Here is a 55,050-nt window from a genome sequence, read left to right as displayed (position 1 = left end):
ATCTCGTCGCTGGCGGCCAGCTGGGTCAGCGCGCAGGCGTACTTGACCTTGATCTCCTCGGCGTGCTGGGTCGGGGTGCGCAGCGCCATGGCGATGTCGTTGGTGACCTGGTCGCCGGCGATGGGGATCACCGCGGTATGGCGGATGGCACCCTCGGTGAACACCGCGATGTCGGTGGTACCGCCGCCGATGTCGACCATGCAGACGCCGAGCTCGCGCTCGTCCTCGGTCAGCACTGCATGGCTGGAGGCCAGTTGTTCGAGGATGATGGCGTCCACGTCGAGACCGCAGCGACGCACGCACTTCTCGATGTTCTGGACGGCGTTGAGCGCCGCGGTCACCAGATGCACCCGCGCCTCGAGGCGTACCCCGGACATGCCCAGCGGCTCGCGGATGCCGCCCTGGGTATCGATGGCGAACTCCTGGGGAAGCACATGCAGCACCCGCTGGCCTTCCGAGATGGCTCGGGCACGGGCGGAGTCGATGACCCGGTCGATGTCGGTGGGCGCCACCTCGCGCTCCTTGATGGCCACCACGCCATCGGAATTCATGGAGCTGATGTGGCTGCCGGCAATGCCCACGTAGACGGAATGGATGTCGCAGCCGGCCATGAGCTCGGCTTCCTCCACGGCGCGCTGGATCGACTGCACCGTGGACTCGATGTTGATCACGACCCCCTTCTTCATGCCGCGGGAGGGGTGCGAGCCGATGCCGGCGATCTCGATGCCGCCATCATCGGTGGGTTGCCCCACGATCGCCACGACCTTGGAAGTTCCGATATCCAGCCCGACTACCATATTGGACGCATTGGATGGACCTGACATGAGCCGGGAAATCTCCTCGAGCCTGACCCGCTTGGGGAAAATAAGTGTTTGAAACGAAAAAAACCTGGGCCAATTATAGGAACATCTTCCCGTCCTTCACCAGCCCGAGGCGAAAATCATCCGTCACGATACGGCGATTTTCGTCGAAAAGGAATACCTCGATAGCGCCTCAACCGGAGGGCGAAGCCCCCCGGCGGGCGCCGCCTTGACTCGCGCCACCGGCCAGAGAAGGGGCGTCATTGCCGTGCCAGGCCACCGCCACCCCATTGGGATAACGCAGGTCCAGATAGCGGATATGCGGCGCCAGGGCCGCGAACTCGCGCTGCCAGGCCGCCAGGAAGCGAGCCAGCCGAGGCTCTCGATGGTTGCGCCCCAGCATCACCCAGATGCCCTGCTCGAGCTGCAGCCGCCAGGCGCCGCGATCCTCGAGTCGCAGCTGACGCAGGGAAAGCCCCCGCGCCCTCAGTCGCGCGGCCAGGGTGTCATGGTAGGCCAACACCTCGGGCCCGCTGCCCGGGGGACCCGCCAGATAGGGCAGGCCGCCGGGCGCGGGCAGCGGAGCGAAGGCGAAAGGCTCGCCCTCGGGGTTGAGCAGCCGGTCATCGTTCCAGCGTGCCACCGGCACCTGCTCGACCAGCTCGAACACCAGGGCGTTGGGCCACTCGCGACGGATGCGCACCTCGCGCAGCCAGCCGATGGCCCGTGCCCGCTCGCGAAGCTCCCCGAGGTCCGCCGACAGCCAGGCCTGCCCGCGGACCAGGGGCGCAAGCTGCCCGCGCAGATAGTCCGCCCCCGCATGGTGGAGCTCCCCGCGGATCGAGACCCGCTCGATGGGGCGATCCAGCCACATCCACAAGGCTCGCCCGCCGGCCCCCAGCATCAGCGCCAGCAGCAGGACCCCCAGCAGGCTTCCCCGACGGGCCATCCGTCAGCCTCGCGCCGCGGTGGCGAGGATCCGCAGCACCAGGGCATCGAAGTCGATGCCGGCATGGGCGGCCGCCTGGGGGACCAGGCTGTGGTCGGTCATGCCGGGGACGGTGTTGACCTCGAGCAGCCAGAAACGCCCGGCGGCATCGCGCATGACGTCCACCCTGCCCCAGCCTTCGCCGCCGATGGCGGCGAAGGCCTCGCGGCACAGTTCGGCGAGCTGCGCCTCCTCGCCCGCCTCCAGTCCGCAGGGCAGATGGTACTGCGTCTCGTCGGAGAGATACTTGGCCTCGTAGTCGTAGAAGCCACCGGGTACCTCGACGCGGATGGCCGGCAGCACCTCGTCGCCGAGCAGCGACACCGTGTACTCCTCTCCCCGGATGAATCGCTCGGCCATCACCCGGGCATCGAAGCGCGCGGCATCGTGGTAGGCCGCCTCCAGGGCCTCGGCGCTGTCGACGATGGTGATGCCGAGGGTGGAGCCCTCGTGCACCGGCTTGACGATCAGCGGCAGACCGAGCCGTTCGACGACGCCCGGCCAGTCGGCGTCCGGTCCCAGCATCACGCTCTCCGGCGTGGGCAGCCCCAGCGCCTGCCAGACCAGCTTGGTGCGCTGCTTGTCCATCCCCAGCGCCGAGGCCAGCACGCCGCTGCCGGTGTAGGGGATGTCCAGCAGCTCCAGTGCGCCCTGCAGGGTCCCATCCTCGCCGCCCCGGCCGTGCAGGGCGATGAAGACCCGATCGGGCGCAAGCGCCTCGAGGCCCGCGAGACCGCCCTGCTCGGCGGGGTCGTAGCCGATGGGCGCGACCCCGGCCCGCTCCAGTGCCGACAGCACCGCCGCCCCGCTCTTCAGCGACACCTCGCGCTCCGCGGAGTCGCCGCCGTAGAGCACCACCACCCGGCCCAGGCCGGTCACGTCCAGGGTCATAGCGCCACCTCGTCGACGGACAGTCGGGCGTCGGCGAGCCGCTGGGCGATGCCGCCCACGTCACCGGCGCCCTGGGTGATCAGGATATCGCCGGGGCGCAGCACCTTGGCCAGCAGTCCCGGCAGTTCGCTCTTGTCCTGGACGAAGATGGGGTCCACCTCGCCGCGCTGTCGGATGGAGCCGGCCAGGCTACGGCCGTCGGCCCCCGGCAACGGCGCCTCCCCCGCACTGTAGACGTCCAGCAGCAGCAGGGTATCGACCTCGGCCAGGACCCGCACGAAGTCCTCGTAGAGATCCCGCGTGCGGCTGTAGCGATGCGGCTGGTAGACCATCACCAGGCGTCGGTCCGGCCAGCCGTCGCGCACGGCCCGGATGACCATTTCCACCTCCCGGGGATGGTGGCCGTAGTCGTCCACCAGCATGACCTCCCCCTCGCCGCCCGGCAGCGCATAGTCGCCATGCACCTGGAACCGGCGCCCGACGCCGGCGAAGCCGGCCAGACCCTGCAGGATGGCGGCGTCGTCGACCCCGGCATCGCTGGCCACGGCGATGGCCGCCAGGGCGTTCAGGGCGTTGTGGCGGCCCGGCATGGCCAGGCGCACCGGCAGGGGCACCAGGCCGTCGGGGCGACGCGCGGTGAAGCGCACCTCGCCGGCCTCCTGGGCGAAGTCCTCGATGCGGTAGTCGGCGTCGGCGCTGAAGCCGTAGGTCACGAACTGGCGGTTGACCCGCTCGATCAGCCCCCGGACGTTGGCGTCGTCGATGCACAGCACCGCGAGACCATAGAACGGCAGGTTGTGCAGGAACTCGACGAAGGTGCCCTTGAGGCGCTCGAAGTCGCCGCCGTAGGTGGCCATGTGGTCGGCGTCGATGTTGGTGACGACGGCCACCATGGGCTGCAGGTGCAGGAAGGAGGCATCGGACTCGTCGGCCTCGGCCACCAGGTAGTCGCCCTCCCCCAGGCGCGCGTTGCTGCCCGCGCTGGTCAGCTTGCCGCCGATCACGAAGGTCGGGTCCAGCCCGCCCTCCCCCAGCAGGGTGGCGGTCAGGCTGGTGGTGGTGGTCTTGCCGTGGGTGCCGGCCACGGCGATGCCATGCCGGAAGCGCATCAGCTCCGCCAGCATCTCGGCGCGACGCACCACCGGCACACGATGCTCCTGGGCCCAGCGGATCTCGGGGTTGGTCTCGTCCACCGCGGTGGAGACCACCACCACGTCGGCATCCCGGGCATTGTCCTCGGCGTGGCCGATGGCCACCCGGATGCCGGCCTCCCGCAGCCGTGCCACCACCGGGGAGGCCTTGAGATCGCTGCCGCTCACGGTGTAGCCCTGGTTCGCCAGCACCTCGGCGATGCCGCACATGCCGGCGCCGCCGATGCCGACGAAGTGGATGCGCCGGATGCGGCGCATGCCCAGTCCCCGCCCGGGTCGCGGGGGCGTGGCCTGGCCGGGAACCGGCCCTAGGGTCTCGTCACTCACAAGCTGTCTCCTTGCAACCGGCCACCAGCCGCTCGACGGCGTCGAGATGGGCGCAGCATCGCGCCTTCGCGGCCATGGTGGCAAGGGTGTCGGGGTCGAGCAGCGTCGCCAGCCGGTCGGCCAGCGTCGCCGCATGCATCTCGGACTGGGGCATCAGGGCCGCGGCCCCCTCGGCGACCAGGGCCGCGGCATTGGCGGTCTGGTGATCATCCACGGCATGGGGGAAGGGCACGAAGAGCGCCGGCTTGGCGGCCGCCGCCAGTTCCGCCACGGTCAACGCCCCGGCCCGGCACACCACCAGGTCGGCCCAATCGTAGGCGGCCGCCATGTCGTCGATGAAGGCCGTGACTTCCGCTTCGATGCCGTGCTGCTCATAGGCCTCCCGGGTGGCGGCATCCTTGTCGCGCCCGGCCTGGTGATGGACCTCGGGGCGACGCTCCGCCGGCAGGCGTGCCAGGGCCTCGGGCAGGCCACGGTTGAGCGCCAGCGCCCCCAGGGAGCCCCCTACCACCAGCAGTCGCAGCGGTCGGTCACGCATGATGGCGTCGGACCGCGGGCGCTCCCCGAGGGCGGCGATGTCGGATCGCACCGGGTTGCCGACCACCTCGGCGCGCCCCGGGAAGGCCTGGGGGAAGGCCGCGTAGACGCGGCGAGAGAGCCGGGCCAGGGCGCGGTTGGTCAGGCCGGCCACGGCGTTCTGCTCGTGGATGACCAGGGGGCGACGCATCAGCCAGGCGGCCAGCCCGCCGGGGCCACTGGCGAAGCCCCCCATGCCCACCACGAGCTGGGGATCGAACTCGCGGATGACACGTCCGGCCTGAGCCACGGCCCGCCCCAGCCGCCAGGGCGCCAGCAACCAGCCGGCCAGCCCCTTCCCGCGCAGGCCGCTCACGGCGACGCGATGCAGCGGCAATCCGGCCTCTGGCACCAGGCGGTTCTCGATGCCCCGCGGGCTGCCCAGCCAGGCCACCTCGACCCCCTCGGCCTGCAGGGCCCGGGCCAGCGACAGGGCCGGGATGACGTGCCCGCCGGTGCCACCGGCCATGATCAGGGCGCGACGGCCTTCGCGTCGATTCATGCTTCGCTTCCTCGTTTCGGGTCGGGAGGGCGGCGGCTCGGAGCCGTCGGCCGTGCCCGACGCACCGCCTGGCGGGTCTCGATGTCGACCCGGAGCAGGATCGCCATCATCGCGCAGCTGACCACCAGGCTCGAGCCGCCGTAGCTGAGCAGCGGCAGGGTCAACCCCTTGGTGGGCAGCATGCCGGTGCTCACGGCGATGTTGATGAAGGCCTGGGCGCCGATCACCAGGGCGATGCCATAGCTCAGGTAGGCGGCGAAGGCCAGCCCGGCCAGCTCGGCCCGCCGCCCCACGGCCATGGCGCGCCAGACCAGCAGCGCGAAGAGGCCGATCACCGCGATGGCGCCGATCAGCCCCAGCTCCTCGGCCAGCACGGCGAAGACGAAGTCGGTGTGGGCCTCGGGCAGGTAGAAGAGCTTCTGCACGCTGTTGCCCAGCCCGGTGCCGAACCAGTGGCCGCGGCCGAAGGCGATCAGCGCCTGGGTGAGCTGGTAACCGCTGGCGAACTGGTCGGCCCAGGGATCGGCGAAGCTGGTCAGCCGCGCCATGCGATAGGGTTCGGCCACGGCGGCGATGGCGCCCAGGGCACCGACCAGCAGCAGCAGCAGCAGGAAGCGTCCCCAGGGCGCGCCGGCCATCAGCAGCATGCCCATCACCGTGCCGGTCATCACCACCACGGCCCCGTAATCCGGCTCGAGGATCAACAGCCCGCCCATCAGCGCCATGACCACCAGCGGCCGCAGGAAGGCGCCCCATTGGCGCCTGACCTGGGGCAGGAAGCGCTCCAGATAGCCCGCCAGATAGGCGATCAGGCACAGCTTGGCGACCTCGGAGGGCTGAAGGTTGACGGGCACGCCGGGCAGCGACAGCCAGCGACGGCTGCCGTTGACCTCGCGGCCGGCGACCAGCACCAGCAGCAGCAGCCCCAGCCCCACCAGCAGCAGCAGCGGGCCGTTGGCCTTCCACCAGGCCAGGGGCACCCGCAGCACGGCGGCGGCGATGATCAGGCCGAGCAGCACATAGGCGCCGTGGCGCAGCGAGAAGTACCAGGCGTTGCCGGTCAGGCTCGAGGCCACGCCGGTGGACGCCGAGGTGACCATCACCCAGCCGATCAGCAACAGGGCCAGGGCCGCGACCACCAGCCAGCCGTCGACGGGCTGGTCGGCGGTGGACAGCCGCGCTCGCCAGCGGGCCAGGCGGCTCACGGCCCGGCCCCCGCGGTGATACGCGCCACCGCGCGGCGGAAGGCCTCGCCTCGAGCCTCGTAGTGGGGGAACTGATCCAGGCTCGCACAGGCCGGCGACAGCAGCACGCAGTCACCCGGCTCGGCGATCGCCGCGGCCCGGGCCATGGCGGCGTCGAGATCGTCGACCCGTGTCACGGGCAGGCTGCCCTCGAGCGCGTCCGCCAGCCGCGCGGCGTCGCGTCCGAAGAGGATGGCCTCGCGCCCGTGACGGGCCAGGGGCGGGGCCAGGGGCGAGAAGTCGGCCCCCTTGCCCACGCCGCCGGCGAGCAGGATCAGGCGCCCCTCGAGGGTCGGCCCCAGGCCGGCGATGGCGGCCAGGGTCGCCCCGACGTTGGTGCCCTTGGAGTCGTTGATCCAGCGCACCCCGCCCATCTCGGCCACCAGCTCGCCGCGATGCGCCAGACCGGCGAAGCGCTCGAGGACGCGGCGCATGGCGGGAAGCCCCAGGCCCAGGCGATGCCCCATGGCCAGCGCCGCCAGGGCATTGGCCTGGTTATGACGTCCGGGCAGGCGCACCGCCGACGCCGGCATCAGTGCCGTCTCGCCGTGCATCAGCCAGTCCCGGGGCCCCGTGCCGTCGTCGTGCTCGGCGATCCCCCACTCGCCCGCCCCGGGGATGCCGGTGCCGAACCGCTCCAGGGCCGGGGGCGGGACATCCGGCCAGGTCGCCGGGTCCTCGGCGTTGACGACGCCATGGCGGGCGCCCCGGAAGATGGCGAGCTTGGCGCGACGATAGCCGGCGAGGTCGCCGTGGCGATCGAGATGGTCCTCGGAGAGGTTGAGGAAGGCCGCCGTCTCGGCGCCGAGCCAGGGGGTGGTCTCGAGCTGGAAGCTCGACAGCTCGAGCACGAACAGCTCGGCATCGGGGCACGCGGCGAGCAGATCCAGGGCCGGGGTGCCCAGGTTGCCGCCCACCGCGACGCGGACCCCGGCCTCCTCGGCCATCTCGCCGAGCAGGGTGGTCACGGTGGACTTGGCGTTGGCGCCGGTGATGGCGGCGATGGGGGCGCGAGCCGCACGCACGAAGAGCGCGATCTCGCCGACCACCCGGGGGTCGCCGCCCTCGCCGACCCGCCCGGCCAGGGCCTCGAGGCCGGGGGTGCGGGGATCCACGCCGGGGCTGATCACCACCTCCCGGGCCTCGTCCATGTCGAGCTCGGTCAGGGGACCGCCGTGGAAGGCCACCCCGGGGTGAGCCGCCCGGAAGTCGGCCAGCCCCGGCGGCTCGCCCCGGGTGTCGGCGACCATGAAGGGGCGGCCCAGGCGATGCAGGTGGCGGCAGATGGCGCGCCCGGAGATCCCGAGCCCGACCACCAGGGTGACGCCCTTGGGCACCTTGATCATCGGCGGTTCCTCGCGGTTTGGGACGTGACGGCTCCGGGGAGCCTCAGCGAATCTTCAGGGTGGCCAGTCCCAGCAGCACCAGCACCACGGTGATGATCCAGAAGCGCACGATGACTCGCGGCTCCGGCCAGCCCTTGAGTTCGTAGTGATGGTGCAGCGGCGCCATGCGGAAGATCCGCCGGCCGGTGAGCTTGTAGGAGCCCACCTGCAGGATCACCGAGACGGTCTCCATGACGAAGATGCCGCCCATGATGAACAGCACGATCTCCTGGCGCACGATCACCGCCACCACACCCAGGGCGGCGCCCAGGGCGAGCGCCCCCACGTCGCCCATGAAGACCTGGGCCGGATAGGTGTTGAACCACAGGAATCCCAGTCCCGCCCCGGCGATGGTGGCGCAGAACACCGCCAGCTCCCCGGCGCCGGGGATCATCGGGATCTGCAGGTAGTCGGCGAAGACCGCATGCCCGCTGGCATAGGCGAAGACGGCGAGCCCCATGGCCACCAGGACGGTGGGCATGATCGCCAGGCCGTCGAGGCCATCGGTGAGGTTGACGGCGTTGGAGCTGCCGACGATCACGAAGTAGGTCAGCACGATGTAGAAGACCCCGAGCGGCAGCACGAACTCCTTGAACAGCGGCACGATCAGGCTGGTCTCCACCGGCGAGGCGGCGGTGACGTAGAGGATGGCCGCCGCGGCCAGCCCGATCACCGACTGCCAGAAGTACTTCCAGCGGGCCGGCAGCCCCCGGGGGTTCTTCTCGACCACCTTGCGATAGTCGTCGACCCAGCCGATGGCGCCGAAGCCCAGGGTCACGGCCAGCACCACCCAGACATAGTGGTTGGTCAGGTCCCCCCACAGCAGGGTGCTGACGGCGATGGCCATCAGGATCATGGCGCCGCCCATGGTCGGCGTGCCCGCCTTGGAGAGGTGCGACTGGGGACCGTCGTCGCGCACGGCCTGCCCGATCTGACGCTCCACCAGGCGGCGGATGACCACGGGCCCCAGCCACAGGCACAGCACCAGGGCCGTCAGGGTACCCAGGATCATGCGCAGGGTCAGATAGTTGAAGACGTTGAAGGCGCTCTGGAATTGCGCCAGTAGTTCAGCCAGAAAGAGCAGCATGTAATGCCTTACCTTGATGCGTCCGAGCGCAGCGCCGCGACCACGGTTTCCATGCCGGCGCTACGCGATCCCTTGACCAGCACGCTGGCCCCCGGCGGCAGATGACCCAGGACGTGACGCGTCAGCGCCTCCCGATCGTCGAAATGACACCCCGCCTCGCCGAAGGCGCGGCTCGCCGGCCGCGCGGCCTCGCCCACCGTGCCGAGGAAGTCGATGCCCAGTGCCCGGGCATGTTCGCCGACCTCGGCATGCAGCCGGTCGGAGGCCTCCCCCAGCTCGCCCATCGCGCCGAGCAGGCACCAGTGAGGCCCGGGCAGGCTCACCAGCAGGTCGAGGGCGGCCTTCACCGCCCCGGGGTTGGCGTTATAGGTATCGTCCAGCAGGCGGGTTTCCTTGACCCCGGCGACGATATCGAGGCGGCCCGGCATGGGGGTCACGGCCTCGAGACCGGCGACCACGTCCGATGGCGACAGCCCCATGGCCAGGGCGGCGGCTCCCGCCGCCAGGGCATTGGCCACGTTGTGGCGGCCGAGCAGGGCCAGTTTCACCCGACCCAGGTCCCGGCCGTCCAGAAACAGCGTGAAAGCATAGCGCCCGAGGGCATCGCAGACCAGTGTCTCGGCACGCAGACGCGCCGAGGGGGAGAAACCGAAGTCCAGCACCTCCCGCGGGGCGGCGAGGCTGGCCCAGGCGGCGAAGTAGCGATCGTCGCGGTTGAGCACCGCCACCCCGTCGCCGGGCAGCGACGCCAGGATCTCGGCCTTGGCCTGGGCGATGCGTCCCATGCCGCCGAACTCCCCCACGTGGGCGCCGGTGACGTTGGTGATCACCGCCACCCGGGGCTCGGCCAGGCTGGCCGTCCAGGCGATCTCGCCCAGGTGGTTGGCGCCGAGCTCCACCACCGCCTGACGGTGATACGGCGCGAGCTCGAGCAGCGTCAGGGGCGCCCCGATGTCGTTGTTGAGGTTGCCGCGGGTGGCCAGCGTCTCGCCGCGCCGGGCGAGCAGCGTGGCCAGCATCTGCTTGACGGTGGTCTTGCCGCTGTTGCCGGTCACCGCCGCCAGGGGCCCGGCCCAGGCACGGCGCCGGGCCCGACCGAGCAGGCCCAGCGCGAGCCGGGTGTCGGCGACCTCCAGCTGCGGCAGGGGGTCGTCGACGCGGCGCTCGACGAGGGCCGCTACCGCGCCGGCCTCCCGGGCTCGGGCCAGGAAGTCGTGACCGTCGAAGCGCTCCCCGACGAGCGCCACGAACAGCGCCCGGGGGGCGAGCCGGCGGGTGTCGGTGACGATCTCGCCCACCGGGAGGTTCCTGGCTGGCGCGGCCAGCCCCAGCGCCCGGGCCACCTCGGCCAGGGTCTCCAGTCCCACGCCGCTCATGCGCCGGCCCCCCGCCGTGCGGCGAGGGCCGCCTCGGCCTCGTCGAGGTCGGAGAAGGCGTGGCGGACCCCGAGGATCTCCTGATAGGTCTCGTGCCCCTTGCCGGCGATCAGGATGACGTCGTCGTCCGCCGCCTGGCGGATGGTCTCCCGGATGGCCTGCCCCCGGCCGTCGACGACCTCGGCGGCCTCCCGGCCGGCCACGGACAGGCCGGCGAGGATCGACCGGCGGATCGTCGCCGGGTCCTCGCTGCGGGGGTTGTCATCGGTGATCACCAATCGGTCGGCATGACGCTCGGCGGCGGCGGCCATCAGCGGGCGTTTGCCGCCGTCGCGGTCGCCGCCGCAGCCGAACAGGCACCACAGCCGGCCGGCATCCGGCAGGTGGGCGCGCAGGCCCTGCAGGGCGTTCTCCAGGGCGTCCGGGGTATGGGCATAGTCGATCACCACCGTGGGCGCCCCCTCGGCGACGAGCGCCTGCATGCGTCCCGGCACCGGGGACAGCTCGCCGGCCGCCTCGAACAGCGCCTCCAGGTCCTCGCCCAGGCCATGCAGGGTGGCGATGGCCAGCAGCACGTTGGTCAGGTTGAAGCGCCCCATCAGCGGCAGCGACAGCACCCGCTCGCCCCCGGGGGTGGCGATCAGGGCACGCTGGCCCTCGGCATGGGGGATCCAGTCCATCACCCGCAGGGTCACCGCCTCGTCCTCGCCGACCGCCAGCACCCGCACGCCCTCCGGCACGCCGGCCAGCATCAGCCGGGCCAGGGGATCCTCGGCGTTGACCACCGCCAGGGCGAGCTCCCGGCGGCGGAACAGCCGGGCCTTGGCCGCGGCATAGGCGGCCATGCTGCCGTGATAATCCAGGTGGTCGCGGCTCAGGTTGGTGAAGACGGCGGCCTGGACCCGGCACGCATCGAGGCGGTCCTGCTCCAGTGCATGGGAGGACACCTCCATGGCCACCCGCTCGATGCCGTCGGCGGCCAGCTCGCCGAGGGCGGCCTGCAGGGCCAGGGGACCGGGCGTGGTCAGGCTGCCCTCGCGCATCGCCCCCGGGCGACCGTGGCCCAGGGTGCCGATCATGCCGGCCGAGCGCCCCAGGCGCTCGCTCAAGGCGGCGACATAGTGGGTCACCGAGCTCTTCCCGTTGGTGCCGGTGACGCCGATCAGCTCGAGCTCCTCGGGTACCGCGAAGAGCGCTCGGCCCAGCTCCCCCAGGCGCTGGCGCAGGTGAGGCAGGGCCACCACCCGGGCGTCGGCTTGATCCCCGGGCCCTTCCTCGGCATGGGCCAGGACCAGGGCCGCTCCGGCCGCCAGGGCGGCCTCCACGAAGTCGCGGCCGTCCGCCGTCACGCCCGGCACGGCGACGAAGACGTCGCCGGGGGCCAGCGCACGGCTGTCCAGCCGCAGCCGGGTGCGCTCGGGCAGGGCGAGGGCCATCAGGGCCTCGCGCTGGCGTGGCCAGAGCGCGGCCAGCGCATCGATCAGGCGGGAGGCGGTCACGTCCATGGGGATCTCTCGTCGCGGGAGGAAAGGGTCTGGGAATCAGGCATCGTCGTCGCTTTCCAGGCGGTCGGGGGGCACGTCCAGGATGCGCAGGGCACTGCCGGCGACCCGGGAGAAGACCGGCGCCGCCACGGCGCCACCATAGTACTCGCCGGCCCTGGGGTGATCGATCATCACCACGGCGATCAGCCGCGGGTCGCTGGCGGGGGCGATGCCCACGAACAGCGAGCGATAGGCGTCCTCCTGGTAGCCCTCCCCCCCGGTCTTGCGCACGGTGCCGGTCTTGCCCGCCACGCTGTAGCCCGGCACCAGGGCACGCCGGGCGCCGGTGCCCGGTTCGACCACCTGATCCATCATGGCCAGCACGCGGTCGGCGACCTCGGGGTCGATCACGGGCTCCCCCTGGGGGGCCCGGGACAGGCGCAGCAGGGACGGCGGCAGGCGCTCGCCGTGATTGGCGATGGCGGTGTAGGCGCTGGCCAGCTGCAGCGCGGAGACCGACAGCCCATAGCCGTAGGACAGCGCCGCCCACTGGCTGCTGGACCAGCGCATCGGGGCCGGCACACTGCCGCCCGCCTCCCCAGGGAAGCCGGTCCCGGGGGCCTGATCGAAGCCCAGCGCCCGGTAACGATCGGGCACCACGGGATCGTCGAGCTGGAGGGTCAGCCTGGACATGCCGATGTTGGAGGACTTCTCGAGGATCCCGGCCAGGGTCAGCTCGCCGTAGTTGCGAATGTCCTTGATCGTATAGCGGTCGATGACCATCCAGCCCGGCGAGGTGTCCACCACCGTCCCGGGCGGGAAGCGCCCGGTCTCGAGCAGGGCCGACATGGCCAGCGGCTTCATCACCGAGCCGGGCTCGAAGACGTCGACGATGGCCCGGTTGCGAAGCCCGCGGGGATCGAGGCCGGCGCGGTCGTTAGGGTTGTAGGACGGCTGGTTGGCCATGGCCAGCACCTCGCCGGTCCGGGCATCGAGCATCACCAGCACGCCGCCGTCGGCACCGTGCTCGTCCACCGCCGCCTTGAGCTCCCGGTAGGCCATGTACTGCAGCCGCTGATCGATAGACAGGGTCAGGTCGCCGCCGGGTTCGGCCTCGCGCAGCACCGCCAGGTCGCGAACCAGACGGCCACGCCGGTCCTTGAGCACCCGCCGACGCCCCGGCACGCCGGCAAGATAGGGCTGGTAGGCCAGCTCCAGGCCCTCCTGGCCCTGGTCGTCGATGTTGGTCACGCCGATGAGCTGGGCGACCACCTCGCCGGCCGGGTAGTAGCGCTTGTACTCCTCGCGCTTGTGGACCCCGGGGATCCGCAGGTCCAGCACCCGCTGGGCGGCCTCGGGGGTCATGCGCCGGCGCAGGTACATGAACTCGCGATCCGCATAGCGCGCCAGCCGCGCCTCCAGGGCGTCCAGGTCCTGCCCCAGGGCCCGGGCCAGCTGCAGCCGCTGGATGCCATCGTCGGGAAGGTCCTGAGGGTTCGCCCAGAGGGTCACCACCGGGGTCGAGATGGCCAGGGGCTCGCCGTGGCGGTCGGTGATCATGCCGCGGTGGGCGGGAATCTCGTGGACGCGCAGCGTCCGGGCATCGCCCTGCCCCTGGAGGAAGGAGCGGTCGAAGACGTGCAGGTCGACGATGCGTCCGGCCAGCAGCGCCAGGCCGAGCAACACCAACCCCATCACCAGCCGATAGCGGGCGCGGCCCATGGGGGCCATGGGGGACGGCGTGCGCGGGGTGGCGGCACCGCCGGGCGCAGGACTCATCGCCGGATGACCTCCACTTCCTCGATGGCCGGCAGGCGCATCTCCAGGCGCTCGCTGGCCAGGCGCTCGATGCGCGCCGGGGACGACCAGGCGCCCTCCTCGAGCAGCAGCTGGCCCCACTCGGTCTGCAGTTGCTGCTGCTCGCGCTCGAGCTGCTGGAGGCGCGCGTACTGCTCACGGGTCAGGTGGCTGGTGGCGATCACCGCCAGGGCGGCGCCCAGGCAGGCCAGCAGCAAGACGCCGTTGACCACCAGCGCCAGGGTCGGGCGAAGGCGCAGCGGCCAGCGATAGACGGAGACGCGTCCCTGAGCCATGCCGCGACCTCAGTAGCGCTTGCGCGCCGCCCGCATCACCGCGCTGCGGGCGCGGGGATTGGCCTCGACCTCCTCCGGCCCGGGTCGGCGTGCCTTGCCCAGGGCCTCCAGGCGACGGTGGAGCTGGTCGTCACGCAGGGGCACGCCCTTGGGAAGGTGAGTGTCGCCGCGCACGTGATCGCGAATGAAGCGCTTGACGCGGCGATCCTCCAGGGAGTGGAAGCTGATCACCACCAGGTGGCCGCCGGGGGCCAGGGCCTCCAGGGCGGCCGCCAGGGCGGCGTCGAGCTGGTCGAGCTCGCCGTTGACCTGGATGCGCAGGGCCTGGAAGGCCCGGGTGGCCGGATGCTTGCCCTTCTCCCAGGCGGGATGGGCGGCCTTGATCACCTCGGCCAGGTCGGCGGTCCGGGTGAAGGGCCGCTCGACGCGGCGCTCGACGATGGCCCGCGCCAGCCGGCGGGCGAAGCGCTCCTCGCCGTAGGTCTTGAAGACCCGGGCGATCTCGCCCTCGGGGGCGCGGGCCAGCCAGTCCGCGGCACTCTCGCCGCGGCTCGGGTCCATGCGCATGTCCAGAGGGCCGTCGCGCAGGAAGCTGAAGCCGCGCTCCGGGTCGTCGAGCTGGGGCGAGGAGACGCCGACGTCGAGCAGGATGCCGGCCAGTCCGCCGTGCAGGCCGTGGGCCTCGGCGATCTCGCCCAGCCGGGCGAACTCGCCCTGCTCGATGGAGAAGCGCGGATCGGCGATGGTTGCCGGCTCGGCGATCGCCTGCGGATCGCGGTCGATGGCCAGAAGTCGCCCCTCGGGCGCCAGCCGCGCGAGGATCGCCCGGGAGTGGCCGCCACGACCGAAGGTGCCGTCCAGGTAGGCGCCGGCCGGGTCGTGGATCAGGGCATCGACGGCGCCGTCGAGCAGGACGCTGGCATGGCGAAAGCCGCGGGCGGATTGTTCGGGGGCGGAGGACGTCATGCACTTCTCGTCGAGGGCTGCCGGGAATGCCGAGGGGGACGGCGGGGAAAACGGGGGGAGTCGGCCGATAAGCCGGGTTCTGTCGTGGACAGCCATTCCTCTAGGGGCGACGTCACCGTCGTCCTCGAGCAACCTACCCGAACCCGACGCGGGCCACGCCATGGGGTTCCTATTTGGTCTTGCTCCGAGTGGGGTTTACCGTGCCACGCACTGTTACCAGGCGCGCGGTGCGCTCTTACCGCACCCTTTCACCCTTACCGGCCTCCCGCGGGAGACGTAGGCGGTCTGCTCTCTGCTGCACTTTCCGTCGGCTCGCGCCGCCCAGGCGTTACCTGGCACTCTGCCCTGTGGAGCCCGGACTTTCCTCCCCCGGCATACGCCGGCGGCGACTGTCTGGCCAACTCCCGCGGCAAGCATACCAGCGCCCTGCCCCCCTCTCAATCTTCGCGCCCGTCCTTGAGCGCCTGGGCCCGGGCGTACCAGGCCTTCTTGGCGCCGCCCAGCAGCCGGGTGGTCACCGCCGCGGCCTGCTTGACCCCGACCCCCTCGGTGAGCAGGGCGATCAGCAGGGTATCGGCCTCCACGGCCGAGGCCTCGCCGGCCTCACGGGGCGGGGCTCCGGCCACCATGACCACGAACTCGCCCCGGGCCTGGTCCGGATCCTCGGCCAGGCGCCCCATCAGCGTCTCGGCGGAGCCGTCGAGGAAGGTCTCGTAGGTCTTGGTCAACTCCCGGGCGAGCACCACCCGACGCTCACCCAGGCTCCCGGCGATATCGGCCAGGGTATCGCGGATGCGGTGCGGGGACTCGTAGAAGACCAGGGTCTCCTCCCGCTCGGCCAGGGCCTCGAGACGGCCGCGACGCGCGCCCCCCTTGGCCGGCAGGAAGCCCTGGAAGACGAAGCGGTCGGTGGGCAGGCCGGCCGCCGAGAGCGCCGTGACCAGGGCACAGGGACCGGGCACGGGCACCACCCGCCGCCCGCGCTGTCGAAGCTCTCGCACCAGCACGAACCCCGGGTCGCTGATCAAGGGGGTGCCGGCATCGCTGACCAGGGCCACCCTCTCGCCGGCGGCGAGCCGCGCGTCGAGCTGGGCGACCCGGGCGGCCTCGTTGTGCTCGTGCAGCGACAGCATCGGCGGGGCGATGCCCAGGTGGCGCAGCAGCCGCGCCGTGTGCCGGGTATCCTCGGCCGCCACCAGGTCGACCTCGCCCAGCAACCGGGCGGCCCGAGGGCTGAGGTCCTCCAGATTCCCAATCGGCGTGGCGACCACGTACAATACCCCTGCGATGGCGTCTGACATTTCGGCTCCTGGCATGCATCCCGCACATGAGGACAAGGAAGGATTCATGAAGACTTCGTCTCGCGGCCTGCTGGCCGCCGCGCTCCTGGCGCTGACCCTGGCCGGCTGCGCCTACCAGCCCGCCATCACCCAGCGTCCCCCCGCCGACCCGGACCAGCTGCTGGCGGGAGCGGAGCAGCAGGCTCCCGAGCAGGCCGCGCGGTCGCGGCTGGAGGCGGCCGACATCCTAGCACGCCAGGGGCGCCGCCCCCAGGCGCTGGAGGTCGCCAAGGCGATCGACGACAGCCGGCTTCCCGCCGAGGCGCGAGTCCGCTGGGCCTTGCTGCTCTCGGACCTGGGCGAGACCCAGGGCGACCCCTGGGCGGTGATCCAGGCCGCCCAGTTGCTGGACGAGGTGCGCTTTTCCCGGGCTGATGCCAATCTGCTGCGGGAACGCCAGGGCCGCGCCCTGGCCCAGGTCGATGAGCCGCAGGCCGCCGCCCGGGTGCTGATGCGGCTGCAGGCCGAGACAGGGCGCCTCGATCTCAACGATCCCATCTGGGAGCCGCTCTCCCGGCTGGCCCCGGGCGCCATCGAGGAACTGCGCGAGGGCGCCGCCGAGCCCACCCTCGCCTGGCTGGCGCTGGCCGACCTGGTGCGCAGCGAGAGCGGCGACATCCAGCGCCTGTTCACGCGGCTCGACGACTGGCGCAGCCGCTACCCGGAACATCCGGCGGCCCGGCGCCTGCCCTCGGACATCCTGGCACTGCGTGAGCTGCGTGGGCGGGAGGTACGCCACATCGCCGTCTTCCTGCCCGAGTCGGGTCCCCTGGCCGGCGTCGCCGATGCCATCGAGGAAGGCATCCGGGCCCATCACCTGAACAGCGTGAACACGGGCTCCAGCGGCGCCCGCCTGACCTTCCTGGATTCCAGCCGGGGCTCCCTGGACGGCCTCTACGAGGAGGCCCGCAACCGAGGCGCCCAGGTGGTGCTCGGCCCGCTGGACAAGGAGGCGGTCAGCGCCCTGGAAGGCCGCGATCGGGTGCCCATGCCCACCCTCGCCCTGAACTACGGCCAGGCCCAGCGCAATGGCGCCGAGGGGCTCTTCCAGTACGGCCTGTCCGCCGAGGACGAGGCTCGCCAGGTCGCCGCCCGGGGGCGGCAGGACGGTCACCGCACGGCATCGTTGCTGGTGCCGGACAACGCCTGGGGCCGCCGGGTGGGCGAGGCCTTCGCCGCCGCCTGGCGGGAGCGGGACGGGGAGATCGCCAACGCCGTCCGCTACAACCCCGGCATGCCGGCCACCGAGAGCACCCGTCGCGCCCTGGGATCGACCCGGCCCGACATGCTCTTCCTGCTGGCGCTGCCCGACTATGCCCGCCAGGTCCCGCCGACCATCGACTACTACGCCTACGAGGATGACCTGCCGGTGTATGCCACCTCCCATCTCTACGAGGGGCGTCCGCAGCCGCGCCTCGACCAGGATCTCGACGGGGTGATGTTCCTCGACATTCCCTGGCAGATTCCCGACGCGGCCGTGGGTGGCGAGGAGGCCCTGCCCTTCCTCGACAGCTACCGGCAGCTGCGCGAGGAGTCGGATCCGGCGATGTTCCGGCTGATGGCCATGGGCGTGGACGCCTACGAGCTGGCCCGGCGCCTGCCGCAGTTCCAGGCCATCCCGGGCAGCGAGCTGTTCGGAGCCACCGGCACCCTGAGCGCGAGCGACGATGGGCGCATCCGCCGCGCGCTCCCCTGGGCACGCTTCCAGGACGGCGTGCCCCAGCCGGCCATCGACCTGCGTCGCTTCACCGATGGCCGGGCCCTCTGACGCCCGGGCCCGGGGCGCCCGGATCGAGCGCCTCGCCGCCGACTGGCTGACCGACCGGGGCCTGGTCCTGGAGGCCGCCAACCAGCACGCCAAGGGCGGCGAGCTCGACCTGGTCATGCGCGACGGCGGGACCCTGGTGTTCGTGGAGGTGCGCCATCGCGCCGACAGCCGTCACGGTCACCCGCTCGAGACCGTCACCGCCGCCAAGCGCCGCCGCCTGATCCGGGCGGCGCGTTTTTATCTGCAGCGCAACGGGCTATCATGTGCCTGCCGCTTCGATGTGCTGGCCGTGACCGGCACCCCACCCCACCTCGAGTTCCAGTGGGTGCCCGGCGCCTTCGAAGCGTTCTGACCCAAGGACCAGGAAGCCAAGATGGATTTCCAGAACCGCATTCTCGGACACTTCAACGCCAGCATCGACACCAAGACCTACGCCAGCGAGGTGCTGCCGCCCTTCATCGAGGTCGCCAGCCAGATGATGGTGCAGGCCCTGGTCAACGAAGGGAAGATCCTGGCCTGCGGCAACGGCGGCAGCGCCGGCGACAGCCAGCATTTCTCCTCCGAGCTGCTCAACCGCTTCGAGCGCGAGCGCCCCAGCCTCCCCGCCCTGGCGCTGACCACCGATACCTCGACGCTGACCTCGATCGCCAACGACTACAGCTACAACGAGGTGTATTCCAAGCAGGTGCGCGCACTGGGCCAGCCCGGCGACGTCCTGCTGGCGATCTCCACCAGCGGCAACTCCGGCAACGTCATCCAGGCCATCCAGGCCGCCCATGATCGCGAGATGACCGTCGTCGCCCTGACCGGCCGGGATGGGGGCAACATGGCCTCCCTGCTGGGCCAGGACGACTGCGAGATCCGGGTGCCCGCCACCTCCACCGCGCGCATCCAGGAGGTTCACCTGCTGGTGATCCACTGCCTGTGCGACCTGATCGACGAACAACTCTTCGGCGCGAGCGAGTGATGCCCATGTCCTACAAGTCCCGCTTCCTCGGCCTGTCCCTGGCCCTGCTCCAGGCCCTGTCCGGCTGCACCGCCGTGACCTCCGTCACCCATCCCGGCACCATCGAGGAGAACTACGGCGAACGCACCCTCGGCACCAGGGTCGAGGACGAGAGCATCGAGACCAAGATCGCCCACAACCTCGCCAGCACCGACGCCAGGCTCGGCGATGCCCGCATCAACGTCGACAGCTTCAACGGCGTGGTGCTGCTCACCGGCCAGGTACCCAGCCAGGAACTCAAGGCCATGGCCGAACGCGTCGCCGGCCAGGTGCGCAACGTGCGCCGGGTCCACAACGAGTTGGCCATCGCCGCCAACCTCCCGGCCGGCGAGCGTCTCGCCGACACCTGGCTGCATACGCGGGTGCGCACGGCCCTGGTGGCCAACGAGGCCATCGACTCCAGCCGACTGCGCATCGTCACCGAGAACGACAGCGTCTACCTGATGGGGATCGTCAGCCGGTCGGAGGCCGATCGCATCGTCGCCGCGGTGCGCAATACCGGCGGCATGCGGCGTATCGTCAAGGTCTTCGACTACCTGGACTGACCCCCGCCGCCCATGAAAGAAAACGGCAGGCCCGAAGGCCTGCCGTTTTTCGTGGGCGCCCGCCCCGGGCGGACGCCTCGGTCACTTGACCACGCGCAGCGAGGGACGCCCTTTCTTCGGCGCCTCCGCGTCGCCTTCGGAGGTGGACTCACCGGGCTCGGCATCCTCGACGCTCGACAGCGACGGCCCGCTCCGTTCGGCGCCTGGCTCCTCGTCGGGGTCGACGCCGGCCGCCGATGGCATGACCGGCTCGTGGCCGAAGACCATGCCCACGCCGTTTTCCCGGGCGTAGAGCGCGATCAGCGCCTCGGTGGGCACCATGACCCGCATCGGCTGGCCGCCGAAGCGCGCGGAGAAGCTGATGGCCTCGTTGTCCATGGACAGGTCGCGGACGGCGGTGACGCCGAGGTTGAGCACGATCTGCCCGTTCTGCACGAACTGCCTCGGCACCTCGACGCCTTCCTGCTCGGCATCCACCACGATGTAGGGGGTCAGCTCGTTGTCCAGCAACCACTCGTACAGGGCCCGGGCGATATAGGGACGACTAGACTGCATCGGTTTGGCCCTCCTGGGTTCGGGGCCCCGGCGCGGCCGGGGCATGAAGGGATGTCAGGGGCGCATCTCGCGTTCGCCCTCGCTCAGCGAGGCCTTGAACCCCTCGCGGTCGAAGACCCGCTCCATGTAGCCCATCAGCGGCTTGACCTGCTTTTCCGGGAGTTCGATGCCGAGCACCGGCAGCCGCCACAGGATGGGGGCCAGGCAACAGTCGACGAGGGTGAACTCCTCGCTCATGAAGAACGGCATGTCCTCGAAGATCGGCGAGATGCCGACCAGGCTCTCGCGCAGCTCCTTGCGCGCCTTCTCGGCCTCCTTCTTGGCACCCTGCCGGATCTGCTCGACCAGCGGGCACCACTCGCGCTCGATGCGATGCATCCAGAGCCGGCTCTGGGCGCGAGCCACCGGATACACCGGCAGCAGCGGGGGATGCGGGAAACGCTCGTCGAGGTACTCCATCATCACCTTGGACTCGTAGAGCACCAGATCGCGGTCGATCAGCGTGGGCACGCTGTTGTAAGGGTTGAGATCGGCGAGCTCCTCCGGGTGATGCTCATCCGTGACCTCGACGATGTCCACCGCCACGCCCTTCTCGGCGAGCACGATACGCACCCGATGACTGTAATGATCATCGCCCCCGGAGTAGAAGGTCATCGACGACCGCTTGGCCACTACACCCATGAAACAATCCTCGCATCAGTTCGTGCCGAGATGATAACACGACGCACCCACTCCCGGGGCGTCGCCTAAGATCGCGCAGGGGCGCATGGCCATGGCCATGCGCCCCCTCTTGCCTCCGTCAGGGACGGATCAGTGGATATCGCGCCAGTACTCGCGCTTGAGCAGGTAGGCGATGACCCCGAAGATGAAGATGAAGATCAGCACCTTGGGCCCCAGCGCCTGGGCGTGCAGCTTGGACGGCTCGCCGACGTAGGCCAGGAAGTTGGTCAGGTCGTAGACCGCCTCCTCGAACTCCTCCGGCTCCATCTCCCCCGGCTGGGTGACCTGCAGGGTCTCGCAGGACTGGTACTTGCCGGTGAGCGGGTCCAGCTCGGCGCCTTCGATGGGATGATCGGAGGCGGCACAGACCTTCTCCTGCAGCCCCTGAAGCGGCTCCAGCACGTTGGGCATGGCCACCAGCGGGAAGACCTTGTTGTTCACGCCGGTGGGCCGCGTGGGATCCTTGTAGAAGCTCAGCAGGTAGGAGTAGATCCAGTCCGTGCCCCGCAGGCGCGCCTCCAGGGTCAGGTCCGGCGGCGCGGCGCCGAACCAGTTCTCGCCATCGTCGCTGGCCATGGCATTGTGCATCTGGTCATTGAAGCCCAGCTCGGAGGCGAAGATCAGGTTGTCCTCCACCAGGTCCTGGGGCATGTCCAGATCCTCGGCCGCCCGCGCGAAGCGCTGGTGCTCGAGGGAATGGCAGCCCATGCAGTAGTTCACGAACAGCTTCATGCCGTTCTGCAGCGACGCCTTGTCATGAAGGTCCGGGTTCATCTCCTGCAGATGGGCGCCACCGCCGCCGGCGGCGAACCCAGCCATCGGCACCAGCGCGAACAGCAGTGCGAACAGTTGCTTTTTCATTAGCCAGTCACCCTTTCCGGAACGGGTTTGGTCTTCTCCAGCCGGGTGTAGAACGGCATCAGCAGGAAGAAGGCGAAATAGACGGCGGTGCAGACCTGGGCCAGGATGGTGCGCCCCTCGGTGGCCGGCAGAACCCCGAGCACGCCCAGGATGACGAAGCTCACGGCGAACAGCGCCAGCATCACCTTGGAGATCCAGCCCTTGTAGCGCATGGAGCGGACCGGACTGCGGTCGAGCCAGGGCAGCACGAAGAGCACCGCGATGGCCGCGCCCATGCAGACCACGCCGAGGAACTTGGCGTCGAGGCCGAACAGCGAGAAGGTGATGGCCCGCAGGATGGCGTAGAAGGGCGTGAAGTACCACACCGGCGCGATATGGTCCGGGGTCTTCAGCGGGTTGGCCGGCTCGAAGTTGGGCTTCTCGATGAAGTAGCCGCCACCCTCGGGGAAGTAGAAGACCACCACGCTGAACACGAACAGGAAGACGGCGACGCCGACCAGGTCCTTCACCGTGTAATAGGGATGGAAGGGAATGCCGTCCAGCGGCTTGCCGGTCTCGTCCTTCTTCTTCTTGATGTCGATGCCGTCGGGGTTGTTGGAGCCGACCTCGTGCAGGGCGATGATGTGCAGGACCACCAGCGCCAGGATCACGATGGGCAGCGCCACCACGTGCAGGGCGAAGAAGCGGTTCAGGGTGATGCCGGAGATCAGGAAGTCGCCCCGCACCCACTGGGCCAGGTCCGGCCCGATGCCGGGAATGGCGGAGAACAGCGAGATGATGACCTGGGCACCCCAGTAGGACATCTGGCCCCAGGGCAGCAGGTAGCCCATGAAGGCCTCGGCCATCAGCGCCAGGTAGATCGTCATCCCGAAGATCCACACCAGTTCCCGTGGCGCCTTGTAGGAGCCGTAGAGCAGGCCGCGGAACATGTGCAGGTAGACCACCACGAAGAACGCCGAGGCGCCGGTGGTGTGCATGTAGCGGATCAGCCACCCCCACTCCACGTCACGCATGATGTACTCGACCGAGGCGAAGGCGCCCTCGGCCGAGGGGTTGAAGCTCATGGTCAGCCAGACGCCGGTGAGGATCTGGTTGACCAGCACCAGCAGGGCCAGGGAGCCGAAGAAGTACCAGAAGTTGAAGTTCTTCGGCGCATAGTACTTGGACAGGTGATCCTGCCACATCTGGGTCGCGGGGAAGCGGTCATCGACCCAGCGCATGATCCCGCTCTCCGCCTTGGCCTTGTTCGGATTACCCATCAGGCAGTCTCCTTATCTTCGCCGACGACGATGACGTCGTCGCTCTCGAAGCGGTACGGGGGCACCTCGAGGTTGATCGGGGCGGGGACGTTGCGGAACACCCGGCCGGCCAGGTCGAACCGCGACCCATGGCAGGGGCAGAAGAAGCCGCCCGGCCAGTCCTCGACCCCGACGCCCTCGGCATTGGGCTCGGGCTTGAACAGCGGTGAGCACCCCAGATGGGTGCAGATCCCGATGAGCACGCCGATCTCCGGCTTGATGGAACGCAGGGGGCCATCGATGTAGCCGGGCTGCTGCGGGGTGGTGGAATCGGGGTCGGTCAGGCGATCCTCACCCAGCGCCTCGGTACGCTCGATCATCTCGGGCGTGCGGTTGAGGATCCAGATCGGCCGGCCTCGCCACTCGACGGTCATGCGCTGCCCAGGCTCGAGCTTGGACACGTCGGCCTTGACGGGTGCACCCGCCGCCCTTGCCCTGGCACTGGGCTGCCAGGAAGCCACAAAGGGAACCGCAACCCCGACAGCGCCCGCCGCTCCTACGACGGTGGTGGCGCCTACGAGGAAACGGCGCCGCCCTTTGTTCACGCCGTTGTCTGCCATCTTCAGGTTTCTCCCATCAACTTACCCGCTGTCCATCACGAGCGTCCGGACGGCCCGCGACCACGGATTTACAAATGCGCTATATGGTAAAAAAACGGATCGTTCCGCACAAGGACAAGCCCCTGCCCCTGGGCGTCAACTTGGCTTCAAATCCTTGACCCGGAACAAAAAACGCCCAGGTCCTGGGACCCGGGCGTCTGAAGTCGTAGCGACCGCCGCGCGTTAACGCTTGGAGAACTGCGGACGACGACGGGCCTTGCGCAGGCCGACCTTCTTACGCTCGACCTCGCGGGCATCGCGGGTGACGTAGCCGGCTTCGCGCAGGGGTCGGCGGAAGTCCTCGTTGTACTCCATCAGGGCACGGGTGATGCCGTGACGGATGGCGCCGGCCTGGGCGCTGCCGCCGCCACCCTTGACGGTGACGTAGACGTCGAACTGACCCAGGGTGTCGGTCAGCTCGAGGGGCTGACGCACCACCATCCGGCCGGTGACACGGCCGAAATAGTCGTTCAGATCACGGCTGTTGACGGTGATCTTGCCGGTGCCCGGCTTCAGGAAGACGCGGGCGGTAGAGGTCTTGCGGCGACCGGTACCGTAATACTGCTGTGACATGGCGAAGACTCCCTCAGATGTTCAGTTCTTGCGGCTGCTGGGCGGCGTGCGGGTGTTCGGTGCCGGCGTAGACCTTGAGCTTGGAGTACATGGCACGACCCAGCGGGCCCTTCGGGAGCATGCCCTTGACCGCGGATTCGATGACACGCTCGGGGGCGTGAGCGATCATCTTCTCGAAGTTCATGGAGCGCAGGCCACCCGGGTAGCCGGTGTGGCGATAGTAGTTCTTGGCGCTGGCCTTGTTGCCGGTGACCTTCACCTTCTCGGCGTTGATCACGACGATGTAGTCGCCGGTGTCGACGTGCGGGGTGTATTCCGGCTTGTGCTTGCCGCGCAGGCGACGCGCGATCTCGGTGGCCAGGCGGCCGAGGGTCTTGTCCGCAGCGTCGACGACGTACCAGTCGCGCTGGACGGACTGCGGCTTGGCAGTGAACGTCTTCATGGGTGAATCACCAAATCGATGTATTGGGCCCTTCCCCGTCGGCGCGGTTCGGACCATCCCTATTCTTCTTGGTTGCCGTCGGGAGACGGCAACGGTCGAGCGAGCGCGCATTCTACACGACCCGTCCCGGGCAAGGCAACGCCGCGCGCAAGCTGGAAGCTGGAAGCTGGAAGCTGGAAGCTGGAAGCTGGAAGCTGGAAGCTGGAAGCTGGAAGCTGGAAGTCAGCATGTGCCCTCCAGCCCCTGAGTCAAAGTGGTTTTCTTCAAGCTTCCAGCTTACGGCCGCGAAGCGGACGATCTTCCAGCTCCCGGCGAAGCCGGGGACTTCCAGCTTCCTGGCGCGAAGCGCCGCTCTTCAAGCTTCAAGCTGCTGATCCGGCCGGCTCCGCCGGCCGGATCAGGGCTTGTGCGGCAGCGCCAGGTACTCGTGGGACTGCATCTCCTGCAGCCGTGACAGGGTGCGCTGGAACTCGAACTCCAGCTTGCCGTCGCGATAGAGCGCTTCCGCCGGCGCTTCGGCGGACATCAGCAGCTTGACGCCGCGATCGTAGAATTCGTCGACCATGTTGATGAAGCGCCGCGCCTGGTCGTCCGTGGCGCCGTCCATGCAGGGCACGTTGGAGACCAGCACGCTATGGTACTCCCGAGCGAGCTCGATGTAGTCGTTCTGGCTGCGCGGCCCGTCGCAGAGCTCCCGGAACTCGAACCACACCACGTCGTCATGCAGCCGGCGACTGTGGAGCACTCGGCGATTGATCTCGATGGGGGCATCGGCCTCGCCCTCGTGGCCGGCGATCTCGCGAAAGCTCCGGGCCAGCTCGGCCTCCGCCGCCGCATCCAGCGGCGCGTGGAAGATCTCTGCCCGCTCGAGGGCACGCAACCGATAGTCGATGCCGGAGTCCACGTTGACCACTTCGCAATGGCGCTCGATCAGGTCGATGGCCGGGAGGAAGCGTGCTCGCTGCAGGCCGTCCTTGTAGAGCTCGGCCGGCACGATGTTGGAGGTGGCCACCAGCACCACGCCGCGGGCGAACAGCGCCTCGAGCAGGTTGGCGAGGATCATGGCGTCGGTGATGTCCTTGACGAAGAACTCGTCGAAGCAGATCACCCGGGCCTCGGCGGCGAACTTGTCCGCCACCAGGGTCAGGGGGTTGCGCTCCCCCTTGTAATGCTCCAGCTCGTTGTGGACCCGCTGCATGAAGCGGTGGAAGTGGGTGCGGATCTTCTCCGGGAAGGGCAGCGCCTCGAAGAAGGTATCCACCAGGTAGGTCTTGCCGCGCCCCACCCCGCCCCAGAAATAGAGGCCGGACACCGGCGGCATGGCCGGGGTGTCGTCGGCCGGGCGCTTGCCGAACAGGCCCGCCACCCGGGACTTGAGTCCCTTGCCGCCGCCCGAAGGCCGCCCGGCGGGCGCCGGCATGGCCACCAATTCGTCGAAGAGGCGCTGGAGATGCTCGACCGCCCGCTCCTGGGCCGGGTCGAACTGGAAGTCATCCCGCTCGAGATCGGCACGATAGCGGGCCATCGGCGTGGTCGGCTGGCGGGGGGCGGCACTCGGCATCCTGGGGCTCTCGCTCGTCGACATGGGCGGGCGACCTGTCCTCGGCATCCATCGAAGGGAGGCATTATACGCACCGGGGCGCCGCTTCGCATCGCCGGGGCGCCGTTGACCGCGCCATCGGCCTCGGCCCTATAATGGGCCGCCGGCCCCGCCCGGCACGCGGCACCGGACTCCGGGCCGACCGACAGCTCAGGGAGATAGACGTGGAAGAAAGCAACATCAACTGGGTGCTGGCCGCCGCCTGCCTGCTGGCCGGCGTGGGCATCGGCGCCCTGGGCTACCACCTGCTCAACGCCGGTGCTCGCAATGCGCAGAAACTCCGCCAGCGCCTCGCCGAGCGCGACCGCCAGCTGACCGAGCTGCGCGACGGCATCGGCGACAGGATCGAGCGGCTCGACGGCCTCGCCGATAGCCTGGCCCGCGACGGCCAGGCCCTGCAGCGGGAGCTGGCCGACGCCTCTGCCGATCTGGGCAAGGGCCGGTCCCGGCGGCCCGAGCTCACCCCGACGTCCGAGGCCGGGAAGGAAGAGGATGAGGTCGCCGCTCCGCGGGATTATGCCGACGGCAACCGCGGCACCCTCTCCGAGGACTTCGGCCTCAAGTCCGGCGAGACCGCCCCGCAACCGCCGCGCTACTGATCCCGGCCGGCGCCCCGCTCGGGCGCCGCCCTCCCCCGACTCAGGCCGGATTGTCGATGTCCACGAAGCGATGCTCGACGCCGAACGCCTCGACCAGCCAGCCGCCTAGTGCCTGGACCCCGTAGCGCTCCGTGGCGTGATGCCCCGCCGCCAGGTAGTGGATACCCAGCTCCCTGGCCAGGTGGGTGGTGCGCTCGGAGATCTCCCCGGAGATGAAGGCATCGGCACCGGCCGCCGCGGCCTGGACGATCATGTCCTGGGCGCCCCCCGTGCACCAGGCCACGCGACGGATCTCGCCGACGCCCGGCGCCTCGATCAGCAGGGGCTCGCGCGCCAGGCGCTCGCCGACGTGGGCCGCGAGGCCACGGGCACTCATCGGGGCAGGCGGCGCCCCCAGCCAGACCAGGCCCTCGCCGAGCTCGCCATCCGCACAGCCCTCCGCGCGGAACCCCAGCCGCTCGCCCAGGGTGGCGTTGTTGCCCAGGCGGGGATGGGCATCCAGCGGCAGGTGGTAGGCCAGCAGGCCGATATCGTGGGCCAGCAGGGCCGCCAGGCGGCGTCGCTTCATGCCGGTGATCTCGACGGGCTCGTTCTTCCAGAAGTACCCGTGGTGCACCAGCAGCAGGTCGGCCTTCCAGGCCACCGCCTCGTCGACCAGCGCCTGGCAGGCCGTCACGCCGCTCATCACCCGCCGGACGTGCGGTCGCCCTTCGACCTGCAGGCCGTTGGCGGTGTAGTCCTTGAAACGCTCGGGAGCCAGCAGCCGATCACAGGCCGCCACCAGTTCCTGGGATGTGGTCATGTCTCCTCCGGACGAAATCACAAGGCAATGTTACAATCCGGCCATTCTAGCCGGCCGGCCCCGCCCGCGACCACGCATCACCGAGAAGGAAGCCCGCCGCATGCGACGCGCCCTCCCCTACCTCTGGCCCATCCTGATCGGCCTGCTGCTGGCCATCGCGCTGCTCAACGCCTTCCCCCAGCTCATGGGGCGCCGGGCGGCGCCGCCCGACGCCCCCGTCCAGCCGACCCGAGAGGCCCCGGCGCAGGTCACCCGGCCCTCGCCGGAGCTGCGCCAGGCCGCGCCGCTGAATCGCGACCAGGGCCCCGTCAGCTACGCCCAGGCGGTGGCCAGGGCCGCCCCGGCGGTGGTCAACATCTACTCGTCCCGGGTGGTCGAGCGCGAATCCCATCCGCTGATGTCGGACCCCTTCTTCCGCCAGTTCTTCGGCGGCGACCTGCCCAGCCGACGCCGCATGCTGTCGAGCCTGGGCTCGGGCGTCATCGTCAGCGAGGACGGCTACGTGCTGACCAACCACCATGTCATCCGCGGCGCCGACCAGATCCAGGTCGCCCTGCGCGACGGCCGGGAAACCCTGGCCGAGGTGATCGGTACCGACCCGGAGAGCGACCTGGCGGTACTGCGCATCGAGATGGACTCGCTGCCGGTGATCGAGCTGGCCGACTCCAGCCGGGTGGCGATCGGCGACGTGACGCTGGCCATCGGCAACCCCTTCGGCGTCGGCCAGACCGTGACCATGGGGATCATCAGCGCCACCGGGCGCAGTCATCTGGGCCTCAATGCCTACGAGGACTTCATCCAGACCGATGCGGCCATCAACCCGGGCAATTCCGGCGGCGCCCTGGTCAACCCCGAGGGCGCCCTGGTCGGCATCAACACCGCCATCTTCTCCCGCTCCGGCGGCTCCCAGGGCATCGGCTTCGCCATCCCGGCCAACCTGGCCCGCAACATTCTCGAGGAACTCGTGACCCGGGGCCGCGTGGTGCGCGGTTGGCTGGGGGTCGAGGCCCAGGAACTCAATCCCGACCTCGCCGCCTCCTTCGGCCTCGAGGCCCCCGCCGGCGTGATCGTCTCGGGGGTGATCCCCGAGGGCCCGGCCGATCAGGCGGGCCTGCAGCCGGGGGACGTACTGCTCGAGGTGGACGGCCAGCCGATCCTCGACCCCCGCCAGACCATGAGCGACATCGCCGCGGTCCCGCCGGGGTCTCGCCTGCCGGTGACCGTGGTGCGCGGCGGCGAGACGCTGGAGGTGAGCATCGAGGTCGGGGAGCGCCCCACCCCGTCACGCCCGGCGCCGATCACCACCCCCTGACCCCCAACGACGACGGCCCCGCCAGGAGCGGGGCCGTCGGCGTTTCCGAGCCCGTCGGGCTCAGTCGCGGATGCGGTACTCCGCGCTGCGGGCATGGGCGGTCAACGACTCCCCCCGGGCCAGCACCGAGGCCGTGGGCCCCAGCCCGGAGGCGCCCTCCGCCGAGCACTCGATCAGCGAGGAGCGCTTCTGGAAATCGTAGACGCCCAGCGGCGAGGAGAAGCGCGCGGTCCCGGAGGTCGGCAGCACGTGATTGGGGCCGGCACAGTAGTCGCCCAGCGCCTCGGCGGTAAAGCGACCCATGAAGATGGCGCCGGCATGGCGCACCTCGGGAAGCCAGGCCTCGGGATCGGCCACGGAGAGCTCCAGGTGCTCGGGCGCGATGCGGTTGAGCAGTGCCACCGCCTCGGCACGATCCCGGCAATGGATCAGGGCTCCGCGCTCGGCGAGCGAGGTGCGAATGATCGCCTCCCGCTCCATGGTCGGCAGCAGGCGGGCCATGGAGGCCGCCACCGCCTCCAGGTGAGCGTCGTCCCAGCTCACCAGGATCGACTGGGCGTCCTCGTCGTGCTCGGCCTGGGAGAAGAGGTCCATGGCCAGCCAGTCCGGGTCCGTGCCACCGTCGGAGATCACCAGGATCTCGGAGGGGCCGGCGATCATGTCGATCCCCACCTGGCCGAACACCGCCCGCTTGGCGGTGGCCACGTAGATGTTGCCGGGACCGACGATCTTGTCCACCCGGGGCACGGTCTCGGTACCATAGGCCAGGGCCGCCACCGCCTGGGCCCCGCCGACGGTGAAGACGTGATCGACGCCGGCCAGGTGGGCGGCGGCCAGCACCAGCTCGTTGAGCACCCCGTCCGGCGTCGGCACCACCATGACGATCTCGCCGACGCCCGCCACGTGGGCAGGCAAGGCGTTCATCAGCACCGAGGAGGGGTAGGCGGCCTTGCCGCCGGGCACGTAGATGCCGGCGCGATCCAGGGGGGTGACCTGCTGGCCGAGGCGGGTGCCGTCGGCCTCGGTGTAGGACCAGGACTCGGGCTTCTGGTGCTCGTGATAGCGCCGGACGCGATCCGCGGCGGTGGCCAGCGCCTGGCGCTGGGCCTCGGGCAGGCCCTCGAAGGCCTGGCGCAGGCGCTCCGGCCCCAGGGTCAGCTCGGCCATGCTCGATACCGAGAGGCGGTCGAAGCGGTTGCTGTACTCGACCAGGGCGGCGTCGCCCCGGGTCCTGACCGCCTCGAGGATCTCGGCGACGCGATGCTGGACCTCGTCGTCGGAGACGCCTTCCCAGGCCAGCAGGGCCTCGAGACGGTCGGCGAAATCGGCGTCCGCGGTGGACAGGCGGGCGATGTCGAGGGCGCCGGGGGAAGCCTCACTCATGGCAGTGTCATCCTCTCGCAGGGTTGGGACTCAGGCCGGAGCCTGCACCCGGCGCCGCTCTACCGCCTCGCGCAGGCGGGCGATGAGCGGCTTCAGGCGCTCGTGCTTCATGGTCATGGCGGCCTTGTTGACCACCAGTCGCGTGGTGACCGGCGCGATCAACTCCCGGGGCTCCATGCCGTTGGCTCGCAGGGTATTGCCGGTATCGACGATGTCGACGATCTCGTCGGCCAGGTTCATCAGCGGGGCCAGCTCCATGGCGCCGTAGAGCTTGATCACCTCGGCCTGGATGCCCTGCTCGGCATAGTAGCGCTTGGCCACGTTGACGAACTTGGTGGCCACCCGGCGCCGGGCCCGGGCCGGCTCGGCGCCCCGGATGCCCGCGGTCATCAGCTTGCACGCGGCGATCTCCAGGTCCAGGGGCTCGTAGAGGCCCTCGGCGCCGTGCTCGAGCAGCACGTCCTTGCCGGCCACGCCGACATCGGCGGCACCGAGCTGCACGTAGGTCGGCACGTCGGTGGCCCGGATCACCACCAGCTTGACGTCCGGCAGGTTGGTCTCGAACAGGAGCTTGCGGCTGGCCCCCAGATCCTCGGCGGGCGTGATGCCGGCCTCGGCCAGCAGCGGCAGGGTCTCGTCGAGAATGCGGCCCTTGGACAGGGCCAGAATCAGTTGCTTGCTCATGGTCTCGCCTGTTGTCGGCTCAGCCCGGGATGCGCCGTATCCTGGCCCCCAGCAGCTGCAGCTTTTCCTCGATGCACTCGTAGCCGCGGTCGATGTGGTAGATGCGGTCGACCAGGGTCTCGCCCTCGGCCATCATCGCCGCGATCACCAACGACGCCGAGGCGCGCAGGTCGGTGGCCATCACCGGGGCACCGGAGAGCGTCTCGACCCCGGTGACCACGGCGGTGTTGCCCTCCAGGGCGATGCGAGCGCCCATCCGATTGAGTTCCTGGACGTGCATGAAGCGATTCTCGAAGATCGTCTCGACCACCCGGGCGGTGCCTTCGGCCACGGCGTTCAGGGCCACGAACTGGGCCTGCATGTCGGTGGGGAAGGCGGGATAGGGCGCGGTGCGCACGTTGACCGCCTTCGGCCGCTTGCCGTGCATGTCGAGCGCGATAAAGCCCTCGCCGGTGGTGATGGTGGCGCCGGCCTCCTCCAGCTTGGCGAGGACCGCCTCGAGGATATCGGCCCGGGTGTTGCGCACCTTGACCCGCCCCCGGGACAGGGCCGAGGCGACCAGGAAGGTGCCGGTCTCGATGCGATCGGGCATGACGTCATGCTCGGCACCATGGAGGCGCTCGACGCCCTCGACCACGATGGTGTCGGTGCCATGGCCGCGGATCCGGGCGCCCATCTTGATCAGGCACTCCGCCAGGTCGACGACCTCGGGCTCACGGGCGGCATTCTCCAGCACCGTGGTGCCCTCCGCCAGGGCGGCGGCCATCAGCAGGTTCTCGGTGCCGGTGACGGTGACCGTGTCGAAGAAGATGGTCGCGCCCTTCAGGCGGCCGTCCACCCGGGCGCGGATGTAGCCGCCTTCGACGCGGATCTCCGCCCCCATCGCCTCGAGTCCGCGAATGTGCAGATCGACCGGCCGGGAGCCGATGGCGCAGCCACCGGGCAGCGAGACATCGGCATGGCCGTGGTGCGCCAGCAGCGGGCCGAGCACCAGGATGGAGGCGCGCATCTTCTTGACCAGCTCGTAGGGGGCGTGACAGTCCCGCACCTGGGAGCCGTCGAGCTGGATGCTCATGTGCTCGCCCATCACCGCCTGCACCCCCATGTGGCCGAGCAGCTCGAGGGTGGTGGTGATGTCCTGCAGGTGAGGCAGGTTCCGGATGGTCACCGGCTCGTCGGCCAGCAGGGTGGCGCAGAGGATCGGCAGGGCGGCGTTCTTGGCGCCACTGGCCCAGACCTCGCCGTCGACGGGGCCGTTGCCGGTAATGATCAGCTTGTCCATGGATGCTCGAGCCTCAGGCCCCCTTGTTCTCTGGCGCGGTCTGCCACTGCTCGGGGGTATAGGTCCGGATGGTCACGGCGTGCAGGGCCCCGGAGGCGATCTCCTCGGACAGGGCGCCATAGATCAGCTGCTGGCGCTTGACCCGGGAGAGCCCCTCGAAGACGTCCCCCACGGCGACCACCTGGAAGTCGCAGCCCTCGCCCTGGATATGGAATTCGCAGCCGTCGAGTCGGCTCTCGAGCAGCGCCTTGACTTCACTGGGATGCATCGAACCCTCGCTTGAATCGGTTGATCGGTGAACGCCCCATCGCTGGCGATGGCGCATGACTGGACCCGCCATGGTAAAGAAATGCGCCGCACTTGGCGACGTGCGCGTTGGCGACGTGCGCGTTGGCGACGTGCGCGTTGGCGACGTGCGCGGAACCCCTCGCCCCTCGAGCCTCGCTCCTACCCCTCACGCCTCGGCGGACTCGGCAGGCGCCTCCACGGGCAACAGCGTATCCAGGCCGGCGACCCGGGTCAGCCGGGCCAAGGGGGTCGAGAGGCGCACCTGCTCCAGCTCGACCCCCTGGGCCCGGGTCTGGCGAGTCCATTCGAGCAATACGCTGATCGCCGCACTGCTGACTCGACCGACCCCGCTGAGATCGAAGGTCACGCGCTCGCCGGAAGACCGGCTCGCCAGCCAGCTCCGCCCGGCCGCGGCCATGGCCGCGGCGCCGTCGAAATCCACCTCGCCGGACACCACCAGGGCGCCATCGACGGCCTCGAGACGATTGGCACCGTTCTCGAGCAGCACGCTCATGCCTCGCCGCCCTGCTCCAGCTCCTCGACCTCGAGCTCGGGCGCCCAGCCGTCGATCACGGCGTCGTAGTCCCGGTTCTGGTCACGCATGGCCTGATCGAACTGGTTACGGAAGGTCAGTCCCAGGTTGATGCCGTTGACGATGACGTTCACCACCCGCCACTGGCCGTCATCGAGCCGCAGGGTGTAACTCACCGGGTAGACGGTGCCGTCGTTGGCAACGATCTCCATGGCCACGCTGGCCTGGTCCTCGTAGCGCGCCGCCTCCTGGCTGTCGAGCACCCGCACCTCGCGGTAGTCGAAGGTCACCAGCCCCTTGGCATAGGTGTCGATCAGGGTCTGGCGGAAGGTATCGACGAAGCGTGAGCGCTGCGCGGGCGTCGCGTTGCGGAAGTAACGCCCCATGACGCTGGCGCCGATGTAGCGGAAATCGGCCACGTCGGCGAGGCTCTCGTCGACGATGGCCTCGAGCTCCCGGGGGTGCTCGGAGAAATAGGCCTCGCGTCCTTCGATGCGCGCCATCAGTTCATCGACGCTGTTCCGGATCAGCTGTTCGGGTGACGGCCCCTGGGCCAGGGCCGGCAACGCCGCCAGCATCAGGGCCAGGGTCGTCAGCACCCCGAGCAGGCGGGGCAAGGGGGGATTCGCGGTCATCGTTCTCACTCCTTGACCATGTTGGACACGAACTGCTGGATGAGCTCCTCCAGCACCAGGGCGGACTGGGTATCGCGGATGCGGTCGCCGTTCTCCAGCGTCTCGGGAGCCCCGCCCACCGAGAGCCCGATGTACTGCTCGCCGAGCAGCCCGGAGGTCAGGATGGCCGCGGTGCTGTCTTCGGGTAACGCCCCTGCCAGCTCGCCGTCGAGTTCCATGACCACCCGGGCATCATACCACTCGGTGTCCAGCGCGATGCTCTCGACTCTCCCCACGGTGACCCCGGCCATGGTGACCCGGGCCCGGGGCTTGAGGCCGCCCACGTTGGCGAAGTTGGCTTCCAGCCGGAAACTGTCGCCGGGGGGCGTCAGGCTCAGGCCACTGACCCGCAGGGCGAGAAACAGCAACCCCAGGATCCCGGCCAGCATGAACAGGCCGACGCCCAGCTCCATCGTCTTGCTGCGCTTCATTCCATGTCTCCAAGCATCACGAAAGCTCACCGAACATCAGGGCGGTGAGCACGAAGTCCAGCCCCAGCACCGCCAGCGACGCGTACACCACGGTGCGGGTGGTGGCCCGGGAGATCCCCTCCGAGGTGGGCACCAGGGCATACCCCTGGTAGACCGCGATCCAGGTGACCACCAGGGCGAATACCAGGCTCTTGATCAGGCCATTGAGCACATCGTCGGCGAACTCGACGCTGGCCTGCATGTTGCCCCAGTAGGAGCCCTCGAAGACGCCGAGCCACTGGACGCCGACCAGCTGCCCACCCCAGATCCCGATCACCCCGAAGCCGATGGTCAACAGCGGCAGGGCCACGAAACCCGCCCAGAGCCGCGGGGCCACCACCCGCCGAAGGGGATCGACGCCGATCATCTCCATGCTGGTGAGCTGTTCGGTGGCCTTCATCAGGCCGATCTCGGCGGTCAGCGCCGACCCCGCCCGGCCGGCGAACAGCAACGCCGCCACCACCGGTGCCAGCTCGCGCAGCAGCGAGAGAGCCACCATCTGGCCGAGGGCATCCTCGGCCCCGAAGTCGACCAGGATGGTGTACCCCTGCAGGCCCAGCACCATGCCGATGAACAGCCCCGAGACCAGCACGATGGCCAGCGACATCACCCCCACGAAGTGCATCTGGCGCACCCACAACCAGAGCCCCTCGCGGGACGGCACACCGACGGCGGCCTGGATCAGGAAGATGGCGGCACGTCCCAGCCCCTCGGTGACCTCGCAGCCCGACCGCCCCAGGCGTCGAATGAGCGCGATCATCGCGGCCCCCCCGTGCCCAGCAGGTCCGCATGAAAATCCACGGCGGGGTAATGGAAGGGCACCGGACCATCCGGTTCGCCGTGGATGAACTGGCTGACCCGTGGGTCGCGATCCACGTCCAGGCTGCCGGGAGTGCCATGGGCCATCACGACCCCGTCGGCGATCACGTACACATAGTCGGCGATGGACAGGGTCTCCTTGATGTCGTGGGACACCACCACGGAGGTGAGTCCCAGGGCGTCGTTGAGACGACGGATCAGCTGCACCAGCACGCCCATGGAGATGGGATCCTGCCCGACGAAGGGCTCGTCATAGAGGATCAGGTCGGGGTCCAGGGCGATCGCCCGCGCCAGGGCGACGCGCCGCGCCATGCCGCCGGACAGCTCCGACGGCATCAACTCGCGGGCGCCGCGCAGCCCCACCGCCTGCAGCTTCATCAACACCAGATCGCGAATCATCGCCTCGGGCAGGTCGGTATGCACCCGCAGCGGAAAGGCGACGTTCTCGAAGACATCGAGGTCCGAGAACAGGGCACCGCTCTGGAACAGCATGCCCATGCGGCGACGCAGCCGGAACAGCGCCTTGCGCGAGAGGGCGTGCACCTCTTCGCCGGCGATCCGCACCCGGCCCGCGTCGGGGGCCAGCTGGCCACCGATCAGCTTGAGCAAGGTCGTCTTGCCGGTACCGCTGGGCCCCATGATGGCCGTGATCTTGCCACGGGGCACTTGCATGTCGATGCCGCGGAAGATCTCCATCTCTCCGCGGGAGAAGTGCAGGCCCTCCACTTCGACGAGGGGGGAGTCGGTCATCCGTTGGCTTCCCTGGTAAATTATCGAACATCGTATCCTAACCGCGTCCCGGGGCGCCACCGCCGGTGCAGCCGGGCTTGCGCGGACGGGACGCAGCAGGTTCAATGGGCGCCCTTTCGGCCACCGGACCCCCTAACGACCATGCTGGTTCCCACCCTGATCGTGATCGTCGGCTTCGTTGGACTGCTGTGGAGCGCCGACCGCTTCGTCGGGGCCGCCGCCGCCACCGCCCGGCAGGCGGGGATGAGCACCCTGCTGGTGGGCATGACCATCGTGTCGCTCGGCACCTCGGCCCCCGAGATCGTCGTCTCGATCATGGCGGCCCTGGATGGCGTGCCCGACCTCGCCATCGGCAACGCCCTGGGCTCCAACATCGCCAACATCGGCCTGGTGCTGGGCATCACCGCCCTGGTGGTGCCGATCCCGGTGCGGTTTTCCATCGTGCGCAAGGAGCTGCCCCTGCTGCTCGGCGCCACCGGCCTGGCCGGCTACGCGCTGGCCAACGGCCACCTGGATCGCTGGGACGGTGCCCTGCTGGTGGCCATGCTGGTTTTCAGCCTGTGGTGGCTGTTCCGGGCCGACGCGCCGGACCTGGATGGCGAGGGCGAGATCCCCGAGATGGCCCTGGGTCACGCCCTGGGCTGGCTCGCCCTGACCCTGGCGATCATGGTCGCCAGCTCGCGGGCCCTGGTCTGGGGCGCCAGCGAGCTGGCCCTGGCGCTGGGCATCAGCGAACTGGTCATCGGCCTGACCGTGGTGGCCATCGGCACCAGCCTGCCGGAGCTGGCCGCCTGCGTGGCCAGCGCCCTCAAGCGCCATCATGACCTGGCGATCGGCAATGTCATCGGCTCGAACCTCTTCAACATGCTGGCCGTGCTGGCGGTGCCCGCGCTGCTGAGCCCCGGGGCCACCGACCCGGCGGCGGCCGCGCGGGACTACCCGGTGATGCTGGTGCTGACCCTCGCCCTGGGCATGCTGCTGCTGTGGCAGCGCCGGGGGCGACTCAACCGACTGCCGGGGGCCCTCTTCGCCCTCGGCTATGCCGGCTACCTGGGCTGGCTGGCCGGCCTGTCGACCGTCCCCGCCTCCTGAGGGCACTCCCCCTTGAGCCCAACCCCGCGACAGGCAACAATCACCGCCATGACCGACGCAACCTCTCCCTCCAGCGAGCTGCTGGCCAGCGCCGCCCGCACCCTGACCCTGGAACAGCAGGCCATCGCCGCGCTGATCGAACGCCTGGACGGCGATTTCGAGCGCGCCTGCGAGTTGATCCTGGCCTGCCGCGGCCGGGTCGTGGTGACCGGCATGGGCAAGTCCGGCCATGTCGCCGGCAAGATCGCCGCCACCCTGGCCAGCACCGGCACTCCCGCCTTCTTCGTCCACCCCGGCGAGGCCAGCCACGGAGACCTGGGCATGATCACCCCGGGCGACGTGGTGCTGGCCCTGTCGAATTCCGGCGAGACCGCCGAGGTGACGGCCCTGCTGCCACTGCTCAAGCGGCTGGGCACGCCGCTGATCAGCATGACCGGCCGCCCCGGCTCGACCCTGGCCCGCCACGCCGAGGCCCACCTGGACGCCGGCGTCGAACGCGAGGCCTGCCCCCTGGACCTGGCGCCGACCTCGTCCACGACCGCCGCCCTGGCGCTGGGCGACGCCCTGGCCGTGGCCCTGCTGGAGTGTCGCGGCTTCACCGCCGAAGACTTCGCCCTCTCCCATCCGGGAGGCAGCCTCGGCAAGCGGCTGCTGCTCAAGGTCTCGGACCTGATGCACAGCGGCGACCGTCTGCCCCGAGTCGCGCTGGGCAGCCCCCTGCGCGACGCCCTGCTGGAGATCACCCGCCAGGGGCTGGGCTTCACCTGCGTGATCGACGATGCCGGACGCCTGGCCGGGGTCTACACCGATGGCGACCTTCGCCGCACCCTGGACCAACACAGCGACCTCTCGGGACTGACGGTGGACCGGGTCATGACCGTGCCCGGCAAGCGGGTCGCTCCCGACACCCTGGCCGCCGAGGCGGTCCGCCTCATGGAAGACAACCGCATCACGGCGCTGGCCGTGGTGGACGATGACGGCCACCCGGTCGGCGCCCTACACATGCACGACCTGCTGGCCAGCGGCGTGATCTGACCAAGGAGACCCCCATGACACTCGATGCCCCCCCGATGGCCGCGGAGCTGGTCGACCGCCTGCGGCGCATCCGCCTGCTGGCCATGGACGTGGACGGCGTGCTCACCGACGGCCGGCTCTACTTCCAGTCCGATGGCGGCGAGATCAAGGCCTTCCACACCCTGGACGGGCATGGCATCAAGCTGCTGCAACGCGCCGGCGTCGAGGTCGCGCTGATCACCGGCCGCGACTCCCCCATGGTCAGCCGCCGAGCCGCGGCACTGGGCATCCGCCACCTCTTCCAGGGCATCGAGAAGAAGCTGCCCACCCTGCGCCAGCTTTGTGCCCGGCTCGACCTGGACCTCGATCAGGTGGCCTATTGCGGCGACGACATGCCCGACGTCGCGGCCATCCGTCAGGCCGGGGTCGGCATCAGCGTCCCGGGCGCGCCGGACTACATCCGCCAGTACGCCGACTGGGTCACCGAACGCGAGGGCGGTTTCGGCGCGGTGCGCGAGATCTGCGACACCCTGCTTCGGGTCCAGGGCCACTGGGACGCCGTGCTGGACACCTACCTCCACGGCAAGGCCTGACACCGTGGGACGGTTCCGGCCCGGCTTCCGTACCTGGCTCACGGCCCTGCTGCGCGAGCTCGGGGTCGGCCTGGCGATGCTCGACACACGGGATGGCGATCGTCCGGGGCCGATCCCCCGCGACACCGCCGGCGAGCCGGACTACTACCTGGAAGACGTGCGGCTGACCCGCTTCGACGCCGAGGGCGCCCCTCACCAGCGCCTGACCACGCCGCGCCTGGTCCACACGCCCGTGGACGACGTCACCCGCCTGACCGCCCCGAACGCCCGGCTGCGCGACGACGCGGACCGCCTGTGGCTCGCCTCGGCCGAGCGGGGCCGACTCGGCCCGGGCGGCACCCCCCTGGTGCTCGAGGGCGAGGCCCGGTTGACGGCGCCCGAGGAACGCTTGCGGCTGGATACCGAACGGCTTCACTACGACGCCGACACGGCCCATGCCTGGAGTGATGTCCCGGCCCGACTCAGCCAGCCTCCCCAATGGATGCGGGGGGAGCGCTTCGACGCCTGGCTCGATGACAATCGCGTCAGGCTGACCGACAATGTGCGCGGCCACCATCCGCCGGACACTCAGGAGGACCCCGAGTCATGACGCGACCGTCTCTCGCCGCGCTGCTGGCGCTGTCGCTCGCCGCCACGCTGGCCTCCCCGGCCCTGGCCCTGGAAGGCGACGCCGGCGCCCCGGTCCAGGTGGAGGCCGATCGCCTCGAGCTGGACGACCGAGCCGGCACCGCCGTCTACCAGGGCGACGTGCGCATCCAGCAGGGCAGCCTGCGGCTGACCGGCGAGCGGGTCGAGATCCGTCGCAACGACGCCGGCCAGCTGACTCGGGCCACCGCCATCGGCGAGCGTGCCTACCTCGAGCAGAAGCCCGCCCCGGACCAGCCGCTGGTTCAGGCCTGGGGACGCACCGTGATCTACCACGTCGCCGAACGCCGCATCGAGCTGATCGACCGTGCCGAGCTGCACCAGGGCGGCGATACCTTCGACGGCGGCTACCTGGAGTACTTCCTCGACCGGCGGGTGGTCCAGGCCCGCGCCGAGGCCGAGGGTGTCGACGAACGCCAGCGGGTTCGCATGACCCTCGAACCGGAACGGCAGGACGGCCCATGAAGACGCTCAGCGCCCGACACCTGGCCAAGAGCTACAAGCGCCGCCGGGTGGTCCACGACATCAGCCTGGAGATCCGCCAGGGGCGCATCGTCGGCCTGCTCGGGCCCAACGGGGCCGGCAAGACCACCTCCTTCTACATGATCGTCGGCCTGGTGCGGGCCGATGCCGGCCGCGTCGCCATCGACGACCGCGACCTCTCCGGGGCCGCCATGCACGAGCGCGCCCGAGCCGGCATCGGCTACCTCCCCCAGGAGGCCTCGATCTTCCGCAAGCTCTCGGTGGCCGACAATATCCTGGCCATCCTCGAGACCCGGCGCGACTTGGATCGTGCCGGCCGCCGGGCTCGCCTGGAGCGGCTGCTGGAGGACTTCCACATCACCCATATCCGCGACAACCCGGGCATGAGCCTGTCCGGCGGCGAGCGGCGACGCGTGGAGATCGCCCGGGCGCTGGCCACCGAGCCGGACTTCATTCTGCTCGACGAGCCCTTCGCCGGCGTCGACCCCATCTCGGTAGGCGAGATCAAGGGCATCATCCGCCAGCTCAAGGCGCGGGAAATCGGCGTGTTGATCACCGACCACAACGTTCGCGAGACCCTGGACATCTGCGACGGCGCCTACATCGTCGGCGACGGCCAGATCATCGCCGAGGGCGATGCCGAGGCGATCCTGGCCAACCAGAAGGTTCGCGATGTCTACCTGGGACAGGACTTTCGCCTCTGACCCACTTCGCAAGCCACTGATATCCTGTCGCCGTAACGCGACGGGCACGCCCCTTGCCGTTGGCACGCTAATTGCTAGAAAACGACTTGCACCCGTCGCCTCCCGGGACTAGGGTAGGGGCTTCTTCGCCCGAGGAGGAGTGGATACGGCCATGGCCATGAAGGCATCCCTGCAACTCCGCGTCGGTACCCAGCTGACCATGACGCCGCAGCTGCAACAGGCGATCGGCCTGCTGCAGCTTTCCACGCTCGACCTGCGGCAGGAGATCCAGCAGGCCCTGGAAGCCAATCCCATGCTGGAGCTGGAGGACGATTTCGGCGAACAGGCCGTGGGCGAAACGCCGGAGGATGACTGGGCCGACGAGATCCCCGACGAGCTGTCCGTGGACAGCGACTGGTCCGACACCTTCCAGGACGCCGGGACCGGAACCGGCGGCGAAGCCCCCGACTTCGAGCGCCAGGCCGGCGGCCAGAGCCTGCAGAGCCACCTAGCCTGGCAACTGGCCATGAGCGAGCTCGACGAACGGGAGAGCCGCATCGCCGAGAGCCTGATCGACGCCGTCAACCCCGACGGCTACCTGGATCAGCCGCTGGAGGAGATCCGCCAGGGCCTGAGGGCTCAGGGCCTCGAGGGTCTGACCAGCCGCGAGATGGAGGCCCTGCTGCTGCGCCTGCAGCGCTTCGAGCCGACGGGCGTCTTCGCCCGGGACCTTCGCGAATGCCTGCTGCTCCAGCTCGCCGCCCTCCCCGAGGGCATGCCCCTGCTGCCCCAGGCCCGACGCCTGGTGCGCCAGTTCCTCGAAGCCCTGGCCGGCGACGACCGTCGCCTGCTCAAGCGCCGCCAGGGGCTCGACGACGCGACCCTGGACCGGGTCATCGCCCTGATCCGCGGGCTCGACCCACGCCCCGGCAGCGCCTTCTCGAGCGGCGACAGCGATTACGTGATCCCCGACCTGGTGGTCCGGCACACCCCCGGCGGCTGGCGGGTCGAACTCAACCCCGAGGCCCTGCCGCGGCTGCGTATCCAGCCGGACTACGCGGCCCTGATTCGCCGCGCGGACAAGAGCGAGGACAACCAGTTCCTCAAGGACCACCTGCAGGAGGCTCGTTGGCTGCTCAAGAGCCTGTCGAGCCGCAACGACACCCTGCTGCGGGTCGGGCGCGAGGTCATGAGTCGCCAGCGCGATTTCCTCGAACGTGGCGAGGAAGCCATGAAGCCCCTGGTGCTGGCCGACATCGCCCAGGTCGTGGAGATGCACGAGTCGACCATTTCCCGGGTCACCACCCAGAAGTTCATCCATACCCCACGGGGGGTCTTCGAGCTCAAGTACTTCTTCTCGAGCCAGGTCGGGGGCGGCGAGGACGCCCACTCCAGCACGGCGATCCGCGCCCGAATCCGCAAGCTGATCCAGGACGAGCCGCCACGCAAGCCGCTCTCGGACAGCAAGCTCGTCGAACGACTCGCCGAGGAAGGGATCGAGGTCGCCCGACGCACCGTGGCCAAGTATCGCGAGGCCATGCAGATCCCCTCTTCCAGCCAGCGAAAGCGCCTGCGCTGACCCCGGTCAAGCGACAGCGTTGAATACGCCGGAACGCGCCCGGGACGGGGGGTTTGCATGGCCCCAAAAAGGGTTACAATCGAGTCACCACCCAAGGAGCAAGGAGCGTGTCATGCAAGTCAACCTCACCGGGCACCATGTGGAACTGACCGACCCCCTGCGTGACTACGTGCAGGAGAAGCTCGCTCGGCTCGAACGCCATTACGACAACATCACCACCGTACAAGTCACGCTCTCCGTGGAGAAGGAGCGCCAGCAGGCCGCCTGCACCCTGCACGCCGCCGGCGCCGACCTGCATGCCGAGGCGATGGACGGCGACATGTATGCCGCCATCGACGCCCTTGCCGACAAGCTGGACCGCCAGCTGGTCAAGCACAAGGAAAAGACCCAGGCCCGCGCCCAGGGCGCCGCCGGCGTCCGTTAAGCCGCCATGTCACTGGAAACCATCCTGCCCCCCGAGCGCACCCTCTTCGGGGTGCCCGGGGGCAGCAAGAAACGGGTGCTGGAATTCTTCAGCACCTTCATCGCCCAGAACACCCCGAGCCTCGACAGCCAGGAAGTCTTCAGCCGACTGATCGGGCGGGAACGGCTGGGCAGTACCGGCATCGGGCATGGCGTGGCCATTCCCCATGCCCGCAACCCCCACTGCAAGGGTCCCGTCGCCGGCTTCCTCAAGCTGGCCGAGCCGGTGGACTTCGATGCCATCGACGGCGAACCCGTGGACCTGGTCTTCGTGCTGCTGGTCCCCGAGGAGGCCGACGACGCCCACCTCGCCCTGCTCGGTCAGGTGGCCGGCGTCATGAACGATGCCGAGACCCGCAGTGCGCTGCGCCGCGCCACCAGCCAGCGGGAGCTCCACGACTGCCTCATCCAGGCGATCCGACGACTGGCGCCGGCCGACGGCCGCGGTTGAGCCTTGGGCTCGCCCCCGACCAGGAGACCCAGACCCGTCATGCAGCTCGTCATCATCAGCGGACGTTCCGGTTCGGGAAAGTCGATCGCGCTGCAGGCCCTCGAGGACCTCGGCTATTACGCCATCGACAATCTCCCGGCCATGCTGCTGGGGCCGCTGGTGGACGAGCTGCGGAGCGGCCAGTCGCTGCGCAGCGCCATCGCGGTGAGTATCGACGCCCGTAACCTGCCTCACGCCCTGGAACGCTTCCCGGCGCTGCTCGAGGACGTTCGGGCGCGGGGCATCCGCTGTCAGGTGATCTACCTGACCACCGACGCCCGCATCCTCCTGGAGCGCTACTCGGCCACCCGCCGCCGCCACCCGCTGACCCGTGACAGCGAGATGACCCTGGCCGAGGCGATCGATCGCGAGGAGGAGGCCCTGGCCGAGATCCGCGATCTCGCCGACCTGCTGATCGATACCTCCCGCCTTTCGGTGCACGACCTGCGCGGCCGCATCACCGACCAGGTGGCCGGCCACCACCGCGAGGGCCTGACCCTGACCGTGGAATCCTTCGGCTTCAAGCGCGGCGTCCCCCTGGATGCCGATATCGTCTTCGATGCCCGCTGCCTGCCGAATCCCTACTGGGACCCCCAGCTGCGCGACGCCACGGGACGCGATGCCAGCGTCATCGCCTTCCTGGAGGGCTACCCCATGGTCGCCGAGATGGAGGCCGACATCCTCGCCTGGGTCGAGCGCTGGCTGCCTCGCTATCAGGCCAGCCAGCGCAGCTACCTCACCGTGGCGATCGGCTGCACCGGGGGCCAGCATCGTTCCACCTACCTGGCCGAGCGCCTGGCCCACCGCCTGGCCGAGACCCGCGCCGGCGTCCGCCTGCGCCATCGGGAGCTTGGCCTGCAACGCAACCTGCCCGCCCCGAACGCCGACGAGGAACGCTGAGACGTGGCCAGACGCAAGCTCACCCTGACCAACAAGCGCGGCCTGCATGCCCGAGCCGCCACCCGCCTGGTGCAATGCTGCCAGCCCTTCGCGTCGCGGGTCACCGTCTACCATGGCAATCAGCAGGCCGATGCGGCCAACATCATGTCGCTGTTGATGCTCGCCGCCCCCTGCGGCACCGAACTCACCCTCGAGGCAGAGGGCGAGGACGGCGAGGAAGTCCTGGATGCCCTGGAGGAGCTGTTCGAGGCCCGGTTCGACGAGGAAGCCTGACAGCCGCAAGCCGCAAGCCGCAAGCCGCAAGCCGCAAGCCGCAAGCCGCAAGCCGCAAGCCGCAAGCCGCAAGCCCAAGAGGTTGTCACTGGCTGGGCCAGTGACAACGGTTTTTCTTACGGCTTATAGCGGGTAGCGGGCGAAGCCCGGCTTAGCCGCCCGCGACCGTCATCTCATCGATCAGCCAGCTGCCGGTGTGGATGCTGCCCCGGGTGTCGGTGTCGTCGCCGACGCCGACCAGCCCCTGGAACATGGCCTCCAGGTTGCCGGCGATGGTGAACTCCTCCACCGGGTGCTGGATCCGGCCGTTTTCCACCCAGAAGCCCGCCGCGCCCCGGGAGTAGTCCCCGGTGACGCCGTTGACGCCCTGCCCCATCAGCTCGGTGACCACGACGCCGCGATCGAGCCGCGCGAGCAGCGCCTCGCGGCTCTCCAGCGGCGCGGCGAGACGCAGGTTGCGGGCCCCGCCGGCGTTGCCGGTGGTTTCCATGCCCAGCCGCCGGGCGCTGTAGGCGGAGAGCAGGTAGCTGGCCAGGCGCCCCTGGTCGATGAAGACGTTCTCCCGGGTCGCCACGCCGTCGTTGTCGAAGGGGCTGCTGGCCATGCCGCCCACCAGCCGGGGCTTCTCCTGCAGGCTGAACCACGCCGGGAAGAGCGTCTCGCCCAGGCGGTCGCAGAGGAAGGAGGATTGCCGGTAGAGCGCGCCCCCAGCGATGGCGCCGAGCAGGTGGCCGATCAGCCCGGAGGCCAGGGTCGGGTCGAAGAGCACCGGCATCCGGCCGGTGGCCGGTCGCCGGGCGCCGAGGCGACGCAGGGTGCGCCGGGCGGCGCTCTCGCCCACCGCTTCGGGCGCCAGCAGTTCACGGGGGTCGCGGGCGCTGGTGTAGTCATAGTCCCGCTGCATGCCGCCCTCGTCCTCGGCGATCAGCATGCAGGACAGCGAATGGCGGCTGCCGCGCTGGCTGCCCAGGAAGCCGTGGCTGTTGGCGTAGACCCTGACCCCCTCGCCGCTGGACAGGCCCGCGCCGTCGGAACTCTTGATGCCCGGCATGCCGCGCCCGGCGGCCTCGCAGGCAAGGGCAATGTCGATCGCCTCCTCGGTGGACAGCGGCCAGGGGTGGTGGACGTCCAGGTCCGGCAACTCCCGGGCCATCAGTTCGGCGGGAGCGAGCCCCGCCGCCGGGTCCTCGCCGGTGTGGCGGGCGATGGCCAGGGCCTTTTCCACCACGTCACGGATCGAGGCCTCGGAGGCATCCGTGGAGGAGGCGCTGCCCTTGCGTTGCCCGACATAGACGGTCACCGCGATGCCCTGATCCCGGGACAGCTCGACGGTCTCGACCTCTCCTTCGCGGACGTTGACGCCCACCCCCTGGTCGACGCTGGCGCCCACCTCGCAGGCATCGGCGCCCAGCCGGCGCGCCAGCGCCAGGGCCGCCTCGGCACGGGTTTCCAGCAGCGACTGCTGGGCGGCGGCATCGAAAGCCTGTGTCATCGTCTTGACTCCTCCGTCGACCGGCCCGAGGGCCGATGCATAACACCTTGTCGATTGGCCAGCCCGCCGCGACGGACTGGTATACTGGGCCGATTCCCACGACCGATGGACGCGGCATGACCCAGGATGATTTCCCTTCCGCCGACGAGCGGCCCAGCAAGTCCCAGCGCAAGCGCGAGATGCACGCGCTCCAGGCCCTCGGCGAGCGGCTCATCGCCATGAACGAGGCCGAGCGGGCCCGCTTCCCGCTCTCCGACGACCTTCTCGCGGCCATCGCCGAGACCGACCGCATCCGCGCCCGGGAGGCCCGCCGCCGGCACATGCAATACGTCGGCAAGCTGATGCGCCGCGAGGACCTCGAGGGCATCCAGGCGGTGTTCGACGAGCTCGACCAGGAGAAGCTGCGCCGGGACCACGCCTTCCACCGACTGGAGCAGTGGCGCGACCGCCTGATCGAACAGGGCGATGACGCCGTGGCGCCGTTCATCGCCGAGTTCCCCGACGTGGACCGCCAGGCCCTGCGCCAGCTGATCCGCAACGCCCGTCGCGAACGCGACCAGGGCAAGCCCCCCACCAACGCCCGCCGGCTGTTCAAGCTGATCCGCGATACCGCCGGACTGTAGGGCGGATAAGCGAGCCTGCGAGCGCATCCGCCAGCTCCTCGGTGGATGCGCTGACGCTTATCCACCCTACGACTGGAAGTTACCCCCTGTCAGGCCATGGGTTTCTCTTCCGGCTTCCAGCCGCGAAGCGGCGCTCTTCCCGCTTCAAGCTTTATGACTGCGTTCCGCCCACGGTCAGCTCGTCGAGCTTCAGCGTGGGCTGGCCGACGCCCACCGGCACGCCCTGCCCTTCCTTGCCGCAGACGCCGATGCCGGTGTCGAGTTCCAGGTCATGGCCGATCATCGAGACCCGGCCCATGGCCTCGGGGCCGTTGCCGATCAGGGTCGCGCCCTTCACCGGGGCGGTGATGCGTCCGTCCTCGATCAGGTAGGCCTCGCTGGCCGAGAACACGAACTTGCCCGAGGTGATGTCCACCTGGCCGCCGCCGAAGCTCACCGCGTAGAGCCCGCGGGAGACGCTCCTGATGATGTCGGCGGGGTCGTCCTGGCCGGCGCGCATGTAGGTGTTGGTCATGCGCGGCATGGGCAGGTGCGCGAACGATTCCCGACGGGCATTGCCGGTGGGGGCCATGCCCATCAACCGGGCGTTGAGCTTGTCCTGCATGTAGCCCTTGAGGATGCCGTCCTCGATCAGGGTGGTGCACTGGCCGGCGGTGCCCTCGTCGTCGATGCTCATCGAACCGCGGCGGTCGGCCAGGGTGGCGTCGTCGACCACGGTCACCCCGGGGGCGGCCACCCGCTCGCCGAGGCGGCCGGCGAAGGCCGAACTGCCCTTGCGGTTGAAGTCGCCCTCCAGGCCGTGACCCACCGCCTCGTGGAGCAGGATGCCCGGCCAGCCGGAGCCCAGCACCACCGGCATCTGGCCGGCGGGGGCGTCCACGGCGTCCAGGTTGACCAGGGCCTGGCGCACGGCTTCCTGGGCGAAGCGCTCAGCGGCGTTCTCGTCGCGCAACCGGGCCATGGGATAGCGACCGCCGCCGCCGGCGCTGCCCCGCTCGCGGCGGCCGTCGCGCACGGCGATCACGCTGACGTTGAGGCGCACCAGGGGACGGATGTCGGCGGCCAGGGTCCCGTCGCTGGCCCGCACCAGCACCACCTCGTGGACGCCGGTCAGCGAGGCGTTGACCTGGCTCACCGCGGGATCGGCCGCCCGGGCGATGCGGTCGGCCTGCTTGAGCATGGCGATCTTGTGGTCGGCGGACAGGCCGGACAGCGGGTCGATGCCCGCGTAGCGGGCCGCGGGGGCGGCCACCACCGGCGCCAGGGGCTGGTGGCGGGCACCGCTGCGCACGATGCCGGCGGCGGTGCGGCCGGTCTCGGCCAGGGCGTCCATGGTGATCTGGTTGGAGTAGGCGAAGCCGGTCTTCTCCCCGGCCATGGCCCGCACCCCGACGCCACCGTCGATGTTGTAGCTGGCCTCCTTGACCTCACCGTCTTCCAGCACCCACCCCTCGTGCCAGCTGCGCTGGAAGTAGAGGTCGGCATAGTCGATGCCGGCCCCCAGCGCATGGCCGAGGCCGGTGTCCAGGACATCGAGATCGAGGCCGCCGGGAGCGAGCAGCACCTCGGCGGCCTGGTCGAGCAGGGAATGCGTGTGTGATGTCATTCGGCACTTTCCAGAGCGATGCGTGGCGAGGTCCAGGGCCCCTCCACGCGATAGTGAATTCGGGTCACGCGATCCAGGGCATCGCCGAACAGCTTGTCGGCGATGAACAGCGCCCCTCCCACCACGGGCGCGCCGGCGATCACCGCCGCCAGCGGCAGGTTGTTGCTGACCGGAAGTGTGACGCCGAGGCGCTGGTCGAGTTCCCGCCGCACCAGGTCCACGCTGCCGTCCAGGGTGAAGCGGGTGGCCGGCCCCTCGATCTCCACCGGACCGCGCGTCTCCAGCACCCCACCATACAGGGTCGCGGCGCCGGTGACACGGTCGAAGGCCGTGCCGCGACCGGTGACGTCGGAGAAGTCCAGGGTCAGGCGACGCAGCAGGTTGTCCACGTTGAGCAGCCCGACCACCCGGGCCGAGGGCGATTCCAGGTTGACGAAGCGACCGTCGCGCAGCGCCACCTCCACACTGCCGCGGGACCGCGAGAGAGCGAACTGCCAGGGTGCGCCGGGCCAGGCCAGCTGGCTGTCGACCCGAGTCTCGGCACTGCGGATCGCCACCGGCTGGCCCAGCGCCGCCAACGCCGTGCCGAGGTCCCGCCCATCCAGGTCCAGCCGCGCCCGGGTCAGGCTGGCCTCGGGCCCGGTGGCCTCCCAGGTCAGGCTGCCGCGGGCGCTGATCTCGCCGAGGGTGAGGCCCAGCGGATCGATCACCAGGCGCTCCGGTGCGGCCCGCCAGTAGGCGGTCAGGGGACCGAGACGACGTCCCCGGAAGGCCAGCTCGTCGACCCGCAGACGACCGGCCGGCAGCGCGACGAGCCCCGAGGGAATCGCCACCGGGTCCGGGGGCACCGCGACCTCCTCAAGCAGGCGGCCCCCGCCGGAGCCGTCCGGGGGCACCAGGCCGTCGAGCCGCAGCCGGGACAGCGCCAGATCCAGGGGGCGATCCAGCCCCTTCCGGTAGTCGAGCCGGCCGGCCATCAGGCTGCCGTCCAGGGCCAGGCTCCAGCCCCCCGGCACCGTCTCCCCTTCCACGATCAGCGAGCCCAGGCAGCGCCCCTCGACGCTCAGGCAGTCGGTGTCCAGGGTCAGTCGCGCGACCTTCGCGGGCCCGCCCTCCCCGCCGCGGGCGGCGGCCAGCGGCGCCAGGGCCGTCGCCCAGTCCCTGGGCGCCATGCGCGGCAGGTAGGCCTGCAGCGACCAGCCGGGCGCGGCCGGCCAGGTCGCCGGCGCCTGGCGGCCGAGCCAGACCTGCCCCTGGCCACCGCCCTCGGGCCGCCAGCGCCACCCCAGTCGCTCCCCCAGCGCCCCGGAGAGGCGGGAGGACGCCCCGAGGGTCGTCTCCAGGCGCAGCCCGCGGGACGCGGCGGCGGCCTTGCCGAGCGGCGCGGGAAGCTCGATCGCCAGTCCCCTCAGGTCGCTCTCCAGGGTCAGGGTCGGTGCCTCCCCGCCCAGGTTCAGGCGGCCTCGCCAGGGTATCCTCCCCGACAGGATCCGTTCGATCCCGGCCGGGGCGCCGAGGGTCCCCAGGGCCTCCGCGGTGGCCGTCCCCGAGAACGCCAGTCGCTCGTCCTCGCTGTCCAGGTCCGCCGAGAAGGGGCCGCCGAGCAGGCGCCCGTCCAGCTCGCCTTCCAGGACACCGGCTTCGCCTCGCTGCCGCCAGGCCACGGGGCCGCTCAGGTCCGAGAAGGCCAGGCCGCTGGGGTCATGCACCAGCCGCGCCAGGGAGGCGTCACCGTCGATGTCCAGGGCCAGGGAGTCGAGCGCCTCCAGGGTCAGGTCCAGGCCGAGCTCCGCGGCGAGCGTCCCCTCCCCTCGCCAGTCGGCGGCGACGTCGGCCCCCTCGACGGGCATGGCGGCCAGGTAGCGCGCCAGCGCGTCGGCCTCGGCGACGAGGGGCGCCTCGACGGTCAGGCGCCCGTCGATCAGTCGAACGCGCCCTTCCCTGGCGCGGATCCCGAGACTCTCGGCCCGATTCACCTCGGCGGAGAGCCGTCCCTCGGCCAGCCGCAGTCGACCGGCGACGCCCTCCAGGGCCGGCCAGCCGGGGGCAAAGGGCAGGCGGCCGTCCTCGACCGCGAGATCCAGGGCGAGCCTCGGCTCGATGGGCTCGAGCGGCCCATCGCGACGACGCAGGGGAAGATGCAGCCGCAGGCTGCCCTCGGGCACCCGCCCGGCAAGGCCCCCGCCCAGCCAGTCGGCGAGCGCCGGGGTTCGCTCCTCCAGCAGGGGCATGGGGAGCCAGTCGGTCAAGGGTCGCGAGACGGCATCGACGTCGTGAAGGTCCAGCGCCAGCCCGAAGCCCCCTCTCCCCGGCCCGCCGAGGGAGAGCCCGAAGCAGCCGTGGACGTCGGCACCGCGCCATCCGACCTGCAGGTCCCTGCCGTTCACCCGGGTGCGGGAGCCCGCATAGACCCAGTTCACGACCCCGCTCGCGCGCTCCAGGGCCAAGGGCTCGCCGAAGATCCGCGGGAAGGCCAGGGTGGCCTCGCCGGCGTCGACGAAGCGCACCTGGCCGCGCCGACCCTCGGCGGTGACCCAGAGGTCGAGGGGACCGCCTCCCGGGGCATGTCGCCACGGATCGACGGCGACCCGGGTGGCGCTGACGCGGGCCTGCCACTGCCCCTCTCGGCGCCCGACGCCCAGGGCGGTGACCCGCCCGCGGGGCGACAGGCTGGCCAGGGCCTCGTCGAGCGCCTCGGGCAGCGGGAGTCGCGGGCGCCAGGCGGCCAGGGCGGCAAGATCGAAGCCGCTGGTGTTGAGCCACCAGCCGTCATCCAGCTCCCTGAGGTGCCAGTTCCGGGGCAAGGGCGGTCCGCTCCCCATGGGGTCGAGGCCGCTCACCCGCCGAACGTCGCCCTGGATCCATGCCTGCCAGGCCTCCTCGGCAGACTCCCGTCGCCACTGTCCCCGCAAGGCGGCCCCTTCCAGCACGATCCCCGCCCCCTCGCCGCTTCCCCCCGGGGAATCGGCCTGGCGCATCGCCAGGCGGGGCGCGCCGAGGTCCAGGCGCACGTCGGCGAGCCGCCCATGGGTCCAGCGGGCCCAGAGCCGGGCCTCCCCCTCGGCGTCGTCGAGCCTCGGCAGCGCCTCGACACCCAGCAGCGACGACAGGCCGGCGAGGCTCGCCAGGTTCATGTCGGCCTGCAGAGCGGCGCCGAAGTCCTCGAGACCGCCCGCCCCGGGCACCACCTCCATCACCACCCTCAGGGCCTGGTGCGCCGGCCGGCCCTCGAGGAAGACCTCGCCCTCCAGGTGGACCCGGCGGGCATCGCCGACCATCAGCAACCGAGGCGCCTCCAGCACGGCCTCCCGATGCCGGCCGTGGAGCACTACCCGAAGATCCTCGGCCCAGGCGCGCTGACGCAGCAGAACCCCGACCCAGAAATCGAGCCTCGCCAGATCGAATTCGCGTTCGGGAATCAGCTCGGGGGGGATGTCGGCGGGCTCCGGCCAGTGCCAGCGGCCGTCGTCGGCCTGATAGAGGTGCAGGGTCAGGCCGGAGAGGCGAGCGTCGGCCACGACCGGCATGCCCTCGCGCAGGCTCGCCGGGGCGTCCAGACGCAACCGGGCGGCATCCAGCTCCAACAGGGGACGGTCACCGCGGTCGGGCCGCGAGCGGACTTCGAGACCGCGCAGGGCCAGGCGCGGATCCGGGCCCTCCAGACCGCCGTCGAGTCCCTCCAGGGTCACCGCGGCCTCGAAACGAGCCGACAGCAGTGCCTCCAGGCGAGGCGCAAGCAGGTCCGCCTGGCCGAGCGCCAGGCGCAGCACGATCGTCAACAGCGCCGCCAGCGTCAGCGCCGCCGCCAGCAGCGTGAGGGTCCAGCGGATGACCAGCCGGGTCGGCGCCATGACTCACATCAGCACGATATCGTACTGCTCCTGGGAGTAATGGGATTCCACCTGGAAGCGAATGGTCTTGCCGATGAACTCTTCCAGGTCCGCCACCGCTGCGGATTCCTCGTCGAGGAGCCGGTCCACCACCGACTGGGAGGCCAGGACGGTGTAGGTCTCGGCGCTGTAGGCCCGCTCCTCGCGGAGGATCTCGCGGAAGATCTCGTAGCACACGGATTCCGGCGTCTTGAGCGTGCCGCGGCCCTGGCAGGCCGGGCAGGCCTCGCAGAGGGTCTGCTCCAGGCTTTCCCGGGTCCGCTTGCGGGTCACCTGGACCAGGCCCAGCTCGGTGACGCCGGTACACTTGGTCTTGGCGTGATCCCGCTCCAGGGCCTTCTCCAGTACCCGCAGCACCTGGCGCTGGTGCTCCGGATCCTCCATGTCGATGAAGTCGATGATGATGATGCCGCCGAGATTGCGCAGTCGAAGCTGACGGGCGATGGCGGTGGCGGCCTCGAGGTTGGTCTTGAAGATGGTTTCCTCGAGGTTGCGATGCCCCACGAAGCCGCCGGTGTTGACGTCGATGGTGGTCATGGCCTCGGTGGGATCGATGACCAGGTACCCCCCCGACTTGAGCTGCACCTTGCGACCCAGCGCCTTCTGGATCTCGTCCTCGACGCTGAACAGGTCGAAGATCGGCCGCTCGCCGGCATAGTGCTCGATGCGCTCCACGGCCGAGGGCATGAACTCCTCGGCGAACTCGACGAGCTTGACATAGTTCTCCCGGGAATCGATGCGGACCTTCTCGATGTCGTCCCGCATCACGTCGCGCAGAGTGCGCATGAACAGTGGCAGGTCGTCGTAGATCACGCTGGGGGCCGGGGCGCTGATCTTGCGCTCGCTGACCTTGCGCCACAGGCGGAGCAGGAAGTGCATGTCGCCGACCATCTCCTCCAGGCTCACCCCCTCGGCGGCGGTACGCACGATGAAGCCGCCCGTCACCTCGAGGGTCTGCTCGGCCTGGGCGGCCTCCACCAGATCCCGCAGCCGCTCGCGCTCGCCCTCGTCCTCGATCCGCTGGGAGACGCCGTTGTGCGGCGAGTCCGGCATGTAGACCAGATAGCGCGACGGTACCGAGAGATGGGTCGTGAGGCGGGCGCCCTTGGACCCGATGGGATCCTTGGTGACCTGCACCACCAGCGACTGCCCCTCGTGGAGCAGCTGGGCGATGGAGACCTGCTCGTCGGCCGGGGTCCCCGGGGGCATCACCTCGTGGGCATGGATGAAGGCGGCCCGGTCGAGGCCGATGTCGACGAAGGCGGCCTGCATGCCCGGCAGCACCCGGACCACCTTGCCCTTGTAGATGTTGCCGACGATGCCGCGGCGTCGGGCGCGCTCGATGAAGGCTTCCTGCAGCACGCCGTTCTCCACCACGGCGACCCGGGTCTCCATCGGCGTCAGGTTGATGAGTACTTCACCGCTCATGCGGAAATCCTTGTCCAGAGGAAACTGGGCTCATTATGACATAGCGCGATTCCATAACGGCACGCCCTGCCGATCGAGCAGCGCCGCGGTCTCGAACAGCGGCAGGCCGACCACCGCCGAATGGCTGCCCTCGATGCGGGCGACGAAGATCGCCGCCCGGCCCTGGATGGCATAGCCGCCGGCCTTGTCCGCCGGCTCCCCGGAGGCCCAGTAGGCGGCGATCTCCGCCTCGCCGATCTCGCGCAGGGTCACCCGGGTGTGGACGCAGTCGGCGAGCACCCCGGCCGGGCCGGTGACGGCCACCGCGGTCAGCACCTCGTGGCTTCGCCCGGACAGCGAACGCAGCATGGCCGCGGCGTGCGCCCGGTCCCGGGGCTTGCCGAGGATCTCGCCGTCCCGCACCACGGTGGTATCCGAGCCCAGGGACGGCAGGGTGCTCAGCCGCGAGCCGGCGCGAGCCTTCTCCTCGGCCAGGCGCGTCACATAGGCCTCGGCCGCCTCGCCGGGGCGCGGGGTCTCGTCGATATCCACCGGGCGCACCTCGACCGGCACGTCGATGGCGGCCAGCAGGTCGCGACGCCGGGGAGACGCCGAGGCCAGGCAGATCAGGGGACTCGCGAACGACATGAGGCCTCCAGGTTCATTCCTCCACGGGGCGACGGCGGAAGACGCGGAACAGCGTGGTCAGCCAGGGCCAGAGCACCGCCCCGATCAGGGAGGGCAGCAGGAACGACAGGTGGATAGAGAAGGGCCCGAGCAAGGTGCGGAGCCACTGCTCGACGAGCTGCACCGTGCCCAGCAGCACCAGGATCAGCACCGCCTGCTGGAGCAGGGAATAGGCCCGGAACCGCGGGTAGACCAGCGCGCACAGGAAGGCCAGCAGCGACAGCAGCAGCGCGTTCTGGCCCAACGGCGCGCCTTCCAGGAGATCGACCAGGATACCGAGCACGAAGCCGTGGAAGACGCCGACCTTCTGCGGCGCCTTCATGCACCAGTAGATCAGCATCAGGCCCAGCCAGTCGGGCCGCCAGATCTGCCAGCCATCGGCCAGGGGCATCACCTGCAGACACAACGCCAGCAGAAGGCTCAGCCAGATCCAGGGCAGGCTCGCCACCGAACGGTTCGCCATCACTCCTCCTCGCGCGGGGCCATCAGCTCGATGGCCGCCTCGATGGCGGCCGGATCGAGCCGGGCGGTCCAGCCCCCCCGGCCCGGGGCCTCAGGCACCTCGGGGGGGAACAGCAACAGGAAGTGCCGGGCACGCTGCAGCTGGGCCACCGGGCGGGCGTCGACCCGGGCGAAGGGCTGACCGGGGTCGTGGACGACCGAGGAGACCCGCGCCACCGGGTAGCCGGGCGGGAAGCGGCCGGCCAGGCCCGAGGTCACCAGCAGGTCGCCTTCACGGATGTCCGCGGTGTCGGGCACGTGGAGCACGCTGAGGGCGTCGTACTGGCCGGTGCCCTGAGCCACGAAGCGCAGGCCGTTGCGATTGACCTGCACCGGCAGCGCATGGCTGGCATCGGCGACCAGCAGCACCCGGCTGGCGTAGGCCGATACCGAGGTCACCTGCCCCACCAGCCCGGCGGCATCCATCACCGGCTGACCGACGAAGACGCCGTCGCGCCGGCCACGATCGATCACCATGCGATGGCTGAAGGGGTCGGGGTCCAGCGACAGCAACTCGGCGGTGATGAAGGGGATGTCCCGCTCCCGGGTGGCGGAAAGCAGCTCGCGCAACCGAACGTTCTCGGCGGTCAGGCTGGCCATGCGCTGCACACGATGGGACAGGGTGAGGATCTGCTCCCGCAGGCGCCGATTCTCCTCCACGAGCTCACGCTGGTCGGAGAGCGACAGGGCGGCCCAGTTGAGGACGTCGCTGGGGAGGCTGACCGCCCACTGGATGGGCGCCACCAGGGTGGAGAGCTGGGCCCGCACGGGCTCCATGCGGGTGAAACGCAGGTCGGCGAACATCAGCGCGGCCGCGAGGACCGCACACAAGAGCATGCGATAACCCGGCACCGACCC

57 protein-coding genes and 1 other RNA gene (1 of these 58 only partly in view) are annotated in these 55,050 nt (G+C 70.2%); 18 read left to right on the top strand and 40 right to left on the bottom strand.

Going from position 1 to position 55,050, the window contains the following annotated elements; genetic code table 11:
- The 15 genes from ftsA to rsmI form a co-directional block, all read right to left on the bottom strand.
- Window positions 1-824: the 5' portion of a cell division protein FtsA gene (ftsA, locus tag BEI_RS06090; RefSeq protein WP_097788676.1), read on the bottom strand. The gene continues 469 nt to the left of window position 1, outside the view; only the first 824 of its 1,293 coding nucleotides appear in the window; its start codon is at window positions 822-824; its stop codon lies beyond the left edge, outside the window.
- Between the two features lie 169 nt (window positions 825-993).
- Window positions 994-1,749, bottom strand: a complete 756-nt coding sequence (locus BEI_RS06085) for a cell division protein FtsQ/DivIB (RefSeq protein WP_097788675.1) — start codon at window positions 1,747-1,749, stop codon at window positions 994-996.
- Between the two features lie 3 nt (window positions 1,750-1,752).
- Window positions 1,753-2,679, bottom strand: a complete 927-nt coding sequence (locus BEI_RS06080) for a D-alanine--D-alanine ligase (RefSeq protein ID WP_097788674.1) — start codon at window positions 2,677-2,679, stop codon at window positions 1,753-1,755.
- A complete protein-coding gene (murC, locus tag BEI_RS06075) occupies window positions 2,676-4,088 on the bottom strand; it encodes a UDP-N-acetylmuramate--L-alanine ligase (RefSeq protein ID WP_097788673.1) in 1,413 nt (470 codons plus the stop codon). The genes BEI_RS06080 and murC overlap by 4 nt, the downstream gene beginning before the upstream one ends.
- A 61-nt stretch (window positions 4,089-4,149) precedes the next feature.
- Complete coding sequence (gene murG, locus BEI_RS06070) at window positions 4,150-5,235, bottom strand: undecaprenyldiphospho-muramoylpentapeptide beta-N-acetylglucosaminyltransferase (protein ID WP_097788672.1); 1,086 nt, start codon at window positions 5,233-5,235, stop codon at window positions 4,150-4,152.
- Window positions 5,232-6,440: a putative lipid II flippase FtsW gene (gene ftsW, locus BEI_RS06065; protein WP_097788671.1), complete on the bottom strand. Its 1,209-nt coding sequence runs from the start codon at window positions 6,438-6,440 to the stop codon at window positions 5,232-5,234. Before ftsW ends, murG begins: the two co-directional genes overlap by 4 nt.
- Complete coding sequence (murD, locus tag BEI_RS06060; RefSeq protein WP_097788670.1) at window positions 6,437-7,825, bottom strand: UDP-N-acetylmuramoyl-L-alanine--D-glutamate ligase; 1,389 nt, start codon at window positions 7,823-7,825, stop codon at window positions 6,437-6,439. Before murD ends, ftsW begins: the two co-directional genes overlap by 4 nt.
- Before the next feature lie 43 nt (window positions 7,826-7,868).
- Window positions 7,869-8,951: a phospho-N-acetylmuramoyl-pentapeptide-transferase gene (mraY, locus tag BEI_RS06055; RefSeq protein ID WP_097788669.1), complete on the bottom strand. Its 1,083-nt coding sequence runs from the start codon at window positions 8,949-8,951 to the stop codon at window positions 7,869-7,871.
- An 8-nt stretch (window positions 8,952-8,959) separates the two neighbouring features.
- Window positions 8,960-10,327: a UDP-N-acetylmuramoyl-tripeptide--D-alanyl-D-alanine ligase gene (locus tag BEI_RS06050; RefSeq protein ID WP_097788668.1), complete on the bottom strand. Its 1,368-nt coding sequence runs from the start codon at window positions 10,325-10,327 to the stop codon at window positions 8,960-8,962.
- Window positions 10,324-11,832 (bottom strand): UDP-N-acetylmuramoyl-L-alanyl-D-glutamate--2,6-diaminopimelate ligase, encoded by a 1,509-nt coding sequence (locus BEI_RS06045; RefSeq protein ID WP_097788667.1) that lies wholly within the window; start codon window positions 11,830-11,832, stop codon window positions 10,324-10,326. The genes BEI_RS06050 and BEI_RS06045 overlap by 4 nt, the downstream gene beginning before the upstream one ends.
- A 36-nt stretch (window positions 11,833-11,868) precedes the next feature.
- Complete coding sequence (locus BEI_RS06040; RefSeq protein ID WP_097788666.1) at window positions 11,869-13,590, bottom strand: peptidoglycan D,D-transpeptidase FtsI family protein; 1,722 nt, start codon at window positions 13,588-13,590, stop codon at window positions 11,869-11,871.
- Window positions 13,587-13,904, bottom strand: a complete 318-nt coding sequence (gene ftsL, locus BEI_RS06035; RefSeq protein ID WP_097788665.1) for a cell division protein FtsL — start codon at window positions 13,902-13,904, stop codon at window positions 13,587-13,589. The genes BEI_RS06040 and ftsL overlap by 4 nt, the downstream gene beginning before the upstream one ends.
- Before the next feature lie 9 nt (window positions 13,905-13,913).
- On the bottom strand, window positions 13,914-14,870 hold the full coding sequence (rsmH, locus tag BEI_RS06030) for a 16S rRNA (cytosine(1402)-N(4))-methyltransferase RsmH (protein ID WP_097788664.1): 957 nt from the start codon (window positions 14,868-14,870) through the stop codon (window positions 13,914-13,916).
- Between the two features lie 52 nt (window positions 14,871-14,922).
- An RNA gene (gene rnpB / locus BEI_RS06025) (RNase P RNA component class A) lies at window positions 14,923-15,275 on the bottom strand.
- A 32-nt stretch (window positions 15,276-15,307) separates the two neighbouring features.
- A complete protein-coding gene (gene rsmI / locus BEI_RS06020; protein ID WP_097788663.1) occupies window positions 15,308-16,171 on the bottom strand; it encodes a 16S rRNA (cytidine(1402)-2'-O)-methyltransferase in 864 nt (287 codons plus the stop codon).
- 46 nt (window positions 16,172-16,217) lie between these two features.
- On the opposite strand from rsmI, the gene BEI_RS06015 reads away from it, so the two are divergent.
- The 4 genes from BEI_RS06015 to BEI_RS06000 are packed head-to-tail and all read left to right on the top strand — an operon-like array spanning window position 16,218 to window position 19,529.
- Window positions 16,218-17,978, top strand: coding sequence for a penicillin-binding protein activator (locus tag BEI_RS06015; RefSeq protein WP_097788662.1), 1,761 nt, complete (start codon window positions 16,218-16,220; stop codon window positions 17,976-17,978).
- The gene (locus BEI_RS06010; RefSeq protein WP_097788661.1) at window positions 17,962-18,330 is read left to right on the top strand and encodes a YraN family protein; all 369 of its coding nucleotides are present in this window, start codon (window positions 17,962-17,964) and stop codon (window positions 18,328-18,330) included. Before BEI_RS06015 ends, BEI_RS06010 begins: the two co-directional genes overlap by 17 nt.
- 21 nt (window positions 18,331-18,351) lie before the next feature.
- The gene (locus BEI_RS06005; protein ID WP_097788660.1) at window positions 18,352-18,945 is read left to right on the top strand and encodes a phosphoheptose isomerase; all 594 of its coding nucleotides are present in this window, start codon (window positions 18,352-18,354) and stop codon (window positions 18,943-18,945) included.
- A 5-nt stretch (window positions 18,946-18,950) separates the two neighbouring features.
- On the top strand, window positions 18,951-19,529 hold the full coding sequence (locus BEI_RS06000) for a BON domain-containing protein (protein WP_097791013.1): 579 nt from the start codon (window positions 18,951-18,953) through the stop codon (window positions 19,527-19,529).
- Between the two features lie 81 nt (window positions 19,530-19,610).
- On the opposite strand, the gene BEI_RS05995 is transcribed toward BEI_RS06000, so the two are convergent.
- The 8 genes from BEI_RS05995 to zapE all read right to left on the bottom strand — a co-directional run bounded on the left by BEI_RS05995 (window position 19,611) and on the right by zapE (window position 26,138).
- A complete protein-coding gene (locus BEI_RS05995) occupies window positions 19,611-20,084 on the bottom strand; it encodes a ClpXP protease specificity-enhancing factor (protein WP_097788659.1) in 474 nt (157 codons plus the stop codon).
- A gap of 54 nt (window positions 20,085-20,138) precedes the next feature.
- On the bottom strand, window positions 20,139-20,765 hold the full coding sequence (gene sspA, locus BEI_RS05990; RefSeq protein ID WP_097788658.1) for a stringent starvation protein SspA: 627 nt from the start codon (window positions 20,763-20,765) through the stop codon (window positions 20,139-20,141).
- 129 nt (window positions 20,766-20,894) lie between these two features.
- Window positions 20,895-21,665, bottom strand: a complete 771-nt coding sequence (locus BEI_RS05985; protein WP_097788657.1) for a cytochrome c1 — start codon at window positions 21,663-21,665, stop codon at window positions 20,895-20,897.
- Window positions 21,665-22,924 carry a cytochrome b gene (locus BEI_RS05980; RefSeq protein WP_097788656.1) on the bottom strand — a complete coding sequence of 420 codons (1,260 nt, stop codon included), beginning with the start codon at window positions 22,922-22,924 and terminating at the stop codon, window positions 21,665-21,667. Before BEI_RS05980 ends, BEI_RS05985 begins: the two co-directional genes overlap by 1 nt.
- Window positions 22,924-23,523, bottom strand: coding sequence for a ubiquinol-cytochrome c reductase iron-sulfur subunit (gene petA / locus BEI_RS05975; protein WP_097788655.1), 600 nt, complete (start codon window positions 23,521-23,523; stop codon window positions 22,924-22,926). The genes BEI_RS05980 and petA overlap by 1 nt, the downstream gene beginning before the upstream one ends.
- A gap of 222 nt (window positions 23,524-23,745) precedes the next feature.
- On the bottom strand, window positions 23,746-24,135 hold the full coding sequence (gene rpsI, locus BEI_RS05970) for a 30S ribosomal protein S9 (protein ID WP_097788654.1): 390 nt from the start codon (window positions 24,133-24,135) through the stop codon (window positions 23,746-23,748).
- Window positions 24,136-24,148: 13 nt separating this feature from the next.
- Complete coding sequence (gene rplM / locus BEI_RS05965; protein WP_097788653.1) at window positions 24,149-24,577, bottom strand: 50S ribosomal protein L13; 429 nt, start codon at window positions 24,575-24,577, stop codon at window positions 24,149-24,151.
- A 397-nt stretch (window positions 24,578-24,974) separates the two neighbouring features.
- Window positions 24,975-26,138 (bottom strand): cell division protein ZapE, encoded by a 1,164-nt coding sequence (zapE, locus tag BEI_RS05960; RefSeq protein WP_097788652.1) that lies wholly within the window; start codon window positions 26,136-26,138, stop codon window positions 24,975-24,977.
- Between the two features lie 203 nt (window positions 26,139-26,341).
- On the opposite strand from zapE, the gene BEI_RS05955 reads away from it, so the two are divergent.
- Complete coding sequence (locus tag BEI_RS05955) at window positions 26,342-26,776, top strand: Z-ring associated ZapG family protein (RefSeq protein ID WP_193765165.1); 435 nt, start codon at window positions 26,342-26,344, stop codon at window positions 26,774-26,776.
- 40 nt (window positions 26,777-26,816) lie between these two features.
- Here BEI_RS05955 and BEI_RS05950 read toward each other — a convergent pair whose 3' ends face one another.
- Window positions 26,817-27,578: a Nif3-like dinuclear metal center hexameric protein gene (locus BEI_RS05950; protein ID WP_097788650.1), complete on the bottom strand. Its 762-nt coding sequence runs from the start codon at window positions 27,576-27,578 to the stop codon at window positions 26,817-26,819.
- 100 nt (window positions 27,579-27,678) lie between these two features.
- Between BEI_RS05950 and BEI_RS05945 the strand changes: the two genes are divergently transcribed.
- The gene (locus tag BEI_RS05945; protein WP_097788649.1) at window positions 27,679-28,890 is read left to right on the top strand and encodes a S1C family serine protease; all 1,212 of its coding nucleotides are present in this window, start codon (window positions 27,679-27,681) and stop codon (window positions 28,888-28,890) included.
- A 60-nt stretch (window positions 28,891-28,950) separates the two neighbouring features.
- On the opposite strand, the gene hisD is transcribed toward BEI_RS05945, so the two are convergent.
- The 9 genes from hisD to BEI_RS05900 form a co-directional block, all read right to left on the bottom strand.
- On the bottom strand, window positions 28,951-30,273 hold the full coding sequence (gene hisD, locus BEI_RS05940) for a histidinol dehydrogenase (protein ID WP_097788648.1): 1,323 nt from the start codon (window positions 30,271-30,273) through the stop codon (window positions 28,951-28,953).
- Window positions 30,274-30,303: 30 nt separating this feature from the next.
- A complete protein-coding gene (gene hisG / locus BEI_RS05935) occupies window positions 30,304-30,957 on the bottom strand; it encodes an ATP phosphoribosyltransferase (protein WP_097788647.1) in 654 nt (217 codons plus the stop codon).
- A gap of 19 nt (window positions 30,958-30,976) precedes the next feature.
- The gene (murA, locus tag BEI_RS05930) at window positions 30,977-32,239 is read right to left on the bottom strand and encodes a UDP-N-acetylglucosamine 1-carboxyvinyltransferase (RefSeq protein ID WP_097788646.1); all 1,263 of its coding nucleotides are present in this window, start codon (window positions 32,237-32,239) and stop codon (window positions 30,977-30,979) included.
- A gap of 13 nt (window positions 32,240-32,252) precedes the next feature.
- Complete coding sequence (locus BEI_RS05925; RefSeq protein ID WP_097788645.1) at window positions 32,253-32,507, bottom strand: BolA family protein; 255 nt, start codon at window positions 32,505-32,507, stop codon at window positions 32,253-32,255.
- 186 nt (window positions 32,508-32,693) lie between these two features.
- Entirely contained in the window at window positions 32,694-33,041 is a 348-nt protein-coding gene (locus BEI_RS05920) for an STAS domain-containing protein (protein ID WP_097788644.1), read from the bottom strand.
- Window positions 33,038-33,694 (bottom strand): MlaC/ttg2D family ABC transporter substrate-binding protein, encoded by a 657-nt coding sequence (locus BEI_RS05915; RefSeq protein WP_097788643.1) that lies wholly within the window; start codon window positions 33,692-33,694, stop codon window positions 33,038-33,040. The genes BEI_RS05920 and BEI_RS05915 overlap by 4 nt, the downstream gene beginning before the upstream one ends.
- 5 nt (window positions 33,695-33,699) lie before the next feature.
- Window positions 33,700-34,164, bottom strand: coding sequence for an outer membrane lipid asymmetry maintenance protein MlaD (gene mlaD / locus BEI_RS05910; protein WP_097788642.1), 465 nt, complete (start codon window positions 34,162-34,164; stop codon window positions 33,700-33,702).
- A gap of 16 nt (window positions 34,165-34,180) precedes the next feature.
- Window positions 34,181-34,963 (bottom strand): lipid asymmetry maintenance ABC transporter permease subunit MlaE, encoded by a 783-nt coding sequence (mlaE, locus tag BEI_RS05905; RefSeq protein ID WP_097788641.1) that lies wholly within the window; start codon window positions 34,961-34,963, stop codon window positions 34,181-34,183.
- A complete protein-coding gene (locus BEI_RS05900) occupies window positions 34,960-35,772 on the bottom strand; it encodes an ATP-binding cassette domain-containing protein (RefSeq protein ID WP_097788640.1) in 813 nt (270 codons plus the stop codon). Before BEI_RS05900 ends, mlaE begins: the two co-directional genes overlap by 4 nt.
- 141 nt (window positions 35,773-35,913) lie before the next feature.
- Here BEI_RS05900 and BEI_RS05895 point away from each other — a divergent pair, with 141 nt between their 5' ends.
- The 11 genes from BEI_RS05895 (at window position 35,914) to BEI_RS05845 (ending at window position 43,986) form a co-directional block, all read left to right on the top strand.
- On the top strand, window positions 35,914-36,864 hold the full coding sequence (locus BEI_RS05895; protein ID WP_097788639.1) for a calcium/sodium antiporter: 951 nt from the start codon (window positions 35,914-35,916) through the stop codon (window positions 36,862-36,864).
- Window positions 36,865-36,912: 48 nt separating this feature from the next.
- The gene (locus tag BEI_RS05890) at window positions 36,913-37,899 is read left to right on the top strand and encodes a KpsF/GutQ family sugar-phosphate isomerase (RefSeq protein ID WP_097788638.1); all 987 of its coding nucleotides are present in this window, start codon (window positions 36,913-36,915) and stop codon (window positions 37,897-37,899) included.
- A gap of 14 nt (window positions 37,900-37,913) precedes the next feature.
- On the top strand, window positions 37,914-38,471 hold the full coding sequence (locus tag BEI_RS05885) for a KdsC family phosphatase (RefSeq protein ID WP_097788637.1): 558 nt from the start codon (window positions 37,914-37,916) through the stop codon (window positions 38,469-38,471).
- Between the two features lie 4 nt (window positions 38,472-38,475).
- A complete protein-coding gene (gene lptC / locus BEI_RS05880; protein WP_097788636.1) occupies window positions 38,476-39,060 on the top strand; it encodes an LPS export ABC transporter periplasmic protein LptC in 585 nt (194 codons plus the stop codon).
- Window positions 39,057-39,581: a lipopolysaccharide transport periplasmic protein LptA gene (gene lptA, locus BEI_RS05875; protein ID WP_097788635.1), complete on the top strand. Its 525-nt coding sequence runs from the start codon at window positions 39,057-39,059 to the stop codon at window positions 39,579-39,581. The genes lptC and lptA overlap by 4 nt, the downstream gene beginning before the upstream one ends.
- Window positions 39,578-40,303, top strand: coding sequence for an LPS export ABC transporter ATP-binding protein (gene lptB, locus BEI_RS05870; protein WP_097788634.1), 726 nt, complete (start codon window positions 39,578-39,580; stop codon window positions 40,301-40,303). Before lptA ends, lptB begins: the two co-directional genes overlap by 4 nt.
- Window positions 40,304-40,454: 151 nt before the next feature.
- Entirely contained in the window at window positions 40,455-41,861 is a 1,407-nt protein-coding gene (locus BEI_RS05865) for an RNA polymerase factor sigma-54 (RefSeq protein WP_097788633.1), read from the top strand.
- 112 nt (window positions 41,862-41,973) lie between these two features.
- Complete coding sequence (gene hpf / locus BEI_RS05860; RefSeq protein WP_097788632.1) at window positions 41,974-42,285, top strand: ribosome hibernation-promoting factor, HPF/YfiA family; 312 nt, start codon at window positions 41,974-41,976, stop codon at window positions 42,283-42,285.
- A gap of 6 nt (window positions 42,286-42,291) precedes the next feature.
- Window positions 42,292-42,774 carry a PTS sugar transporter subunit IIA gene (locus BEI_RS05855; RefSeq protein ID WP_097788631.1) on the top strand — a complete coding sequence of 161 codons (483 nt, stop codon included), beginning with the start codon at window positions 42,292-42,294 and terminating at the stop codon, window positions 42,772-42,774.
- A 39-nt stretch (window positions 42,775-42,813) separates the two neighbouring features.
- Window positions 42,814-43,713: an RNase adapter RapZ gene (gene rapZ, locus BEI_RS05850; protein ID WP_097788630.1), complete on the top strand. Its 900-nt coding sequence runs from the start codon at window positions 42,814-42,816 to the stop codon at window positions 43,711-43,713.
- A gap of 3 nt (window positions 43,714-43,716) precedes the next feature.
- The gene (locus tag BEI_RS05845) at window positions 43,717-43,986 is read left to right on the top strand and encodes an HPr family phosphocarrier protein (RefSeq protein WP_097788629.1); all 270 of its coding nucleotides are present in this window, start codon (window positions 43,717-43,719) and stop codon (window positions 43,984-43,986) included.
- A gap of 151 nt (window positions 43,987-44,137) precedes the next feature.
- Here the strand turns inward: BEI_RS05845 and pmbA are convergent, their stop codons facing one another.
- A complete protein-coding gene (gene pmbA, locus BEI_RS05840) occupies window positions 44,138-45,478 on the bottom strand; it encodes a metalloprotease PmbA (protein ID WP_097788628.1) in 1,341 nt (446 codons plus the stop codon).
- A 116-nt stretch (window positions 45,479-45,594) separates the two neighbouring features.
- Between pmbA and yjgA the strand changes: the two genes are divergently transcribed.
- Window positions 45,595-46,101 (top strand): ribosome biogenesis factor YjgA, encoded by a 507-nt coding sequence (gene yjgA / locus BEI_RS05835; protein WP_097788627.1) that lies wholly within the window; start codon window positions 45,595-45,597, stop codon window positions 46,099-46,101.
- Between the two features lie 151 nt (window positions 46,102-46,252).
- Here yjgA and tldD read toward each other — a convergent pair whose 3' ends face one another.
- Genes tldD through mreC form a run of 6 tightly spaced genes read right to left on the bottom strand, consistent with a single transcriptional unit; the run spans window position 46,253 to window position 55,029 of the window.
- Complete coding sequence (gene tldD, locus BEI_RS05830; protein WP_097788626.1) at window positions 46,253-47,707, bottom strand: metalloprotease TldD; 1,455 nt, start codon at window positions 47,705-47,707, stop codon at window positions 46,253-46,255.
- Window positions 47,704-51,558: a YhdP family phospholipid transporter gene (locus BEI_RS05825; protein ID WP_097788625.1), complete on the bottom strand. Its 3,855-nt coding sequence runs from the start codon at window positions 51,556-51,558 to the stop codon at window positions 47,704-47,706. Before BEI_RS05825 ends, tldD begins: the two co-directional genes overlap by 4 nt.
- Window positions 51,559-51,561: 3 nt before the next feature.
- Window positions 51,562-53,025: a ribonuclease G gene (rng, locus tag BEI_RS05820; protein WP_097788624.1), complete on the bottom strand. Its 1,464-nt coding sequence runs from the start codon at window positions 53,023-53,025 to the stop codon at window positions 51,562-51,564.
- Window positions 53,026-53,058: 33 nt separating this feature from the next.
- Window positions 53,059-53,652 carry a Maf family protein gene (locus BEI_RS05815; protein WP_097788623.1) on the bottom strand — a complete coding sequence of 198 codons (594 nt, stop codon included), beginning with the start codon at window positions 53,650-53,652 and terminating at the stop codon, window positions 53,059-53,061.
- Between the two features lie 13 nt (window positions 53,653-53,665).
- On the bottom strand, window positions 53,666-54,154 hold the full coding sequence (gene mreD, locus BEI_RS05810) for a rod shape-determining protein MreD (protein WP_097788622.1): 489 nt from the start codon (window positions 54,152-54,154) through the stop codon (window positions 53,666-53,668).
- The gene (gene mreC, locus BEI_RS05805) at window positions 54,154-55,029 is read right to left on the bottom strand and encodes a rod shape-determining protein MreC (protein ID WP_097788621.1); all 876 of its coding nucleotides are present in this window, start codon (window positions 55,027-55,029) and stop codon (window positions 54,154-54,156) included. Before mreC ends, mreD begins: the two co-directional genes overlap by 1 nt.
- Window positions 55,030-55,050 lie beyond the last annotated feature (21 nt).

Origin of the sequence: Halomonas beimenensis (genome assembly GCF_002549795.1) — a bacterium.
Lineage (GTDB): Bacteria > Pseudomonadota > Gammaproteobacteria > Pseudomonadales > Halomonadaceae > Halomonas > Halomonas beimenensis.
Note: the sequence above shows the minus strand (reverse complement) of the source record. Positions and strands in the feature narration are given on the sequence as shown.

Bases quoted from the DNA above. Each gene is read 5' to 3' on its own strand.
- hisG (WP_097788647.1), bottom strand. From the start codon at position 30,957: ATGAGCAAGCAACTGATTCTGGCCCTGTCCAAGGGCCGCATTCTCGAC.
- murC (WP_097788673.1), bottom strand. From the start codon at position 4,088: ATGCGCCGCATCCGGCGCATCCACTTCGTCGGCATCGGCGGCGCCGGC.
- murA (WP_097788646.1), bottom strand. From the start codon at position 32,239: ATGGACAAGCTGATCATTACCGGCAACGGCCCCGTCGACGGCGAGGTC.
- BEI_RS06000 (WP_097791013.1), top strand. From the start codon at position 18,951: ATGTCCTACAAGTCCCGCTTCCTCGGCCTGTCCCTGGCCCTGCTCCAG.
- BEI_RS06045 (WP_097788667.1), bottom strand. From the start codon at position 11,832: ATGGACGTGACCGCCTCCCGCCTGATCGATGCGCTGGCCGCGCTCTGG.
- BEI_RS05950 (WP_097788650.1), bottom strand. From the start codon at position 27,578: ATGACCACATCCCAGGAACTGGTGGCGGCCTGTGATCGGCTGCTGGCT.
- tldD (WP_097788626.1), bottom strand. From the start codon at position 47,707: ATGACATCACACACGCATTCCCTGCTCGACCAGGCCGCCGAGGTGCTG.
- rsmH (WP_097788664.1), bottom strand. From the start codon at position 14,870: ATGACGTCCTCCGCCCCCGAACAATCCGCCCGCGGCTTTCGCCATGCC.
- sspA (WP_097788658.1), bottom strand. From the start codon at position 20,765: ATGGGTGTAGTGGCCAAGCGGTCGTCGATGACCTTCTACTCCGGGGGC.
- BEI_RS06080 (WP_097788674.1), bottom strand. From the start codon at position 2,679: ATGACCCTGGACGTGACCGGCCTGGGCCGGGTGGTGGTGCTCTACGGC.
- mraY (WP_097788669.1), bottom strand. From the start codon at position 8,951: ATGCTGCTCTTTCTGGCTGAACTACTGGCGCAATTCCAGAGCGCCTTC.
- petA (WP_097788655.1), bottom strand. From the start codon at position 23,523: ATGGCAGACAACGGCGTGAACAAAGGGCGGCGCCGTTTCCTCGTAGGC.
- rapZ (WP_097788630.1), top strand. From the start codon at position 42,814: ATGCAGCTCGTCATCATCAGCGGACGTTCCGGTTCGGGAAAGTCGATC.
- murD (WP_097788670.1), bottom strand. From the start codon at position 7,825: ATGATCAAGGTGCCCAAGGGCGTCACCCTGGTGGTCGGGCTCGGGATC.
- rpsI (WP_097788654.1), bottom strand. From the start codon at position 24,135: ATGTCACAGCAGTATTACGGTACCGGTCGCCGCAAGACCTCTACCGCC.
- BEI_RS05925 (WP_097788645.1), bottom strand. From the start codon at position 32,507: ATGCATCCCAGTGAAGTCAAGGCGCTGCTCGAGAGCCGACTCGACGGC.
- mreD (WP_097788622.1), bottom strand. From the start codon at position 54,154: ATGGCGAACCGTTCGGTGGCGAGCCTGCCCTGGATCTGGCTGAGCCTT.
- BEI_RS06040 (WP_097788666.1), bottom strand. From the start codon at position 13,590: ATGAGTCCTGCGCCCGGCGGTGCCGCCACCCCGCGCACGCCGTCCCCC.
- BEI_RS05890 (WP_097788638.1), top strand. From the start codon at position 36,913: ATGACCGACGCAACCTCTCCCTCCAGCGAGCTGCTGGCCAGCGCCGCC.
- murG (WP_097788672.1), bottom strand. From the start codon at position 5,235: ATGAATCGACGCGAAGGCCGTCGCGCCCTGATCATGGCCGGTGGCACC.
- BEI_RS05895 (WP_097788639.1), top strand. From the start codon at position 35,914: ATGCTGGTTCCCACCCTGATCGTGATCGTCGGCTTCGTTGGACTGCTG.
- BEI_RS05865 (WP_097788633.1), top strand. From the start codon at position 40,455: ATGGCCATGAAGGCATCCCTGCAACTCCGCGTCGGTACCCAGCTGACC.
- lptB (WP_097788634.1), top strand. From the start codon at position 39,578: ATGAAGACGCTCAGCGCCCGACACCTGGCCAAGAGCTACAAGCGCCGC.
- BEI_RS05815 (WP_097788623.1), bottom strand. From the start codon at position 53,652: ATGTCGTTCGCGAGTCCCCTGATCTGCCTGGCCTCGGCGTCTCCCCGG.
- BEI_RS05915 (WP_097788643.1), bottom strand. From the start codon at position 33,694: ATGACCGCGAATCCCCCCTTGCCCCGCCTGCTCGGGGTGCTGACGACC.
- BEI_RS05855 (WP_097788631.1), top strand. From the start codon at position 42,292: ATGTCACTGGAAACCATCCTGCCCCCCGAGCGCACCCTCTTCGGGGTG.
- rng (WP_097788624.1), bottom strand. From the start codon at position 53,025: ATGAGCGGTGAAGTACTCATCAACCTGACGCCGATGGAGACCCGGGTC.
- BEI_RS05920 (WP_097788644.1), bottom strand. From the start codon at position 33,041: ATGAGCGTGCTGCTCGAGAACGGTGCCAATCGTCTCGAGGCCGTCGAT.
- BEI_RS05985 (WP_097788657.1), bottom strand. From the start codon at position 21,665: ATGAAAAAGCAACTGTTCGCACTGCTGTTCGCGCTGGTGCCGATGGCT.
- hpf (WP_097788632.1), top strand. From the start codon at position 41,974: ATGCAAGTCAACCTCACCGGGCACCATGTGGAACTGACCGACCCCCTG.
- zapE (WP_097788652.1), bottom strand. From the start codon at position 26,138: ATGCCGAGTGCCGCCCCCCGCCAGCCGACCACGCCGATGGCCCGCTAT.
- rplM (WP_097788653.1), bottom strand. From the start codon at position 24,577: ATGAAGACGTTCACTGCCAAGCCGCAGTCCGTCCAGCGCGACTGGTAC.
- hisD (WP_097788648.1), bottom strand. From the start codon at position 30,273: ATGAGTGAGGCTTCCCCCGGCGCCCTCGACATCGCCCGCCTGTCCACC.
- BEI_RS06015 (WP_097788662.1), top strand. From the start codon at position 16,218: ATGAAGACTTCGTCTCGCGGCCTGCTGGCCGCCGCGCTCCTGGCGCTG.
- BEI_RS05900 (WP_097788640.1), bottom strand. From the start codon at position 35,772: ATGACCGACTCCCCCCTCGTCGAAGTGGAGGGCCTGCACTTCTCCCGC.
- BEI_RS06005 (WP_097788660.1), top strand. From the start codon at position 18,352: ATGGATTTCCAGAACCGCATTCTCGGACACTTCAACGCCAGCATCGAC.
- ftsL (WP_097788665.1), bottom strand. From the start codon at position 13,904: ATGGCTCAGGGACGCGTCTCCGTCTATCGCTGGCCGCTGCGCCTTCGC.
- BEI_RS06010 (WP_097788661.1), top strand. From the start codon at position 17,962: ATGGCCGGGCCCTCTGACGCCCGGGCCCGGGGCGCCCGGATCGAGCGC.
- rsmI (WP_097788663.1), bottom strand. From the start codon at position 16,171: ATGTCAGACGCCATCGCAGGGGTATTGTACGTGGTCGCCACGCCGATT.
- BEI_RS05980 (WP_097788656.1), bottom strand. From the start codon at position 22,924: ATGGGTAATCCGAACAAGGCCAAGGCGGAGAGCGGGATCATGCGCTGG.
- BEI_RS05825 (WP_097788625.1), bottom strand. From the start codon at position 51,558: ATGGCGCCGACCCGGCTGGTCATCCGCTGGACCCTCACGCTGCTGGCG.
- lptA (WP_097788635.1), top strand. From the start codon at position 39,057: ATGACGCGACCGTCTCTCGCCGCGCTGCTGGCGCTGTCGCTCGCCGCC.
- yjgA (WP_097788627.1), top strand. From the start codon at position 45,595: ATGACCCAGGATGATTTCCCTTCCGCCGACGAGCGGCCCAGCAAGTCC.
- BEI_RS06085 (WP_097788675.1), bottom strand. From the start codon at position 1,749: ATGGCCCGTCGGGGAAGCCTGCTGGGGGTCCTGCTGCTGGCGCTGATG.
- mlaD (WP_097788642.1), bottom strand. From the start codon at position 34,164: ATGAAGCGCAGCAAGACGATGGAGCTGGGCGTCGGCCTGTTCATGCTG.
- mreC (WP_097788621.1), bottom strand. From the start codon at position 55,029: ATGCTCTTGTGTGCGGTCCTCGCGGCCGCGCTGATGTTCGCCGACCTG.
- BEI_RS05995 (WP_097788659.1), bottom strand. From the start codon at position 20,084: ATGCAGTCTAGTCGTCCCTATATCGCCCGGGCCCTGTACGAGTGGTTG.
- mlaE (WP_097788641.1), bottom strand. From the start codon at position 34,963: ATGATCGCGCTCATTCGACGCCTGGGGCGGTCGGGCTGCGAGGTCACC.
- pmbA (WP_097788628.1), bottom strand. From the start codon at position 45,478: ATGACACAGGCTTTCGATGCCGCCGCCCAGCAGTCGCTGCTGGAAACC.
- BEI_RS05885 (WP_097788637.1), top strand. From the start codon at position 37,914: ATGACACTCGATGCCCCCCCGATGGCCGCGGAGCTGGTCGACCGCCTG.
- BEI_RS06050 (WP_097788668.1), bottom strand. From the start codon at position 10,327: ATGAGCGGCGTGGGACTGGAGACCCTGGCCGAGGTGGCCCGGGCGCTG.
- BEI_RS05945 (WP_097788649.1), top strand. From the start codon at position 27,679: ATGCGACGCGCCCTCCCCTACCTCTGGCCCATCCTGATCGGCCTGCTG.